This is a genomic window from Pseudomonas sp. LBUM1668 (assembly GCF_059695715.1).
In genome coordinates, this window is record NZ_CP166787.1 from 1,266,576 (window position 1) to 1,321,573 (window position 54,998).

The 54,998-nt window shown below is 58.9% G+C and carries 61 protein-coding genes, 2 tRNA genes and 2 pseudogenes (2 of these 65 cut by a window edge); 50 read left to right on the forward strand and 15 right to left on the reverse strand.

The window, feature by feature from the left end:
* From ACA061_RS05510 to recX, 43 genes and pseudogenes are all read left to right on the forward strand, one after another.
* Positions 1-519 carry the 3' portion of a LexA family transcriptional regulator gene (locus ACA061_RS05510; protein ID WP_150604695.1) on the forward strand. It extends 225 nt beyond the left edge of the window, so 519 of the gene's 744 nt are visible here — the last part of the coding sequence; its start codon lies beyond the left edge, outside the window; the stop codon is at positions 517-519.
* Positions 520-1,090: 571 nt separating this feature from the next.
* The gene (locus ACA061_RS05515; protein ID WP_497300774.1) at positions 1,091-1,666 is read left to right on the forward strand and encodes a DUF642 domain-containing protein; all 576 of its coding nucleotides are present in this window, start codon (positions 1,091-1,093) and stop codon (positions 1,664-1,666) included.
* Positions 1,667-1,777: 111 nt separating this feature from the next.
* The gene (locus tag ACA061_RS05520; protein WP_047299923.1) at positions 1,778-2,116 is read left to right on the forward strand and encodes a phage holin family protein; all 339 of its coding nucleotides are present in this window, start codon (positions 1,778-1,780) and stop codon (positions 2,114-2,116) included.
* Between the two features lie 71 nt (positions 2,117-2,187).
* Positions 2,188-2,709, forward strand: coding sequence for a hypothetical protein (locus tag ACA061_RS05525; protein ID WP_047299924.1), 522 nt, complete (start codon positions 2,188-2,190; stop codon positions 2,707-2,709).
* 3 nt (positions 2,710-2,712) lie between these two features.
* Positions 2,713-3,321: a phage baseplate assembly protein V gene (locus tag ACA061_RS05530; RefSeq protein ID WP_497300775.1), complete on the forward strand. Its 609-nt coding sequence runs from the start codon at positions 2,713-2,715 to the stop codon at positions 3,319-3,321.
* Positions 3,322-3,335: 14 nt separating this feature from the next.
* Complete coding sequence (locus ACA061_RS05535; RefSeq protein WP_497300776.1) at positions 3,336-3,668, forward strand: phage baseplate protein; 333 nt, start codon at positions 3,336-3,338, stop codon at positions 3,666-3,668.
* Positions 3,665-4,660 carry a baseplate J/gp47 family protein gene (locus ACA061_RS05540; RefSeq protein WP_497300777.1) on the forward strand — a complete coding sequence of 332 codons (996 nt, stop codon included), beginning with the start codon at positions 3,665-3,667 and terminating at the stop codon, positions 4,658-4,660. Before ACA061_RS05535 ends, ACA061_RS05540 begins: the two co-directional genes overlap by 4 nt.
* Entirely contained in the window at positions 4,657-5,292 is a 636-nt protein-coding gene (locus ACA061_RS05545) for a phage tail protein I (RefSeq protein ID WP_210553877.1), read from the forward strand. The genes ACA061_RS05540 and ACA061_RS05545 overlap by 4 nt, the downstream gene beginning before the upstream one ends.
* The gene (locus ACA061_RS05550) at positions 5,293-7,197 is read left to right on the forward strand and encodes a phage tail-collar fiber domain-containing protein (RefSeq protein WP_497300778.1); all 1,905 of its coding nucleotides are present in this window, start codon (positions 5,293-5,295) and stop codon (positions 7,195-7,197) included.
* Positions 7,198-7,223: 26 nt separating this feature from the next.
* Positions 7,224-7,772 carry a DUF4376 domain-containing protein gene (locus ACA061_RS05555; protein WP_210553875.1) on the forward strand — a complete coding sequence of 183 codons (549 nt, stop codon included), beginning with the start codon at positions 7,224-7,226 and terminating at the stop codon, positions 7,770-7,772.
* 99 nt (positions 7,773-7,871) lie between these two features.
* Positions 7,872-8,057, forward strand: coding sequence for a hypothetical protein (locus ACA061_RS05560; RefSeq protein WP_210553874.1), 186 nt, complete (start codon positions 7,872-7,874; stop codon positions 8,055-8,057).
* 2 nt (positions 8,058-8,059) lie between these two features.
* On the forward strand, positions 8,060-9,226 hold the full coding sequence (locus tag ACA061_RS05565) for a phage tail sheath protein (protein WP_150604687.1): 1,167 nt from the start codon (positions 8,060-8,062) through the stop codon (positions 9,224-9,226).
* The gene (locus ACA061_RS05570) at positions 9,226-9,732 is read left to right on the forward strand and encodes a phage major tail tube protein (RefSeq protein ID WP_497300780.1); all 507 of its coding nucleotides are present in this window, start codon (positions 9,226-9,228) and stop codon (positions 9,730-9,732) included. Before ACA061_RS05565 ends, ACA061_RS05570 begins: the two co-directional genes overlap by 1 nt.
* A gap of 155 nt (positions 9,733-9,887) precedes the next feature.
* The gene (locus ACA061_RS05575) at positions 9,888-10,469 is read left to right on the forward strand and encodes a phage tail assembly protein (protein ID WP_210553872.1); all 582 of its coding nucleotides are present in this window, start codon (positions 9,888-9,890) and stop codon (positions 10,467-10,469) included.
* Between the two features lie 128 nt (positions 10,470-10,597).
* A complete protein-coding gene (locus ACA061_RS05580) occupies positions 10,598-13,012 on the forward strand; it encodes a phage tail tape measure protein (RefSeq protein WP_497300781.1) in 2,415 nt (804 codons plus the stop codon).
* Positions 13,012-13,395, forward strand: a complete 384-nt coding sequence (locus tag ACA061_RS05585; protein WP_497300782.1) for a phage tail protein — start codon at positions 13,012-13,014, stop codon at positions 13,393-13,395. The genes ACA061_RS05580 and ACA061_RS05585 overlap by 1 nt, the downstream gene beginning before the upstream one ends.
* Positions 13,388-13,600 carry a tail protein X gene (locus ACA061_RS05590; protein WP_150604683.1) on the forward strand — a complete coding sequence of 71 codons (213 nt, stop codon included), beginning with the start codon at positions 13,388-13,390 and terminating at the stop codon, positions 13,598-13,600. Before ACA061_RS05585 ends, ACA061_RS05590 begins: the two co-directional genes overlap by 8 nt.
* Positions 13,601-13,609: 9 nt before the next feature.
* Positions 13,610-14,638: a phage late control D family protein gene (locus ACA061_RS05595; protein WP_497300783.1), complete on the forward strand. Its 1,029-nt coding sequence runs from the start codon at positions 13,610-13,612 to the stop codon at positions 14,636-14,638.
* Positions 14,639-14,811: 173 nt separating this feature from the next.
* Complete coding sequence (locus ACA061_RS05600; protein ID WP_210701055.1) at positions 14,812-15,396, forward strand: phage tail terminator protein; 585 nt, start codon at positions 14,812-14,814, stop codon at positions 15,394-15,396.
* Complete coding sequence (locus tag ACA061_RS05605) at positions 15,393-15,575, forward strand: DUF2635 domain-containing protein (protein WP_003222219.1); 183 nt, start codon at positions 15,393-15,395, stop codon at positions 15,573-15,575. The genes ACA061_RS05600 and ACA061_RS05605 overlap by 4 nt, the downstream gene beginning before the upstream one ends.
* Complete coding sequence (locus ACA061_RS05610; RefSeq protein WP_497300784.1) at positions 15,575-17,071, forward strand: phage tail sheath subtilisin-like domain-containing protein; 1,497 nt, start codon at positions 15,575-15,577, stop codon at positions 17,069-17,071. Before ACA061_RS05605 ends, ACA061_RS05610 begins: the two co-directional genes overlap by 1 nt.
* Positions 17,072-17,138: 67 nt before the next feature.
* On the forward strand, positions 17,139-17,486 hold the full coding sequence (locus tag ACA061_RS05615) for a phage tail tube protein (protein ID WP_007908779.1): 348 nt from the start codon (positions 17,139-17,141) through the stop codon (positions 17,484-17,486).
* Positions 17,483-17,779: a phage tail assembly protein gene (locus ACA061_RS05620; RefSeq protein ID WP_007908778.1), complete on the forward strand. Its 297-nt coding sequence runs from the start codon at positions 17,483-17,485 to the stop codon at positions 17,777-17,779. The genes ACA061_RS05615 and ACA061_RS05620 overlap by 4 nt, the downstream gene beginning before the upstream one ends.
* 130 nt (positions 17,780-17,909) lie before the next feature.
* On the forward strand, positions 17,910-19,598 hold the full coding sequence (locus tag ACA061_RS05625) for a phage tail tape measure protein (RefSeq protein WP_497300785.1): 1,689 nt from the start codon (positions 17,910-17,912) through the stop codon (positions 19,596-19,598).
* Positions 19,585-20,820 (forward strand): DNA circularization protein, encoded by a 1,236-nt coding sequence (locus ACA061_RS05630; RefSeq protein ID WP_150618081.1) that lies wholly within the window; start codon positions 19,585-19,587, stop codon positions 20,818-20,820. The genes ACA061_RS05625 and ACA061_RS05630 overlap by 14 nt, the downstream gene beginning before the upstream one ends.
* A 3-nt stretch (positions 20,821-20,823) precedes the next feature.
* Positions 20,824-21,870, forward strand: a complete 1,047-nt coding sequence (locus tag ACA061_RS05635; protein WP_497300786.1) for a phage baseplate assembly protein — start codon at positions 20,824-20,826, stop codon at positions 21,868-21,870.
* 114 nt (positions 21,871-21,984) lie between these two features.
* Entirely contained in the window at positions 21,985-22,494 is a 510-nt protein-coding gene (locus tag ACA061_RS05640; protein ID WP_150605435.1) for a phage baseplate assembly protein V, read from the forward strand.
* On the forward strand, positions 22,494-22,892 hold the full coding sequence (locus ACA061_RS05645) for a phage GP46 family protein (RefSeq protein WP_150618079.1): 399 nt from the start codon (positions 22,494-22,496) through the stop codon (positions 22,890-22,892). The genes ACA061_RS05640 and ACA061_RS05645 overlap by 1 nt, the downstream gene beginning before the upstream one ends.
* The gene (locus tag ACA061_RS05650; protein WP_497300788.1) at positions 22,882-23,928 is read left to right on the forward strand and encodes a baseplate J/gp47 family protein; all 1,047 of its coding nucleotides are present in this window, start codon (positions 22,882-22,884) and stop codon (positions 23,926-23,928) included. The genes ACA061_RS05645 and ACA061_RS05650 overlap by 11 nt, the downstream gene beginning before the upstream one ends.
* Positions 23,916-24,515, forward strand: a complete 600-nt coding sequence (locus tag ACA061_RS05655; protein WP_115146408.1) for a YmfQ family protein — start codon at positions 23,916-23,918, stop codon at positions 24,513-24,515. The genes ACA061_RS05650 and ACA061_RS05655 overlap by 13 nt, the downstream gene beginning before the upstream one ends.
* Before the next feature lie 11 nt (positions 24,516-24,526).
* Positions 24,527-25,684, forward strand: coding sequence for a phage tail protein (locus ACA061_RS05660; protein WP_210553860.1), 1,158 nt, complete (start codon positions 24,527-24,529; stop codon positions 25,682-25,684).
* Positions 25,681-26,196 carry a phage tail protein gene (locus ACA061_RS05665; protein ID WP_497300790.1) on the forward strand — a complete coding sequence of 172 codons (516 nt, stop codon included), beginning with the start codon at positions 25,681-25,683 and terminating at the stop codon, positions 26,194-26,196. Before ACA061_RS05660 ends, ACA061_RS05665 begins: the two co-directional genes overlap by 4 nt.
* Before the next feature lie 129 nt (positions 26,197-26,325).
* Complete coding sequence (locus tag ACA061_RS05670) at positions 26,326-27,423, forward strand: phage tail protein (protein ID WP_497300791.1); 1,098 nt, start codon at positions 26,326-26,328, stop codon at positions 27,421-27,423.
* A 7-nt stretch (positions 27,424-27,430) separates the two neighbouring features.
* Complete coding sequence (locus ACA061_RS05675; RefSeq protein ID WP_210553857.1) at positions 27,431-27,997, forward strand: tail fiber assembly protein; 567 nt, start codon at positions 27,431-27,433, stop codon at positions 27,995-27,997.
* A 22-nt stretch (positions 27,998-28,019) separates the two neighbouring features.
* Entirely contained in the window at positions 28,020-28,760 is a 741-nt protein-coding gene (locus tag ACA061_RS05680) for a gp53-like domain-containing protein (protein WP_210553856.1), read from the forward strand.
* Positions 28,761-28,762: 2 nt separating this feature from the next.
* Positions 28,763-29,194, forward strand: coding sequence for a phage tail assembly chaperone (locus ACA061_RS05685; protein ID WP_150618072.1), 432 nt, complete (start codon positions 28,763-28,765; stop codon positions 29,192-29,194).
* Between the two features lie 54 nt (positions 29,195-29,248).
* Positions 29,249-30,451 (forward strand): annotated as a pseudogene (locus tag ACA061_RS05690) (carbohydrate binding domain-containing protein).
* Between the two features lie 10 nt (positions 30,452-30,461).
* Positions 30,462-30,680, forward strand: a complete 219-nt coding sequence (locus tag ACA061_RS05695) for a hypothetical protein (protein ID WP_210622066.1) — start codon at positions 30,462-30,464, stop codon at positions 30,678-30,680.
* Positions 30,681-30,713: 33 nt separating this feature from the next.
* Complete coding sequence (locus ACA061_RS05700) at positions 30,714-31,280, forward strand: glycoside hydrolase family 19 protein (protein ID WP_497300793.1); 567 nt, start codon at positions 30,714-30,716, stop codon at positions 31,278-31,280.
* Positions 31,259-31,777, forward strand: a complete 519-nt coding sequence (locus tag ACA061_RS05705; protein WP_497300794.1) for a lysis system i-spanin subunit Rz — start codon at positions 31,259-31,261, stop codon at positions 31,775-31,777. The genes ACA061_RS05700 and ACA061_RS05705 overlap by 22 nt, the downstream gene beginning before the upstream one ends.
* 68 nt (positions 31,778-31,845) lie before the next feature.
* Positions 31,846-32,346, forward strand: a complete 501-nt coding sequence (locus tag ACA061_RS05710; protein ID WP_150605444.1) for a CinA family protein — start codon at positions 31,846-31,848, stop codon at positions 32,344-32,346.
* A gap of 83 nt (positions 32,347-32,429) precedes the next feature.
* Positions 32,430-33,488: a recombinase RecA gene (recA, locus tag ACA061_RS05715; protein ID WP_042557927.1), complete on the forward strand. Its 1,059-nt coding sequence runs from the start codon at positions 32,430-32,432 to the stop codon at positions 33,486-33,488.
* A gap of 9 nt (positions 33,489-33,497) precedes the next feature.
* On the forward strand, positions 33,498-33,965 hold the full coding sequence (recX, locus tag ACA061_RS05720; protein WP_210701042.1) for a recombination regulator RecX: 468 nt from the start codon (positions 33,498-33,500) through the stop codon (positions 33,963-33,965).
* Between the two features lie 55 nt (positions 33,966-34,020).
* Here recX and ACA061_RS05725 read toward each other — a convergent pair whose 3' ends face one another.
* Positions 34,021-35,139 carry an LOG family protein gene (locus ACA061_RS05725; protein ID WP_150605445.1) on the reverse strand — a complete coding sequence of 373 codons (1,119 nt, stop codon included), beginning with the start codon at positions 35,137-35,139 and terminating at the stop codon, positions 34,021-34,023.
* Positions 35,140-35,491: 352 nt separating this feature from the next.
* Here ACA061_RS05725 and ACA061_RS05730 point away from each other — a divergent pair, with 352 nt between their 5' ends.
* Complete coding sequence (locus ACA061_RS05730) at positions 35,492-35,686, forward strand: hypothetical protein (protein WP_150605446.1); 195 nt, start codon at positions 35,492-35,494, stop codon at positions 35,684-35,686.
* On the opposite strand, the gene ACA061_RS05735 is transcribed toward ACA061_RS05730, so the two are convergent.
* On the reverse strand, positions 35,687-36,112 hold the full coding sequence (locus ACA061_RS05735) for a PA3611 family quorum-sensing-regulated virulence factor (RefSeq protein ID WP_042557929.1): 426 nt from the start codon (positions 36,110-36,112) through the stop codon (positions 35,687-35,689).
* A 189-nt stretch (positions 36,113-36,301) separates the two neighbouring features.
* On the opposite strand from ACA061_RS05735, the gene ACA061_RS05740 reads away from it, so the two are divergent.
* The 3 genes from ACA061_RS05740 to ACA061_RS05750 all read left to right on the forward strand — a co-directional run bounded on the left by ACA061_RS05740 (position 36,302) and on the right by ACA061_RS05750 (position 38,359).
* Positions 36,302-37,048: a tRNA-uridine aminocarboxypropyltransferase gene (locus tag ACA061_RS05740; RefSeq protein WP_191627723.1), complete on the forward strand. Its 747-nt coding sequence runs from the start codon at positions 36,302-36,304 to the stop codon at positions 37,046-37,048.
* Positions 37,049-37,271: 223 nt separating this feature from the next.
* Complete coding sequence (erdR, locus tag ACA061_RS05745; RefSeq protein WP_150618065.1) at positions 37,272-37,922, forward strand: response regulator transcription factor ErdR; 651 nt, start codon at positions 37,272-37,274, stop codon at positions 37,920-37,922.
* Between the two features lie 74 nt (positions 37,923-37,996).
* Positions 37,997-38,359 (forward strand): diacylglycerol kinase, encoded by a 363-nt coding sequence (locus ACA061_RS05750; protein WP_042557932.1) that lies wholly within the window; start codon positions 37,997-37,999, stop codon positions 38,357-38,359.
* Here the strand turns inward: ACA061_RS05750 and ACA061_RS05755 are convergent.
* Positions 38,356-39,282 (reverse strand): LysR family transcriptional regulator, encoded by a 927-nt coding sequence (locus ACA061_RS05755; protein ID WP_042557933.1) that lies wholly within the window; start codon positions 39,280-39,282, stop codon positions 38,356-38,358. The genes ACA061_RS05750 and ACA061_RS05755 overlap by 4 nt on opposite strands.
* A 146-nt stretch (positions 39,283-39,428) precedes the next feature.
* Between ACA061_RS05755 and fpr the strand changes: the two genes are divergently transcribed.
* Positions 39,429-40,208, forward strand: a complete 780-nt coding sequence (gene fpr, locus ACA061_RS05760) for a ferredoxin-NADP reductase (protein ID WP_003443014.1) — start codon at positions 39,429-39,431, stop codon at positions 40,206-40,208.
* Positions 40,209-40,418: 210 nt separating this feature from the next.
* Here fpr and tsaA read toward each other — a convergent pair whose 3' ends face one another.
* The 6 genes from tsaA to rimO all read right to left on the reverse strand — a co-directional run bounded on the left by tsaA (position 40,419) and on the right by rimO (position 45,632).
* Positions 40,419-41,117, reverse strand: a complete 699-nt coding sequence (gene tsaA, locus ACA061_RS05765) for a tRNA (N6-threonylcarbamoyladenosine(37)-N6)-methyltransferase TrmO (RefSeq protein ID WP_210701041.1) — start codon at positions 41,115-41,117, stop codon at positions 40,419-40,421.
* A gap of 144 nt (positions 41,118-41,261) precedes the next feature.
* Complete coding sequence (locus ACA061_RS05770; protein ID WP_210553849.1) at positions 41,262-42,032, reverse strand: SDR family oxidoreductase; 771 nt, start codon at positions 42,030-42,032, stop codon at positions 41,262-41,264.
* A gap of 136 nt (positions 42,033-42,168) precedes the next feature.
* Entirely contained in the window at positions 42,169-42,639 is a 471-nt protein-coding gene (locus tag ACA061_RS05775; protein ID WP_150594482.1) for a YehS family protein, read from the reverse strand.
* A gap of 75 nt (positions 42,640-42,714) precedes the next feature.
* Positions 42,715-43,425 carry an rRNA pseudouridine synthase gene (locus ACA061_RS05780; RefSeq protein ID WP_210553848.1) on the reverse strand — a complete coding sequence of 237 codons (711 nt, stop codon included), beginning with the start codon at positions 43,423-43,425 and terminating at the stop codon, positions 42,715-42,717.
* Positions 43,426-43,613: 188 nt separating this feature from the next.
* Positions 43,614-44,087 carry a GNAT family N-acetyltransferase gene (locus ACA061_RS05785; RefSeq protein WP_210553847.1) on the reverse strand — a complete coding sequence of 158 codons (474 nt, stop codon included), beginning with the start codon at positions 44,085-44,087 and terminating at the stop codon, positions 43,614-43,616.
* Positions 44,088-44,294: 207 nt separating this feature from the next.
* Positions 44,295-45,632: a 30S ribosomal protein S12 methylthiotransferase RimO gene (gene rimO / locus ACA061_RS05790; RefSeq protein WP_042557939.1), complete on the reverse strand. Its 1,338-nt coding sequence runs from the start codon at positions 45,630-45,632 to the stop codon at positions 44,295-44,297.
* Between the two features lie 349 nt (positions 45,633-45,981).
* Between rimO and ACA061_RS05795 the strand changes: the two genes are divergently transcribed.
* The gene (locus tag ACA061_RS05795; RefSeq protein WP_414704747.1) at positions 45,982-47,823 is read left to right on the forward strand and encodes a potassium transporter Kup; all 1,842 of its coding nucleotides are present in this window, start codon (positions 45,982-45,984) and stop codon (positions 47,821-47,823) included.
* A 169-nt stretch (positions 47,824-47,992) separates the two neighbouring features.
* Here the strand turns inward: ACA061_RS05795 and ACA061_RS05800 are convergent.
* The 5 genes and pseudogenes from ACA061_RS05800 to ACA061_RS05820 form a co-directional block, all read right to left on the reverse strand.
* Positions 47,993-48,079, reverse strand: a pseudogene (locus ACA061_RS05800) (DUF3077 domain-containing protein); the annotation flags it as partial.
* Between the two features lie 440 nt (positions 48,080-48,519).
* On the reverse strand, positions 48,520-49,815 hold the full coding sequence (locus ACA061_RS05805) for a virulence factor family protein (protein WP_497300797.1): 1,296 nt from the start codon (positions 49,813-49,815) through the stop codon (positions 48,520-48,522).
* Positions 49,815-52,454 carry a bifunctional lysylphosphatidylglycerol flippase/synthetase MprF gene (gene mprF, locus ACA061_RS05810; protein WP_150605455.1) on the reverse strand — a complete coding sequence of 880 codons (2,640 nt, stop codon included), beginning with the start codon at positions 52,452-52,454 and terminating at the stop codon, positions 49,815-49,817. Before mprF ends, ACA061_RS05805 begins: the two co-directional genes overlap by 1 nt.
* Positions 52,455-52,732: 278 nt before the next feature.
* Positions 52,733-52,809 (reverse strand) — tRNA-Met (locus tag ACA061_RS05815).
* A gap of 221 nt (positions 52,810-53,030) precedes the next feature.
* Positions 53,031-53,107, reverse strand: a tRNA-Met gene (locus ACA061_RS05820).
* Between the two features lie 280 nt (positions 53,108-53,387).
* Here ACA061_RS05820 and dinB point away from each other — a divergent pair.
* Positions 53,388-54,449, forward strand: coding sequence for a DNA polymerase IV (gene dinB / locus ACA061_RS05825; RefSeq protein WP_150594478.1), 1,062 nt, complete (start codon positions 53,388-53,390; stop codon positions 54,447-54,449).
* 95 nt (positions 54,450-54,544) lie between these two features.
* Here dinB and ACA061_RS05830 read toward each other — a convergent pair whose 3' ends face one another.
* On the reverse strand, positions 54,545-54,998 hold the 3' portion of the coding sequence (locus ACA061_RS05830; RefSeq protein WP_042557944.1) for a hypothetical protein. It continues 500 nt past the right edge of the window; 454 of the gene's 954 nt are visible here — the last part of the coding sequence; the start codon falls outside the window, past its right edge — the gene reads right to left on this strand; the stop codon is at positions 54,545-54,547.

The following is a 54,998-nucleotide window of genomic DNA, read 5'->3' on the forward strand; positions in this document are numbered from 1 at the left end:
CCGTCGGCGGGTGCCGGTCGCGGTGAAGTACACGCAGAACTCAAGGACATAATGCTGTGGGACGACGACACACCTGTCGATGACGACGAGGTGTCGGTGCCGTTTCTTCGCGAGGTTGAATTGGCAGCAGGATCAGGAAGATTCGTCATCGAAGAGAGCGAGCGCTCTAGCCTGCGCTTCGGCAAGCGCAGCCTGCGCCATAACGGTGTGCAGTTCGACCAGGCCAAATGCGTGACCGTGCGTGGCAACAGCATGTTGCCGGTGTTGCGTGACGGCGCCACCGTGGGTGTCAACGCGGGCAAGTGTGGCATCGGCGACATCATTGATGGTGATCTGTACGCGATCAACCACAACGGCCAGTTGCGGGTGAAGCAGCTCTATCGCTTGCCTACCGGCATTCGCCTGCGCAGCTTCAATCGTGACGAGCATCCGGACGAGGACTACAGCTTCCAGGAAATCCAGGAGGAGCAAATCGTCATCCTTGGTCACGTCTTCTGGTGGGGCATGTACGCCCGGTAATCACACCGCTTTCAGATGAAACCCGCCATCGGCGGGTTTTTTTTCGCCTGTCAAAAGACCTCGGAACCTTGATCTATGCGGCTTTCATGCGTGAGCGCATTTCTTGCGCATAAATAAATGCATTTGTGCATTGACTGTATATGCATCCATGCATATTATTGCCACCAAGCCGCTCGACAAAGCGGCTGGAAACGAAAGCTCTTTAGTTCCACAAGAACAGGCAGCGATGAACCGGCCTTAACGGTTCAGAGGGTTGGCAACTGACCCGGGTGTGCAGCGTAAAGCACCAGAAGCAGTTATCCGGCGGGCAGGGACCGCGGTCGGAAAAACAATCTGAATGGACTCGTACCGCGCCAGTAGCGCCGAAAAGTCAGCTTCCTTTTTTGAACACAGGATTTAAAGGAAGGCGAAGGAGCGCATTACTGAAAAGCCCGGCCAATGGTCGGGCTTTTTGGAATGCCTGCCTCGTTTGGCGCATTACGCCGTATCACCGGCGTGAAGGCGCCTTCGTTATTGGATGTGATCCCACGGCATTTCCCCTGATACAAAACTCATAATCGAGAGAAAACATATGTTGAAGAAATACCTCGTTCCGCTCCTGTCCTGCGCTGTGCTGCTCGGCACGGGTACAAACATTCTTGCAGCCAACCTGTTGGTCAATGGCAGTTTTGAACAATCGACATGCGGTGGCGGCTGCATTCTGGACACTCCGGCGAAAGCGAATGCCATCACCGGCTGGACAACTTTTTTGTCCGGTGCTGAGTACTTCAATATGCCGAATGCGTTTGGCGGCTCTGTGGCTGCGGATGGCGTGATGATCGTTGATCTTGCCAATTATGTTTACGGCAATGGTGGTGGGATTCAGCAGAACTTCGCCACCGCGGTAGGTGCCAAGTATCGACTGACCTTCAGTGCGGGTAACTCCCGGTTTGCCAGCCGCTCCGGCGACGGTGTCGTACAGGTGAAGGTGGCTGGACAAGCAGTCACATTTAACACACCGACGGCTAAGGGCGTTGCAGTTGAGTGGGCCCCCATCACCTACGATTTCACCGCAACTACGTCGCAGACTACAGTGGCGTTTTCCAACGAGCAGAGCACTAACACCAACTTTGCCTTTATCGACAACGTCATTGTTGAACGTCTGTAACGGCTATAGCCAGAAAGCTGCTGTGTTTACTTCAAGCGTGAAAAGCGCCACCGATCGGGTGTTGCCTGCTCACGCCCCTTTCTTTCATCAATCACCCTCAGGAGGCGTGACATGACAAGCGAGCAACAAGCGTTGGCGGAAATGCCGATCTGGCTGGTCATCCTCCTTGCCGTAGTGGGCGGGGTGTCCGGCGAAATGTGGCGCGCCGATAAAGAGGGCGCCCGTGGTTGGTCACTGCTGCGGCGCCTGGCCCTGCGCTCCGGCGCCTGCATGATCTGCGGCGTGTCGGCGATCATGCTGCTGTATGCCGCAGGGTTGTCGATCTGGGCCGCCGGCGCGTTCGGTTGCCTGACCGCCATGGCCGGCGCCGACGTGGCCATCGGTCTATACGAGCGCTGGGCCGCCAAGCGCATCGGCGTCTGCGAAGTTCCGCCGCGCGACCAGCCTTAACCCTGACTGCTTCTCCGTGCCGCCATTTTGGCGGCAGGGCTGCGCGTGGACGATTGAAAAGGAGGTCATGCATGCCCACACCGATCCAGCAGCCGTCGCAACTGTTTACAGCCATCGCGACGACGCTGCGCAACACCGCCGCGCTCAATATCAATGTCGGCAATCACGACGATTTCACTGCACCCGGCGAACAAGCCTGGGTACTGATCGACATCGAACGTAATGCACCGGGAGAGCGCGCCGCCAACGGGCGTATTGCCCATGTGTTGACGTTGTCACTGCAAGTCATCCCGGCGCTTTCCGCGAGTGCTTTTGCAGCCTGCGATCTGATTGCCGTGTTGAAAAACCTGATCACCGACAACCGCTGGAACCTGCCCGGCGATCAATGCGATCTGCCGATGAACATCGATGGCTTGCCGTCATTGCTCATCCGCACAGAGCAGCCATACAAAGCCTGGACGTTGTCATTCAACCAGACCCTTTACCTCGGTCCGACCTTGCTCGACGACCCGCTCGGCATCCCGAAATTCGCCCGCACCTGGGAAGTCAGCAACATCGACGACCCCGACCAATACACCACGCTGGAGGCCTGACCGATGTTTGACGCATTACTGCGCATGCAACTGGGCCCGATCATCGAACGGCTAGCCGAGATGGAAGCGGAGATCGAAGACCTGCACCGACGTGCCGAAAGTTTCTGCCGCATCGGCGTCTGTCAGGAAGTCGACGCCGCGAGCAACACCTGCAAGGTCAGCCACGGCGGATTGCTTACGCCATCGATCAAGTTCTTCAACCCCAGCGCTGGCGCTCAAAGCGAATCGCGGATACCGACGGTGGGTGAGCAGTGCCTGCTGTTCAATTACGGCAGCGGTGAAAGCGGCGCACAGAGCGTGGCTTTGTTCGGCTTGAACAGTGATCGTTTTCCGCCCACCTCGACCATACCGACGCTGACGCGCCGCGTGCATCAGGACGGCAGCGAAAGCGCTTACGACGACGCCACGCACACGCTGAATTGGCTTAACGGCCCGGCGGCTTTCAACGGGTCTCGTAAATCGCTTGAACTGAGCATCGGCCCGGCGCGACTGACGCTGACCCCGCAGGTGATCAACCTGCAACTGGGCGCCGTCGGCCTGACCATCGACGCTTCGGGCGTTCACTTCAGCGGCCCATTGGTGGATCACCAGGGCCGTGTCATAAGCCCCTGATCTAAGAGCCTCCCATGATCGGAATCGACAGAGACAGCGGGGCCACGGTCGACGACTGGCTGCAGTTTGTGCAGCGCGCGACCCGGGCCCTGACCACGCCGCTGGGCACTCGGCAAAAAAGGCCCCTCTATGGCTCGATGATCCCCACGCTGCTGGGGCAGAACCTCGGTGACGACGTGCTGCTTCTGGCCCAGAGCCACGCGGCGCAAGCGTTCTACAACAAGCAAAACGGCATCGATGATTTTCAGCCGCAAGTGATTGTCGCCAGCCGTCAGGGCGCCGGCCTGTTGCTGCGTTTCGCCGGCACCTGGAAAAACCGTCAACAGACATTCGAGGTAGTGACATGAGCATGTTGATCCCCGGCCAGAACCAATTGGCCGAACCTTCGCTGATCACCGTCGAAGCCTTCGAAGATTTGCTCGCCGAGTTCAAGACCTTCGTCGTCGAATACGTTGGCGCCCGAGCACCGGACAGCGCAGCGAAACTCAAGAGCAGCCTGGAAAACGAAAGCGAACTGCTGACGCTTGCGCTTGAAGCGTTTTGCGTCCGGCTGCAAACCCACGAACGCAAATACAACGCCCGCATCAAGCAGATGCTGGCGTGGTGGGCGACCGGCAGCAATCTCGATGCACGGCTGGCCGACATGGGCCTGGAGCGGCAATTGCTCGATCCGGGCGATCCGGCAGCCTTCCCGGCGGTGCCGGCGATTTATGAAAGCGACGACGATGCGCGGCTGCGTTATTACCTCGCGCCGCATGCCCCGGCGGCGGGTTCGCGGATGCAGTATCGCCGCGAAGTGTTCACCCTCGGCGAGCGGCCGACGGTGAAAGTCGAGTCGTCCGATGCGGGTGTGGTGAACGTCACTTACACCTTCAACCCCGACGGCCTCGCCGCGCAGGTCAAGGATGGTAACGGCCGCCGCACAGCGCCCGGCGAAGTGCAGGTCACTGTGCTTTCCCGCGACGGTGACGGCACGCCTTCCGAAGCATTGCTCAACGGCGTTCGCCAACACTTTGCCCGGCCCGATGTTCGCCCGGAAACAGATCGGGTCACGGTCAAGGCTGCCGACATTCAGCGCTACAAAATCCGTGTCGTCGCCAAGATCAACTCTGGCCCCGATTCGGGCCTGACCCAAGTCGCTGCGCAACAACAATTGCAGGCCTACGCCGACAGTTGTCATCGCCTTGAAGGGCGGGTCGATCCGAGCTGGATCGACTACACGTTGCACAGTGCCGGCGCCGTGCAACTGCAAATTCTTGAGCCGGTGGATTCGATCATCACCAGCGCGTTTGAAGCGCCGTACTGCACGGCGGTCGAAGTCGAGGTGCTGACCATATGAGCGATCAAACTCAGCGCCCGACGTTGCTGCCGGCGAACAGTTCGGCACTGGAGCGAGGGCTGGATCTGGGCTTCGGCGCATTGCTTGATCGCATCGCGCCGCCGTTTCCCGAACTGATGAATCCGAGCGAAACGCCTGTCGCGTTTCTACCGTATCTGGCAGCCGATCGTGGCGTCGCCGAATGGAGCACGACTGCACCGGAAGCGGAAAAGCGCCTGACCGTCGAACTCGCCTGGCCCACCGCGCGCCAGGCCGGCACACGCAAAGCGCTGGAGAACGCCGCCAAGGGTTTGCAACTGCGCCCGGAAATTCGCGCCTGGTACGAACAGACACCGCCCGGCGCGCCGTACAGTTTTTCCGTGCGCGCCTTCAGCGACCAACCCTACAGCGCAGCAATCGACGCTCGTCTCGACCGCCGTCTGGCGGATGCCAAGAGCGAACGGGACATTCTGTCGGTGTCGGTCGGGTTGAGCGCATTCGGCAGCCATTACATCGGCGCCGCGACCTTCTGCGGCGAACTGACCACGGTTTATCCGGTGTTCATCGAAGGGCTCGAAACCTCGGGAGAGGCGTTCATGGCTGCCGGCATGTACACCGTCGAAACATCCACTATTTATCCTCAGGGGGCCTGAATGGCTGACTATTACACCCTGCTCACCAACGCAGGGATTGCCTACGAAACGGCGTGCAAGGCCGCGGGCACGCCGATCAAGTTGACGCAGATTTCCGTCGGTGACGGCGGCGAGGGCGGGGTCTACAACCCGGCCGCAACCGCCACCGCGCTCAAACGCGAAGTCTGGCGCGGGCCGCTCAATGCGCTGTTCCAGGACGAGAAAAATCCGAGTTGGCTGCTTGCTGAAGTGACCATTCCGCCGGATGTTGGCGGTTGGTATGTGCGGGAAGCGGGGCTGTGGACGGACACTGGCGTTCTCTACGCCATCGTCAAATATCCGGAGTCGTTCAAACCGGTTCTGGCCAACTCGGGGTCGGGTAAAGAGTTCTACATCCGCTCGATTTTCGAGACCAGTAACGCGTCGCTGGTGACGTTGTTGATTGATGACACGGTGGTGAAGGCTACTCGTGCATGGGTCATGAGTTATCTGGCTGAAGAACTCGGCAAACTTGATGGCAAGCAGTCGGTGCGCATCGCTGCAACTGGCAACGTGGTGATGAAAGGCGCACAGCAGATTGACGGTGTGGCGGTAATTGCCGGTGATCGCGTGTTGCTGGCGAACCAGACTTTGGCCAAGGACAACGGCCTATGGATTGTTGCCAACGGTGACTGGGTTCGAGCGAACGATGCCAGCACCAGTGCCAAAGTCACGCCGGGCCTGACGGTCATGGTGGAGGAGGGCACGGCGAACGGTGATTCGCTCTGGCACCTGACTACCAATGCGCCGATCACCCTCGGGACTACGGCGCTGACGTTCAAGATGCTGGCAGGGCGCACCGGGATTGCTGCCGGTACTTACAAGAGTCTGACCGTTGACGAATACGGCCGGGCGACGGCTGGTGCGAATCCCGAAACGCTGGCCGGGTTCGGTATTAAGGATTCGTACACCAAGGCTGAAGTTGAAGCGTTGATTGCCAAGGCGTCGGCGTTGCCGGTGGGTTCGATAGTTGCGTTCCCGGTTGATGCACCACCGCCGGGTTTTCTGGAGCTGGATAACAGCGTCAAGAGCAGTGCGACTTACCCAGACTTGAGCGCTTATTTGGGCGGCAAGTTTAATAAGGGGGATGAGGGTGTTGGGAATTTCCGCTTGCCTGAGACGCGTGGGGAGTTCTTGCGTGGTTGGGATCATGGGCGGGGTGTCGACAGTAACCGCGCGGTCGGCAGTTACCAAATTGACACTTTGCAAAATATAACCGGTGTCTTTGACGGCTATCTTGACATCACGTCGGCAAGTGGTGCGTTTGAAAAAAGTAATCTGAACACTGCGCCGAATCCCGTTAGCCAAAAAAACGCTTATCACGCCGTTACGTTTGATGCCTCCAAGGTAGCGCGTACCTCTTCTGAAACACGTCCACGCAACATTGCTGTCGTTTGGTGCATCAAAGCCTGGAACGCGTCTGTCAATCAGGGAAACATCGACCTGGCTGCGTTGGCTGTAATGGCGCAGCAAGCGACTGAACTGAATCAGGGCACAGCAAAAATCGCCACCCAAGCCCAGGCAGACGCGGGCACTGATGACAAAGCCGTAGTCACTCCCAAAAAAATGCGTTGGGGATTTTCAATTGGCATTTCTGAGAACTTGGGCAGTAGCTACGTTGTATTTCCGACGTGGCTCGGAGGTTTGATCATTCAGTGGGGTATGACGAACGCAATCGCATCCGGCGCAAATTACCTCCAGGCCTTTCCGGTAGCGTTCCCGTTGTTTGTGCCAGCAGTGTTTACGACTTATCCCAATGCTGCAGTGGATGCGCCGACGAGCTCGACCTATATCGGTCAGGTTCGAGCTCAGAGTAAGGCAAACGTGACCATTCGCAACATTGGCCCCACCCCGGCACAATTTTATTTTCTGGCTATCGGCCGTTGAGGCAGAGAACCAGTCGAGGGTTAGCTATGAAGTTCGCAACATTTAGTGAAACCGGTGAGTTGACCGGACGTTATGACTCGGCCCTTCACTCAGTCATTCCTGAACAAGCGGTCGAACTGAGCGATGAAGTTTTTCTCGCCACCAGAACCGATCAAACGGGTGAGTGGAGGCTGTTAGATGGACAGGTCGTAAAAGTACCCTTCGCAATAGCGGAGCCGAATTACCCCGAACTGTTCGCGCAAACGCGGTTCTTGCATGAAACACACGGTATCGCTGTAGAGGGATTGAATATAGAAACAACTCGCGACAGTCAGGCACTTATTGCCAGTACCGGACTGTCAGCGATTCTCGACCCGGAGTACCGATGCAACTTTAAAACGCTGGATGGGTTTGTCCAGCTCGACGCAGCGCAAATTCTGAACATTGCCAGATCTGTCCGGGCTCACGTCCAAGCCTGTTTTGACAGAGAGCTGGACCTGTTGAGTGCATTTGAGTCCGGTACTTACACAGACCAAATGCTCGTGGACGGCTGGCCCGATTCTTCCACGGACACGCCGGTCTCCGCGCATCCATAAACGCCCCGAACCCCGGGGCGTTTTCTTATCCGCCAAAAAAAACCAACACCCGCCAAAGCCCCTCCCCGAGGGGCTTTCCCGTTCATGGAGAAACGAAAAATGGCAACCCGCCAAACCTACACCGTGCTCGTCCCATTCCCCACCGGGGGTGGTCACTGGTCGAGCATCGGTCAAGACCTTGATCTGCTCGACGTCGAGGCGAGTGCGTTGCACATCGCTGGTCGACTTGAACTGAAAACACCCTCCACTCAGGCCATAAAGGCCGCTGCCAAGAAGGCTGACTAAACATGGCTGAGGTTCTGAACTTCGAGCACAACGGCATTACCGTCAATGCCACTGAATCCCCCGAGGCCATGGGTGGCCTGGGTGACAACGTTATCGGTCTGGTCGGCACCGCGCCAAAGGCTGATCCGCTGATTCCGCGCAACGCACCGTTCCGCATCAACAGCTTCACCACCCATGCACTGCTCGATCCGACCGGTTCGGAAGAGGGCACCCTGTATCACGCCGTCTACCAGATCCTCAAAGTGGTCAAGGTGCCGGTGTATGTCGTGATCGTCGAAGCGGGTGCGACCCCGGCCGATACCGTTAACGCAGTGATCGGCGGCGTCGAGCCGGCGACCGGCCGCAAGCTCGGTCTGGCGGCGCTGGGCAGTGTCCCGGAAGACCTGACCATCATCGGCGCGCCGGGCTTCACCGGCACCAAAGCGGTGGCCAGCGAGTTCGCCTCGTTCGGCAAGCGCATCAAGGCCCGTGTGGTACTGGATGGCAAGGACGCTTCGGTCGCTGACCAGGTTCTGTACAGCCAGGAACTCGGCGGCGCCGACCTCGGTTTCGACCGTTGCCTGGTGGTGCACAACATGCCCGCCGTTTACTCCAAAGCGGCGAAGAAAAACGTCTTCCTGTCGCCTTCCAGCCTGGCGATCGCCGCGCTGGCCAAGGTCAAGCAGTGGGAGAGCCCGGGCAACCAGGTGACCTACGCCGAAGACGTCTCGCGAGTCGTCGAATACAACATCCTCGACACCTCCACCGAAGGCGATCTGCTCAACCGCTACGGCGTCAGCTACTACGCCCGCACCGTGCTCGGCGGCTTCTCGCTGCTGGGTAACCGTTCGATCACCGGCAAGTTCATCAGCTACGTCGGCCTTGAAGATGCGATCAGTCGCAAGTTGGTGAAGGCTGGCCAGAAAGCCATGGCCAAGAACCTGACCAAGTCCTTCATGGATCAAGAGGTCAAGCGCATCAACGACTGGCTGCAAACCCTGGTTGCCGACGAAACCATTCCCGGCGGCAGCGTGTATCTGCACCCGGAACTCAACAGCGTCGAGAAGTACAAGAACGGCACCTGGTACGTGGTCATCGACTACGGCCGCTACGCGCCGAACGAACACATGGTTTATCAACTCAACGCCCGCGATGAAATCATCGAGCAGTTCCTGGAGGACGTTCTCTAATGTTTACCAACCGCGTAAGACAGGCCATCGCGGCCACCCTGCAAGGCTTGCCGCTGTCGGCGACCGTAGAAGAATTTACTCCGCCGAAGATTGAGTTCGAGATGGAGAACATGACTGGTGGCCGCTTCATCATTGAAGAAATGGCCAAGAGTGCCAAAGCGTTGGGCGCCACGCTCAAACTGCAAGGCATGGGCGCTGAAGTCATGCTTGCGTTGGGCGTGAAGCTGGGCGACGACATCCTGCTGAACGTGCGTGAAGCCGGTCAGGATCAGGACGGCAACACCTGGTTCACCTACCACACAGTCGGCGGCAAACTGAAATCTCTGGCTGAAGATGCCGTGAAGATGGGCGGCAAAGCCCTGACCACGCTGGAACTGTCCTGCCGCACCTACAACCGTCTGGAAAACGGCGTACCGGTGATCGACATCGACGTGCGCACGCAGAAGTTTGTGCTCAACGGCGTCGACATCCTCGGCGATGCGCGGCGTGCGGTGTTGATGCCGTAACCCCTCCCGACACCGCAAAAACCTGTAGGAGTGAGCCTGCTCGCGATGAGGCCAGCACATGCAATATCGATGTGACTGAAACACCGCTATCGCGAGCAGGCTCACTCCTACAAGGAAATGGCTACACCCCCCAAGAATCACCAAGGAATTCATTCATGTCGTGGATGCCACCCAAGCATGACCTGTTGTCGCCGATTACCGGTGACGACGGCTCGCAGATCGAAACGATCCAGCTCAAGCCGCTGTTCTACGCCGCGCAGAAAGACGCGCTGGAACGTGCCGGCGATGACGAAGACGATCAGTTCTTCGAACTGGCGCTGCTGGCCACCGGGCTCTCGGTCAAGGAACTCGACCAGCTCAAGCGCCCGGACTTTGTGAGCATCGCTCAGTACGTGCACGAAATGTCGACCCGTCCGGCGTCGCACTTTCTCGACCAGGTCGAAGACGCGGAAAAATCCGCCGATCCCGACCAGGTGCAGTTGCTGCAACCGCTCGCCATCACCGGTCGCACAGTCACCTCGCTGAGCCTGGAAATGCCAGTACTGCGCGCCACCAAAGTGATGAAGAAACTGAAAACGGCCAAGGAACGCGCCGAATTCATCACCGCCCATTGCACCGGCCTGATGATCCCCGATCTGGCCCAGTTGACCGTCCCTGACTGGACTCAGTTGCAGGTGCGCATAGACGATTTTTTAAACCAGCCGGCGGCCTACTTTCGGAACGCGACATCGAAGTAATCCTCGATATCGTCCCGCTCATTTACCCGGTAAGTGAGGCGGAAATTCTGGAATGGGACGCCGAAAAGGCGTTGCGCCGCTACGACATAGCGATCACTCGCCTTGGCGTGAAACAGGAGTAGAGCGGCATGGCAGAGAGCAAATATGCGCTCGTGCTGACCACCATGAATGGCGGCGCAGGGTATAACGCCACGGGCCCGGCAAGTGGGCAGTTGGTAATCGATGCGCTGGCCAGACCTCTGGCGGAACTGAAGTTGGCGGTCTTGACGGCGAGCCAGGATATTCGGCTGCTGATCAAGGAACAGGTCAGACTGCGGGATGTTATGGCCGCGCTGCAATCGCTTGCGAAGTTCAATTTAGCGGCTCCAGCAGCCGTTGCGGCGAGTGAGCCGAAGTCAAAACTCACGGCTGCAATCGAGCAGCGTCCACCCCCCGCATCTATGCAGCCAGCCATGGCACTTCAGACGGCCATGGCCAGACTCAAGCAAGTGCCAGGGATGAGCAGCGACCTCAAGAGCATGGAGATTGCCAACCGTGAACTGGCCAGCGAAAAGTCGATGGCCGGCAGTGGCGCTACCGCTGTAAGCCTGGCCGAGGTTGAGTATGCAGCCGGCAAGTCTGGTGTTGGCGCCAATCTCACAGGCGACGCGAAGGAAAAGGAACTGCTTGATTTCGGTCGCGATGCCGCGACGAATGCGACAGCGTTTGGCATTGAACTCAAGGCTGCAGGGGAAATGCTGGCCGCATGGCGAACCTCGCTCAAACTGGATCGTGCACAAAGTCAGAATCTGGCCGATGCCACCAGTCATCTCGGGAAATACTCGCCGAAAGCAACGGCAGCCGAAATTGGCTCAGTGGTGCAGAGTTCTGGCGAGGCAGGCGTTGCAGCGGGTATTGCGCCCGAGCAATTGGCCGCACTGGCAGCCTCTCTGCTCAATGCCGATGTGGACAAGGCAACTGCCAGCGCCTCGGTGAAAAGCATTAGCGCGGCGCTGGCGAAGGGCGCCAAAGGCACCGCTGATGAGCGCGCGGCCTGGGCAACACTTGGACTTCAGCCAGACAAACTGACCGATGATGTGCCGCAAACCCTTTTCAGGACTTTGGAGGCGCTGAAGAAACAGCCGGCCAGCCAACAGGCCGCACTGCTCAAAACGCTGTTCAACGGCGATGAAGGCGTAAGCAAACTGCTGGAAAAACCGCAGGACGTCGGCCAGACGTTTGCACTGCTGACGGCTAAAAAACCGCTCGATCCACAGACCGAGTTGCTGAAGAAGTTATCCGGCGGTAGTGAGGGCTTACATCAGTTGATGGCACAACCATCGGCTGACGGAAAGGCGTTCTCACCGCTTCCCCTCCAAGGACCGACGCAAAGCCTTGAGCCGCAATACAAGGGTGCGGTGCAAAGGTCAGCTGATGCGGCAGGGGGCAGCGTACAACAAAGCCCGGACGCATACGAAGCCAGCAAAATTCGGCTGACGAAAGCCGTGGCCCCGAATGTGCAAATGCCGGATTGGCTCACCGCCAGCATGAACTTGATGGCGGACAAAGCCGAAGCGAATCCGAAAGTAGCGACGGCCCTGGCACTTGCGGCGGCGGGCATTACGTCGATGGTGGGGGCATTGCTGGCCAAGGCGTTTGACAACTTTACGGGAAAGCTTGTGAAGTCCGCGGCGGCCAGATTACCCGCGGGGCTTGGCAAGTGGATCGCCGATGTCGATGTTGCCGATATCAAGCCTGACACCTCCCCTGACACATCCAAAGCCCCCAAGGACAAACGTTCAACGGATAAGCCGGGCTCCACAGGGACCTCCGGCAGACGGGGTGGGCTGAGACCTCGCCGGGTCCGCATCAAATCCAGGATTCAAGGCAAGGACGCCAATCGGCCCTTGCTGAGCCCCGGCGATTTTGTTGCTCCCAGACCTGTGATCAGCGCACCCGGACCCTGGCCCGGCAGCATGACGGCATTCGCCGGTTCATCGAACGCCAGTTCAATGCGCGCAGCACCGTTGTCAGGGTCCTACGCCAAGGCAGGCAGGTTAGTCGCCAAAAAAGCACCACCACTGCGCCTGCTCAGCGCCGGTTATGAAATGGTCACTGGCGTGATGAAAGGGGACACCCGCTCGGTCGTGTCGTCCGGCGCCTCGTTGGCCGGGGCTTCTGCCGGCGCAGCCATCGGAGCGGCGATCGGCACTTTGATTCTGCCGGGTGTGGGCACCATGGTCGGCGGTTGGCTCGGAAGCATGGCCGGCGCTGAGATCGGTGCTTCGCTGGGCGACAAGCTAGGGGCTCAAGTCGATCGGCTTGATTCACCTGCGCAGGTCAGTAAAGAACTGACCGCAGTCGCGGCGACGCCTGCGGCCACCGTCGCGAATCAGCCTGTCACGCTCAACTCGACCATTCACATCAATGGGCAGGATCAGGCCAGCGCTCAGACACTGGCCAATCTGGTGGTGCAAACGACGATGAGCCAGTTGGGCCAGATCATGCCGACCAACCCCCTCGCCACCCGCCGTGACGCAGCCCTGACCGATGGAGTCGCCTGATGAAACAACAAATGGCACTGGGCAGTTTCATCTTCGGCCTGTCGCGAAACTTCGCCTACAGCACGCTGGCGCGAAAATCCGATGGCGGCTGGACGGAACTGCCAATCCTCACCAGTAAACCCAAGTCCAGCCAGACCGGGCAAAAGCCGGAAACCCTGACCATCAGCGGCACCTCGATGTACGCCGTCGCCATGGAGCGCCTTGATGAACTGCGTGCGCTTCAGGCCCTGCGGGTGCCGCTGCCGTTGATTGACGGTATCGGTCGTAACTGGGGCCTGTGGCGGATCAACAGCATCGATGAAAACCAGAGCGAGGTCATCGATGACGGCACCGCGATGTTGATCAAGTGGACCCTCGGATTATCGGAGTTCAACAATGCGTAAGGTTCGAAGCGTGGCCGGTGATTCGGTGAATCTGCTGCTCTACCGCGAAACCGGTCGCAGCGATGACGCCGCCGAAGAGGCGCTGTGGAAACTCAACCCGACCCTGGCCGAATACGGTCCGATCCTGCCCGCGGGCGTGTGGGTCGTACTGCCGGAACTGGAGACGAAAGCGGCCGCGGTCAAAGCGCTCACGGCCTGGGATTAAGGAGGCTGCATGGCACTCGGTTTTACCCCGGCAGTAAAAATCTACGGGGCCAATGCGGTCCTGCTTAATCAACGGCTGATCAGTTGGAAACACATCGATGCGGCCGGTTTCGAGTCCGATCAACTCACGTTGACGATCGATCTTGAAGGCCTCGAAGGGTTACCGAACCTGGGCGGGAAAATCGGCCTGGAGGTCGGTTATCTGGAATCGGGAATGGTTGACAAGGGGCAGTTCAAAGTGACGCGCCTGACACCGACCCTGTTCCCGTTTCGCCTGACCCTGGTGGCCACTGCGGCGCCGTTCAGCAAGGATGATGAAACCGGCTTCAAGCAGCGCCGAACCGCCAGTCACGGGCCAACGACGCTGGGTGGATTGTTTCGCGAACTGGTGTTGCGACACGGCTTTTCACCGCGTGTTGCACCTGAAGTTTCGTTGATCAAAATCGCCCACGTCGACCAGTCCAACGAAACCGACATGGGATTCCTGACGCGCCTGGCCAAAAAGTACAACGTGATCGCCAAACCCTACGACGATGTGTACGTGCTGGCGCGGCCCGGTCAGACCAAGTCACTGTCGGGCAAAATTTTGCCCAACGTCATCTTGTCAGTCACCAGCAACAACCGGCCCGGCGATCATGCCTTCATCAGCGCCACGCTGGAGGAATCCGCCCGCGAGCAGGCCAAAGGCTGCAAGACCTGTTTTGTGGATGCGGCTACAGGCGTATTGCGCTGGATCGAAACGGGGCTTGCACCGTTCAAGACTATCCGCCAGAAGCAACCCAATGAAGCGGATGCCATCGCCGTCGGCGAAGGCGAAGTGCGCAAGATGTTGCGGCACAAGTACAAGGTGAAAATCACCTGCCCGGGTGATCCAAGGCTGGCTGCCGAAGGCCTTGTGCTGCTCGACGACACATGGCCGGACTTCATGCGTGGGCGCTGGTCGATCGACAAGGTCACTGCCAGCGGCAATCGCGAGAACAGCTATCGCTGTTTGATCGATGCGACTTGCCTCGATCCCAAAGCTGAAGACAAGGACTGATTAACACCTTTCTCGCAGAGATGGAGATTTCTGTGGGAGCGGGCTTGCCCGCGAAGAGGCCGGCACATTCGAAAGAGATGCTGGCTGACACACCGCCATCGCGGGCAAGCCCGCTCCCACAGGTTCTTGCAGTGTTCTGCAGACCGCATTTCACTCGACTCTGGAACACCCTCATGAAGATCACCCCGATCCTCACGCAGTTGCGTGCGCAATGCCCCAGCCTGGCCAGTCACATTGCGGTAGGCGTCGATCTGGTATTGCTGCAAGGCAATCCCGACCTGCCGACACCTTCGGCCCACGTGCTGCCACTGGCCGATGTGGCCAGTAGCAGCACCGCACAAAACCTCATCACTCAACCGATCCGCGACCGCTTCGAAATCGTCCTCGTGCTTGATGCCACCGACGCTACAAAAGCGCTGAATCTGTTGCACGACCTGCGCGGCGAACTGTGGCGCGCGCTGGTGGGGTTCAAGCCTGACAACGACTACAACGCCATCGTTTATGACGGCGGCGAAATGGTCTCGATCAACAGCAGCCGCGTGTTTTACCGGTTGCGCTTTTTTGCCGAGTTCCAGCTCGGTCGCAACCTGCCCGGTCAACCTGCGCAGAGCTGGCACGAACGTGAACTGGACGGTTTGTCGTCCTTTACCGGGGCCACCGTGCGAGTCGATGCGATCGACCCCGCCGACCCCAACCTGAAACGCCCGGGCCCCGATGGGCGCGTGGAAATGACTTTCTCTTCTGAGGTAACCCCATGAGCAATCGCATCACCGTGCTGCCGGCCGCTGGCCGCGCCGTACCTGACCCGGAGGCGGGCGATCTGCTGCCCCTCGAAGGCCGTGAAGTGCTGGACAGCGCCTGGTGGCGCCGACGTCTGGCCGACGGCGATATCACACTCAAAACCGCAAAAGCGGCTAAACCACAGGGAGCCAAATAATGGCGATCGGATTCAGCAACATCCCCGCGGACATTCGTGTACCGCTGTTCTATGCCGAAATGGACAACTCGGCCGCCAATAGCGCGAGCTCGACCATGCGCCGTTTGATCGTCGCTCAGGTCAACGATAACGTCGCCCCGAGCGAGGTCGGCAAACTGGTGCTGGTCTCCAGCATTGCACTGGCGAAAAGCATTGGTGGTCAGGGCTCGATGCTCGCCTCGATGTACGAGACCTTCCGCAAGGCTGACCCGATCGGCGAGATCTGGTGCCTGCCGCTGCACAACGCTGAAGGCGCCGTCGCCAAAGGCGTGCTGACCCTGACCGGCACCGCGACTCAGGCGGGTCTGCTCAACCTGTATGTTGGCGGCGTGCGTGTGCAAGCCACCGTGGTAAACGGTGCAACCGCTGCTCAGGCAGCCACTGCGCTGGCGCAGAAAATCAATGCCAGTGCCGATCTCCCTGTGAGTGCGGCAGCGGCCGACGGTGTGGTCACCCTGTCTGCCAAATGGACTGGCGACAGCGGCAATGACATCAGCCTGCAATTCAATCGCCTGGGCAAGAGCAACGGCGAAGAAACCCCGGCCGGCCTGACCAGCGCAATCACCGCCATGACCGGTGGCGCCGGCGTGCCCGATCAGATCGCTGCTGTCGCGGCACTGGGCGACGAGCCGTTCGAGTTCATCGCACTGCCGTGGTCGGATCTGGCCACCCTCAACACCTGGCAAGCGGTCATGGATGACAGCACCGGTCGCTGGTCGTGGGCCAAGCAACTGTTCGGTCACGTCTACAGCGCCAAACGCGGCACCGTCGGCACTCTGGTCGCTGCAGGCCAGGCGCGCAACGATCAGCACATGACCATTCAGGCGCTGGAACCGGGCGTTCCGCAACCGGTCTGGGTACAAGCCGCCGCACTGGCTGCACGCACCTCGGTGTTCATCTCCGCCGACGCCAGCCGTCCGACGCAAAGCGGCAGCCTGCCGGGTGTCGATCCGGCGCCGGCGAGCGAGCGCTTCACCCTGACCGAGCGTCAGTCGCTGCTCAACTACGGCATCGCCACCGCGTACTACGAAGGCGGCTACGTGCGCATCCAGCGCTCGATCACCACCTACCAGAAAAACGCTTACGGCCAGGCTGACAACTCCTACCTGGACAGCGAAACCATGCACCAGTCGGCGTTCATCGTGCGTCGTCTGCAAAGCGTGATCACCAGCAAATACGGCCGGCACAAACTGGCTTCCGACGGCACCCGTTTCGGTGCCGGCCAGCCCATCGTCACCCCGAGCACCATCCGCGGTGAGTTGATCGCCCAGTACGCCAAGCTCGAACTGGAAGGCCACGTCGAGAACGCCGAGCTGTTCGCCGAGCACCTGATCGTCGAGCGCGACGTGCAGGACCCGAGCCGCGTGAACGTGCTGTTCCCGCCGGATTACATCAACGGTCTGCGCGTGTTCGCACTGCTCAACCAATTCCGCCTGCAATACGACGACGCGGCTTGATCGCAGCGTTCGACGTCAAGCATTCAGCCCACCTCGCGTGGGCTTTTTTATTGAAGGGAGTAACACCATGGGTCAACTGATTGCAGGCACTTGCTACGTCAAGGTCGACGGCGCACAACTGACTATCAATGGCGGCTGTGAAGCCCCGTTGATGGCGGTCAAACGCGAAACCGTCGTACCCGGTTTCTACAAGGAAACCGACATCGCACCGTCGTTCAAAGTGACCGCGCTGCACACCGCCGACTTCCCGCTGAAGAAGCTGATCGAAGGCACCGATATCACCGTCACCTGCGAATTCAGCAACGGCAAAGTCTACGTGCTGGCCGGCGCTTATCTGGTCGAAGAGCCGGTCTCCAAAGGCGATGACGCCACCATCGAACTGAAATTCGAAGGCATCAAGGGGACCTGGCAATGAGCGGCGCCGTGAAGCTTCAAGTTGCGATCGAAGCTCACGGCGAGCCTCTGACCGAACTCGTCCTGCGCCGTCCGACGGTGCAGGAAGTGCGAGCGATCAAGGCGTTGCCGTACAAGATCGACAAGAGCGAAGAGGTCAGCCTCGACATGGACGTCGCGGCCAAATACATCGCCGTGTGCGCCGGCATTCCGCCGTCGTCGGTCAACCAGTTGGATCTGGCTGACCTCAATGCGCTGAGCTGGGCTGTTGCGAGTTTTTTCATGAGTGCGGCGTCGGCGCCATCACCGACCTGATCGCAGTCGCCTATGACCTGGCCTGGTTCTGGAAGGTTGACCCCGAACAGATGATGGCCAGGCCACTGGATGTGCTCCGCGAATCGCTGGAGCACGCGCAACGGATCAATGCGATGCAGCAGGTGCAGTGATGGCAGACGAAGAAAAGAAAGTGAAAACTCCGGTGCTGATCACGGGCATCGATGAACTGTCGCCCAAACTTGGCGCCCTTCGGGCCAATGTCGAGAGCTTCAAGAAAAACCTCGAGCAGACCGGCCTCGGCAAACTGGACATCAGTGGTCTGTTCAAGGGCGGCAGCGTGATTACGCCGTTCGTGGACGGGATCAAGTCGGCGGCGGCGTTTCAGGGCCAACTGACCGAGGTCAGCGCAACGGCAAAAACTGTCGACCTGCCCGCCGCACCGAAAGTCGCTGCGCAGAACATGAACGTGTTCAGTGCGTCGATGGAAAAGGTTTCCACAGCGGTGAATGCTGCGCTGGTGCCGGCAGTCGGTGCGGTGGTGATAGGAATGGAGCCGCTGCTCAAGGGGGTCGGCAGCTTGCTCGCCGATAACCCTGAGCTGGTGCAAGGTTTGGCGGCTGGGGCTATCGCCTTCTCGGCGATGCAAACCGCCGTGGCGGGTGCGACCCAGGTGTTCGACGTGATGAGCATGGTCATGAAGGCTAACCCCATCATGCTGATTGCCACGGGCATTGCATTGGCGGCGGGTTTGATCGTGGCTTACTGGAAGCCGATCTCGACCTTCTTCATGGGGCTCTGGCAAAAAATTGCTCCGGTAGTCATGCCGATGGCCGAGTTTTTCAAGACGATGTTCAGCTATACGCCACTGGGCCAGGTGATCAGCAATTGGGGGCCGGTCACTGAGTTTTTCTCGTCGTTCTGGGAGGGCGTCAAGGCTGTTGCGGTGCCCGTCATCGAGTTCTACAAATCCCTTTTTGCCTGGACCCCCGCAGGTCTGATCGTGAATAACTGGGGAATCATCACCCCGATATTCGCGGCGATTTTCGGGCGTATCCAGGAGAACGTGGCCTCGACCTTCGCGGCTATCAAGGAGGTTTTTGGCTGGACGCCGCAAGGCCTCATTGTGAATAACTGGGGACCGGTCGCCGGGTTGTTCGCGGCCATCTGGGATTTGCTATCGGCGCTGGTTGTGCCGCTCAAAGAAGCGTTGCGCAGCATATTCAACGACTACGTTCCGATGGACAGAATCAATGAGCTCTGGGGGATGGTGCCTGCGTTCTTCGCCGAGAAAACAGAATCCATTCGCGCCGTGATGATGGCGCTGGGAGCCATTTTCGGCTTGCCGTTCATGGGTTCACCGCTGGAGATGTTTGACTTGAAGTGGTCACCGTTGACCGACCGTATCCGTGAGTTTGCGGACAAGATCGAGGCGTACATGGCGCCGATCAGGGAAATGCTAGGTGGCAGTTTCGGCGGGTTTATCACCAAGATTACCGGCAAGATCGAAGGGCTGTCTGAAGCCCAGAAAAAAACCAATAAGGAAGGCAAGGGGGAACTGGCACCGGCGTTCTTTGGCAGCAATAGCGAGCCTCAGGAAAACGTATTGTCGGGCCCCGCCAACTCGCTGGAAAAACCTGCATTGCAGGCCGGCTCACTGTCACAAACCTCCAACACGCTGATCCAGCAAAGCGCCGCCAACAACCGCACGCAACTCGAGGGCGGCCTCACCGTGCGCTTCGAAAACGCGCCGGCCGGGCTGCGCACCGATCAACCGCAAACCAATCAACCGGGCCTGGCGCTGTCGTCGCGCATCGGCTATCGCTCACTGTCGGCAGGAGGTTCCAATGAACTGGCGTGACCGCTTGTTGCCGGCATCCTTTCGCGGTGTCGGGTTCTGGATCGATCAGGCGAAAACCCCGGTCGGTCGCAAAGGTCAGTTGCACGAGTATCCGCAGCGTGACCTGCCGTTTTTCGAGGACCTCGGCCAGCAGGCCAAGACCCACGATCTGACGGCATTTATCGTCGGTGCCGATTGCCTGGAGCAGCGCGACAAGCTGCTCAAGGCGCTGGAGGCGGGCAGCGGTGAGCTGGTGCATCCATGGCTCGGACGCGTGCAAGTCAAGGTTGGCGAGTGCGACATGACCCACACCCGCCAGGACGGTGGGTTGGTTACGTTCGCGCTGAAGTTCTATCCCGATCAGCCGTTGCCGTTTCCGACGGCAACCGTCAGTACGCAGAAAGTCTTGCTGGCCAAGGCCGACACTTTGCTCGGTTCTGCGGTGGCACGCTTCGAACAGGCGATGACCTTGATCAAGGCTGCGCGGATCGGTATCGCCAATCTGCGCAACAGCCTGACCGGGGTTTATGAGGTGATCAAGGAACAGCTCAAACCGCTGATCGAGCAATACAAACAGATCACCGAACTGGTCAAAGCCGTCAAGGAATTGCCCAAGGAAGTGGCGGCGGAGTTCAAGGGTTTGCTCGGCGATATCAAGGAGCTGAAGGCGTTCGCGAAGGAGGGCTACCGTGGCGTGATTGCCGACGTGTCGCAACAACTCGAAGCCATCCGCAAGGCCGATGCACCGAAGCTCACCACCGGCAAGGACACCACCGCGGCGGCGCAAGCCATGGCGGATCTGGTGCAGGACACAATGCTGGTCAAAGTTGCGCAATGGGTGGCATCGATGCCGGTAGCGACCACCCCGGTCAAGCTGCAATCGACGCCATCGGTAGGCCAACAGGCGACGAGCCCGGTGGCCCGGCAGGAAGTCCCGGTCAGTGACGACATGCAGGCTCTGCGTGACGCCGTGGCCGTGGCGATCAATCCAATGCTGGACAAGGCCGACCCCGCGCACTTCCAGGCCATCAGCGATGTGAAAGAGGCGCTGATTGCGCATCTCAAGGCTGTGGCGTCGTCCGGTGTGCGGCAAGTCAACAAATCCTTTCAGGAGAGCTTTCCGGCGGTGGTCGTGGCCTACAAGCAATTTGGCGATGCAACTCGGGTGACCGAAGTGACTCAGCGTAACGGGATATCTCATCCGGGCTTCTCGCCCAACGACGTGAAAGTCTCCGGGGAGTGAACCATGAGCGAGATGGACAACCGCGTTACGTTGATAGTCAACGACATGGAGTACGGCGGCTGGAAAAGCGTGCAAATCACGGCTGATCTGGAGCGCCAGTTTCGCACCTTCAAACTCGACATCACCTGGCAATGGCCGGGGCAGACGGTTGATCAGCGGATCAAGCCCGGCGACCCGTGCGAAGTGAAGATCGGCAAGGATCTGGTCCTCACCGGTTACGTGTTCAAGGCGCCCATTACCTACGACGGTCGGCAGATCAGCCTGAGTGTCGAGGGCAGTTCCAAGACTCAGGACCTGGTCGATTGCGCCGCCACCAATCGGCCCAATCAATGGCAGGAGCAACCGTTGCTGAGCATCGTCCAGGCGTTGGCGATGGAGTATTCGCTGACGGTGGTCAACGAAATTCCCGAGACCTCGCGGCTGGCCAAGCACACGATTGTGCCGGGTGAAACGGTGTTCCAGTCGATCGACCGTTTGCTCTCGTTGTTCCGGGTGTTTTCCACCGATGACGAGCAAGGCCGGCTGGTACTGGCCAAGCCCGGCAGTGGCGGGCGCGCCAGCGATGCACTGGAGCTGGGCAAAAACATCCTGTCGGCCAACGCGGCGATGGATTACAGCCAGGTGTTTTCCGAATACCGGGTGATCGGTCAGCAAAAAGGCTCTGACAAGAAGAGCGGGGCGGCCGTCAGCGAAGTTGAATCGACGGCGGCCGACCTGAGCTTCAAACGTCGACGCACTACGATCATCAACGAAGGCACCGCGCTGACGTTTGAGCTGGCGCAACAACGTGCCCAATGGGAAAGCGCCACCCGCATGGGGCGGGCGCAAACCACCACCTATCAGGTGCAGGGCTGGCGCCAGGCCAACGGCGATCTGTGGCGTCACAACACGCTGGTGAAGGTCAAGGATCCGGTGCTCGGGTTCGATGGCGACATGCTGATCTCCAAAGTGACGTATGCGTTGTCGGCACAGGGCTCGGTGACAACCCTGCAGGTTGCGCCGCCGCATACCTTCGATCCTGATCCTTCGCCCCCCCAAAAGACCTCATAGCCCCTCAAAAGATCGCAGCCTTCGGCAGCTCCTACAGGGGCCCGATTTACAGCTGTAGGAGCTGCCGAAGGCTGCGATCTTTTGGCGTCGGCCCCGTTCTCACAGGAACCCAAAATGAGCCTACTGACACGCCTCCTGGCGCGCGGCACTGTCGTGCTCGCCAATTCGGCATCCAAGCTGCAATCGCTGCAAATGCGCCTCACCGCCGGCGAAGTCAACGATGACCTCGAGCACTTCGAACCTTACGGCTTCACCAGCAACCCGCTGGCGGGCGCCGAAGGTGTCGTCACATTTCTGGGCGGTGACCGTTCCCACGCTATCGCCCTGGTGGTCGCCGATCGCCGCTATCGCTTGCAATCGCTGGCCAGCGGCGAGGTGGCGATCTACACCGACGAGGGCGACAAAATCCATTTCAAGCGTGGGCGGATCATCGACATCGAAACCGCCACGCTGAACATCCGCGCCAGTACCGCTGTGAACTTCGATACGCCGGTGATCAACCAGACCGGCAAGATCGTGTCCACCGGCGATCAACTCGCCGGCGGCATCAGCCAGATCAAACACGTGCACGTTGGCGTGCAGGCCGGCAACGGCCAGACCGGCGCACCGGCAGGAGGCCAGTGATGTTTATCAGCCAGAACCTCCACGCCGCGCTGACCCGCGCCGTGCTTATCAGCCTGTTTAGCTGGCGCCGCGCCGCCGATGACGACGCCCTCGACGACGAAGAGCGCTACGGCTGGTGGGGCGACACTTTTCCTACCGTTGCCGACGATCGCATCGGCTCACGCCTGTGGCAGTTGCGCCGGGTCAAATTGACCCGACAGACCCAGATGGACGCCGAGTTTTATGCCCGCGAAGCCTTGCAATGGCTGATCGACGACGGCCATTGCAGCGCCATCGACATCATCAGCGAACGCCTCGACGCCCAGCGCCTGAACCTGCGCACGGTCCTGACCCTGGCCGACGGTGAACGTCTGGACATCAACCCCGATAACAGTTGGCAGGTGATCTATGCCGTTTGAAACCCCTTCGCTGCCGGTGCTGATCAAGCGCACCCAAAGCGACCTGGCCGGCGATTCGCTGCGCCAGTCCGATGCGCAAGTGCTGGCCCGCACCTTGGGCGGTGCCGCTTATGGCCTGTATGGTTATCTCGACTGGATCGCCGAGCAGATCCTGCCGGACAAGGCCGACGAGTCGACCCTGGAACGCATCGCCGCCCTGCGTCTGAACCAGCCGCGCAAACCCGCGCAAGTGGCCAGCGGCAGCGTCAGTTTTACAGCAACGGCCGGTGCGGTGCTGGACGTGGACACGCTGCTGCAAACGAACGACGGTCGCACGTACAAAGTGACCACGGCGCGCACCACCGCCAACGGCATCAACACCACGACCATTGCCGCGCTGGATGCCGGCAGTTTGGGTAACGCCGATGCCGGTCTGGCATTGACCCCGGTGCAGCCGATTGCCGGCATCGTTGGCAACAGTTTTGTGGTCCTGGCGCCGGGACTCAGCGGTGGTGTGGCGCGCGAAAGTCTGGAATCGCTGCGCTCGCGGGTGATCCGTTCCTATCGCGTCATCCCGCACGGCGGGTCGGCCAATGACTACGAGACCTGGGCGCTGGAAGTGCCCGGCGTAACCCGCGCCTGGTGCCGTGGCGGTTTGCTCGGCCCGGGCACGGTAACGGTGTTCATCATGCGTGACGACGATCCGCAACCAGTGCCCAACGACGAGCAACTGACCGAGGTTCAGGACTACATCGAACCGCTGCGCCCGGTCACCGCCGAAGTGCATGTGCAGAAGCCGATTCAAGTGCCGGTGGTGTATCGCTTCAAGAGCGTCAACCCGGACACCACCGCCGTACGTGCCGCCGTCGAAGCGCAGTTGCGCGACTTGCACAACCGTGAAGCCGATCTCGGCGTGCCGTTGCTGATCAGCCACATTCGCGAAGCCATCAGCAGCGCTGGCGGCGAATTCGATCACACGCTCACCGCACCGGCCGCCGATGTGCCTGCCGGCCAGAGCGAACTGCTGACCTTCGGAGGTTGCGTATGGGGGGCATAAGAACTGCCGCGCAATACCAGGCGCAACTTCGTGCACTGCTGCCTTCGGGGCCCGCGTGGGACCCGGAACGGGTTCCGGAGCTTGAAGAAGTACTCCAAGGCGTCGCCGTCGAACTGGCGCGCCTCGACGCCCGCGCCGCCGATCTGCTCAACGAAATGGACCCGGCCGGCGTCAGTGAATTGGTGCCGGACTGGGAGCGGGTGATGAACTTGCCCGACCCTTGCCTTGGCGCGGAGCCGCTGTTCGACGACCGCCGTCTCGCCGTTCGCCGGCGCTTGCTCGCGGTCGGCAGTCAGGCCGTCGGTTACTACCTCGAAATCGCCAAAAGCCAGGGCTACCCCAACGCCAGCATCACCGAACACGAGGCCCCACGCATGGGCCGTGCGCGTTTCGGTTCGGCACATTTCGGCACCTGGGAAGCGCAGTTCATGTGGACGCTCAACACCGGCGGTCGGCTGCTGCTGGGTCGACGTTTCGGGGCGAGTTACTGGGGCGAACGCTTCGGCGTAAACCCGGGCTCGGCGCTGGAATGCCTGATCCACCGCAGTGCGCCAGCGCACACCAAAGTGCACATCAACTATGACTAGGGAGTGATGGGATGGATTATCCGAACAGTGTGCCCAGCGCCGGGTTGGTGAACGGGAAGTTTGTCGATGAGAACCCGCTGATGGGAACGCCGGGCTCGTTGATTCCGGCGGAGTGGGGCAACAGTGTCACGCAGGAAATCATTAACGTGATCAGGGCCGGGGATCTGGCGCCGGATGAAAACAAATACGATCAGTTGTTGCAGGCGATTCAGTCCGTAACATCCAAGGGCTGGAATCAGGATCTGGCTTTGCCTTTAGTGGCATTGCCGCTGCCGACGGTCGCCACCTCCGATGGTCGTTTGCCAGTCAGTCCGGCTGCGGCATCCACCAGCGGTGGCAGAGTTTCGATTTCTGCCGGTACGTTTATCAGCCTTGGCCAGGAAGTGGTGAGCGGCCAATTGGGGCGTTCACGCACTTTCGTGACTTCGTCCTGGAGCAGTGCGGATCTTCTGCCCAGCAGCCATTACTTTCTGCGTGCGCAGGTCATCGGTGGTGTGCTGACGTTCTACATGCAAAGGGGTGGCATCCACGACGTGGTGCCGGAGTCACTGAAAGGGGCACTCAACGGTGCTACCGGTGGCGGATTCCAATCCACGGCGCTGGACATGTGCCTGGCGTGGGTGGTGACCGGTGCGCCGGGTTCCGTGCCTACGGTGCGCACCATTTACAACAGGGCACGCTTGACCTGGACACAGACCGTCAACGGCACTGGGGCAATATTCCTTCCGCTTGATCCTCATGCACGTTCTGCTCGTCTGGTTGCTGGTAACCCGACTCCGTCGTCGACGGCAGTGACAACGGTTGCCTTTCCGTCAACTGGTTGGGCCGGAGGCAACTATTGCTTTCTGTCGCCCATTATCGCCGGCAGCTCCAATAACCCGGGTGGCTGGAACCCGGCCACGGTTGCACCGTGCGTGTTGTTCAGTAACAACATCGTCAATGACGTTACGGTTTCCAGTCTGACTGCGAGTTTCGATCACGCCAATTTGCGCTCGCTCTGGCAGTGCTATCAGGCTGAGCACAACCTTGGACAATCGGTTGCCGACAGTGACGAATTATTGCTGAGCATGGGCATCAAGAGCCATCCAGTCACCGACTACAGCGTTGGTATCGCGATCAACTTTTCTGACGCCGTGAACGTCCAGCTTTCGTGGGAGCTTATTCGATGATCGTTATTCAAGAACTTCACCAGTTCGATGGCGAGTTACGTGTTCCCCAGCCTTCAACTGCCCACGACTGGGATGGCGAACAGTGGGTACTGAGCGCTGATAAAAAACGTGTTTTGGACGAGCAGGAAACTGAACACCTGTGCACCAAAGTCGATGCAGCCGCCGACAACGCTCGCACGGCACTGGCCGGCGACCCGCTCAAAGCCATGGAATACGCCCAGGCTGCCGCCGACGCCCAGGCTTATCAGGACGCTGGTTACCCGAAAAAAGAAGTACCGCTGTCGATCGCTGCGTGGGTAGTCAAAGGTCGCACGGCGAAACAGGCGGCCGAGCAGATCCTCGGTAAAGCCGAGCAACTTACCGATCACCTGCTGGCTCTGCGCACCTTGCGCCTGAAGGCCAAAACGCAGATCCGCGCGCAAGCGACCAAGGGCAACATCGATCTGGCGCGCAGCGCCGCCGATGAAGCGATTGCGTCGATCCGCGAACTGGTCAGCGCACAGGCCACCTGAGACACCAATCTGCCTCACGCAAGCCCACTTCACCGTGGGCTTTTTGTTTTCAGTAAAAGACCGCGGACGAGGTTGCAGTGGCAGCGCTCGGGACGCGGCTCATTTGTTATTTCAGAGGAACGAACAGTTATGGATTACCCAAAAAGCATCCCCAGCGTCGGCCTTGTCGATGGCCGCTTCGTCGATGAAAACCCGGTGGCGGGCACGCCGGGTTCGTTGATTCCGGCGGTGTGGGGCAACAGCGTGACTCAGGAGATCCTGAGTGTGATCAGCGGCAGTGGGTTGGTGGCTTCGGAAGCGGATAACAGCCAGTTGTTCAAGGCGATTCAGTTGATAGTCGGTAATGCCAGCCCGATGCGTTCGGTCATCACTCGACTTGCTGCTTCCAAAACGCTGACCGAGCAAGAACTCGGTCTCGTGCTGATCGACGCGAGCCCGACTCCGCTGACCGTGCTGTTGCCGCCGGCTGACGTCTCACTCGGTGTGCGCGATGTGATTGTTCGTCGTGTGGACAACAGCGGTAATCGCTTGGTGATCCAGGCATCCGGCACTGACCGCGTCCGTTTTCACACACATCTTTCACCGAGTGGCTATCCATTTTTCGCACTGATGGGCGGTGGTGACTGGTGGCATTTACGCAGTGATGGTGCGGGAGGCTGGTGGCCGGTCGGTCGCTTTGACAGCACTGCCTTGGGGAGGCCGTTTTTTGAAACCACCACGGTGCTTAACCCCGGAGGTTATGGCGTTCCCAATGGCGATCTGTTCAAACGTGCTGAGTGGCCTTGGCTGTGGGATTTTGCCCAGTCATCCGGTGCGTTGACCACTGAGGCCGGGAGAACGGGAAGGGAAGGAGGTTGGACCAGTGGAGATGGTTCCTCGAACTTTCGAATTCCCGAAATTCGCGGCGAGTTTTTGCGGGTACTGAGTGAAACCAGAAACGTTGATGCCGGGCGGTTGGCCGGCAGTCTGCAAACACATGCCTTGCAAAGTCATAACCACTATCTACCGACTGGCACAGGCGCTTCTTTCAAGCCTGCCCCGGCGATTCCGGATCCGGTGTGGGACGTTGGCACCAACGTCAACTTTTCACCGACTACCACGACAGTCGCAACTACCTATCCTAACCCTGCATTCGACTCGGACACCTACATTGGCAATATCGGCAATTTCGCGGGTGAAACCCGCCCGCGAAATATTGCCTACCCCGCTCGTATCAAACTGATTTGAGGTAAATATGTTCAATTATTTGATAGACGACAGCGGCGCACTGACCGGGCCTGTCGAGTTCCCCCTTGTGCCGGGTATCGGTGTGCAATTGCCGAGTAACGCTGTGACATTGAGTATCGAACTGTCGCCGGCCCCGAGCGGATATGCGTGGGCATATGACAACGGGTCTCTGCAACAAAAGCTCGATTTACGCGGTGACGTTTATCGCACCAATACGGGCATTCGAGAAGTCTGGACAGCGTTGGGCGATATACCCGAAGGCTTCACCAAGCTGCCATGGCCGGGCGGATTTCATGCGTGGGTCGATAATGCGTGGCAGATCGATCAAGCCGCGCAATTGGCCGATCTCAAACGTGTCGTTCTCGTCAAGCGCGACACGCTGCTACGCGAAGCAGTCCTGCGCATCGCGCCTCTGCAATACGCCGAAGACATTGGCGACGCCAGTCATGACGAACAGCTGCTCCTGCTCGAGTGGAAGCTCTACAGCGTCGAGCTCAATCGCATCGAAAAGCAGCCCGGTTTTCCGCAAGAAGTGAGTTGGCCGGTGATCCCCGGCGCCTCCGTCGTCAACTGATTAGTACATAAGGAAATGTACAGTGGACTATCCAAAAAGTATCCCCGGCGTTGGCCTGGTCAACGGCGGTTTTGTCGATGAAAACCCCGTGACTGGAACACCGGGGTCATTAATTCCGGCAACTTGGGGCAACAGCGTCACGCAGGAAATTCTTGAAGTCATCAAAAGCTCGGGGGCGGTCGCGGACGAAGCTGATAACACTCAGCTAAGAGCAGCAATCAATACGCTAATCTCGAAAAAATACAGTGACAGCCTGGCTGGACAGGAGGACGCGGAGTCTGGTGCCAGTGCTACCAAATTGATGACCCCGTTGCGCGTATTCCAATCCATTGCGAAAAAGATCCAGCAGGCAACAGAGTCCATCGTTGGCACAGCAAAAGTCGCCTCTCAGGCAGAGGTTAATGCTGGCGTAAGTGACACGACTATTGTGACGCCGAAAAAACTCAGACTTGGCTTCATGGTGAGGCTGGGGATTTCAGGCTACATCGTTTTTCCTTCCTGGATGGGTGGATTGATCATCCAGTGGATTAACGGCAGTGCCAGTCAGTCGGGCAACAACAATTGTGGCGATCTGAATATGTGGCCGCTGGCATTTCCCAATGCGTTGTTTCTTGCAGTTGCCACACATGAAGGTACATCAACAGCAACGTTTTTGACGTGGAACGGTGTTTCAACGGTGAATCCGCGCGTGGGCATCAACGTACGCTGTCCTGATTATCCGGGTGTCTCCATTTCCGCGCGCACCATCGGGATAGGGTATTGACTATGTATTATTTTTCTCCCGCAACTTCTGGCTTCTACCACTCGGATTTACATGGGCCGAATATCCCGGCCGATGCGTTTCAGCTAAGTGAAGGTGAGTACTGCGCGCTGGTGTCGAACGCCCCTAAAGGCACGGTTCTTTCTCTGAACATTGACGGCCGCCCGGAAAGGGTTTTACTCGCCGTACAAACCGACGATGGTTTAGAACGCGCCTGGCGAAACAAGGCGCTGGAGTCGACTCAATGGCTGGTACTTCGCGACGTTGAAGAAATGGAAGCCGGCGAGGGTACGACACTGCGCACGGAGGAGTTCAAAGAACTTCTCGCTTACCGGCAGGCACTGCGCGATTGGCCAAACGATCCTGAATTTCCGGATACACGCTCTCGGCCGGTCGAACCCGACTGGCTGGAAGTGTTGCTGCGTACAAATGGCTGAGCAGTCTGCCCTTTGGCAGCGCAGACGCAGCCCGAACTAAAAAGGAAAATTAACGTGGATTATCCAAGAAGTGTGCCCAGCTCCGGCTTGGTCGACGGCAAATTTGTTGATGAAGATGCGATAGCCGGAACACCGGGATCGCTGATTCCGGCGATCTGGGGCAACAGTGTTACTCAGGAAATACTCAGCGCGATTACCGCGGCGGGTTTGAAGCCAGACGAGCAGCAGACTGATCAGTTGGCTCAGGCGATTCGGCAATTGTCCAAGCCCGACCCGCTGCAACAGTTTCCGGTTCAGGTGTATCGCAGAAATCTGTTGATCAATGGCGGGTTCGATATCTGGCAGCGCGGTGCAATCAACCAAGGGCCAAACATTGGCGGCTATGTGGCCGATCGTTTTCGTTGCGATTGGAATGGCAATGCCGCCGTGACCATCTCTCGCTAGGACTTCGCGCCGGGCCAGCCAGAAGTGTCCGGTGAGCCGAGTTATTTTTTACGCTGGCAACAAACCACCGCTGGCGTCGGTGCAACCGAGCACAAGGTTTCCCAGAGCATTGAATCGGTCCGGACACTGGCCGGGAAAACGGCCACCCTAACCTTCTGGGCGCGATCTGATGCTGCTCGACCGTTAAAAGTGGCGATAGGTCAGTACTTTGGGACCGGTGGTTCGGAGGCGGTCGTAAAAGTCGTCGATATTTTTCAATTAAGCACTGCCTGGGCCAAGTACAGCGCAACATTCCAGGTCCCGGCTATTGCGGGAAAGATGCTCGGTGCCAATGATTACCTGCGGCTGGCTTTCGATCTTCCGCTCAATGTTTTACAGACGGTCGACTTCGCAAGAGTCCAGTTGGAGGAGGGACCGATCTCCACGCCATTCGAATATCGTCCAGCCGCTGAAGAGATGATGCTTTGTCAGCGTTACTTCGAGAAGTCTTTTGCCAACCGTTTAGCGATTCGTGCAAACAATGGCGTTGGTACATGCATTGTCACGTTTACTCAGGCAGCGGCTGCAAATAACGGTCAATACGGAATGGTCGTAGACATGCAGGTGCAGAAGAGAGTGCAGCCTACTGTTGTCCTGTATTGCCCCGGAAATGAAAGTAATCAGGTTTGGAATTACTCGGCGGGAGTGGCCTGCACGGGAACAACTGTACAAAGTGTGACACAGCGCAGTTTTGCGATCGGCACTGTGACGCCTGTAAACAGCCAGCCAGGTAACGGATTGCAGATTGAATGGACAGCAGACGCTGAAATCTAGGAGTGAACCCATGACCTATCAAATGACAACTTACGGAGTGCTGCGCATTGAGGATTCAGCATTTATCCCGCAGGACCTGACCAACCGGGACTGGCTTGAGTATCAAGAGTGGTTGCTGTCTGGTGGCCTGGTTTTGCCATTGAATGAAACACTCGAAAAGACTGCCTCGGATAGCTCCGTGAAAACTCTGGCAAAAAAATGGCTGGCAGGTATCAGTCGTCAACCATGATTCAATCCCGGCATCCAGGGAGGATTACGCATTATGCAAATCACTGAAAAAAACCTTTTAAACATCATGCCAAACGCCCGCAGCCAAGCGGGCGTTTTTGTTTCTGCGCTCAATAGCGCCATGGCTAACCGTCGCATCGAAACGCCCAAGCGTATTGCTGCATTCCTCGCGCAAATCGGTCATGAATCGGGGCAGTTGCAATACGTGCGGGAACTGGGCAACAACCAGTATCTGAGCAAATACGACACCGGCACGCTGGCGTTACGTCTGGGCAACACGCCCGAGGCCGATGGCGACGGGCAGAAGTACCGCGGTCGCGGGCTGATCCAGATCACCGGCCGTAGCAACTATCGTCAATGCAGCGACGGGCTGTTCGGCGATGAGCGTCTGCTGTCCTTGCCGGAACTGTTGGAGCAGCCGCAATGGGCCGCTGAATCCGCCGCGTGGTTCTGGGAAAAGAATGGCTTGAACGAGCTCGCCGATCGCGATCAGTTCAACACCATCACCCGGCGTATCAACGGCGGGTTGAACGGCTTGCAGGATCGACTCGAAATCTGGGCGCGGGCGAGGGCGGTGTTATGCCAATTCCCTGGCGAGTGATCGGCATCTTGTTGCTGGCCGCTGGTGCGTTTTCCGCGGCTTGGCAGTTTCAGGAGTGGCGCTACGAACGGCAACTGGCCGAACAGGCTCGGTTAAACGCAGAAGTCCTCAATCAACTGACCCTGACCGCAGCCACCGCGCAACAAGCCGAGCAGGATAAACGCCTGGCACTGGAGCAGCGGCTCGCGGCCAGTGAACGAACCCACTATCGAGCGCTAAGCGATGCCCAACGTGATCAGGATCGCCTGCGCGATCGTCTTGCCACTGCTGATGTGCGCCTGTCAGTCCTCCTCGACGCAGGCGACGTTGCCGCAGGATGTGCAGTGCCAGCCGCCTCCGGCACCGGCGGCGTGGATCATGCAACCGTACGCGCCCGACTTGACCCGGCGCATGCTCAACGAATTGTCGCCATCACCGACGAAGGCGATCGCGGACTGATTGCCTTGCAGGCTTGTCAGGCCTATGTCAGAGCGTTGGCGCCCGAACATTTTGAATAAGCTTGTGTATTGAAAGCACAACCGGCTCGTGTACGGTGGTACGCATTCCACACGATCCGGAGAGCACCGTGAAAGAGATCACTCAACTGGCAGCCGAGCTTGGCCGACGTCTGCAAGTGCTCAATGCCCACGTCACCACCGCCGAGTCCTGCACCGGCGGCGGGATTGCCGAAGCCATCACGCGGATTCCGGGCAGCTCGGCGTGGTTCGAGGCCGGTTACGTGACGTACTCCAACCGGCAGAAAACCCAGCAACTGAATGTGCCGGCCGAGTTGTTCGACTCGGTGGGCGCAGTCAGTCGCGAGGTGGTCGAGGCGATGGTGCGGGGTGCGCAGGCACAGAGCCTGGCGCGGTTCGCCGTAGCGGTCAGCGGTGTGGCCGGGCCCGACGGTGGCACGCCAAACAAACCGGTGGGCACCGTGTGGCTGGCTTGGGGCGTTGGCGATGCGGTTTCCAGTGAAGTGCAGCACTTCGCGGGCAATCGCGATGAAGTCCGCCGACAAACGGTGAAGGCCGCGCTAGAAGGGCTCATGCGACTAGCGGCACGAGAAATCGAAAATCAGGGGTAGGCGATCCGCGAACGCTGTGGAATAATACTGGCTACTTATACAGGTGTTGGCCGTCAGGCCTTATTGATTACGTGAGGACTTTAATGGACGACAACAAGAAGAAAGCCTTGGCTGCGGCCCTGGGTCAGATCGAACGTCAATTCGGCAAGGGTGCCGTGATGCGTATGGGCGATCAGGACCGTCAGGCGATCCCGGCTATCTCCACTGGCTCTCTGGGTCTGGACATTGCACTCGGCATTGGCGGCCTGCCAAAAGGCCGTATCGTTGAAATCTACGGTCCAGAATCTTCCGGTAAAACCACACTGACACTGTCCGTGATCGCCCAGGCTCAAAAAGCTGGCGCGACCTGCGCATTCGTCGACGCCGAACACGCCCTCGACCCTGAGTACGCCGGCAAACTGGGCGTCAACGTCGATGACCTGCTGGTTTCCCAGCCGGACACCGGTGAACAGGCTCTGGAAATCACCGACATGCTGGTGCGCTCCAACGCCGTTGACGTGATCATCGTCGACTCCGTGGCTGCACTGGTGCCGAAGGCTGAAATCGAAGGCGAAATGGGTGACATGCACGTGGGCCTGCAAGCCCGTCTGATGTCCCAGGCGCTGCGTAAAATCACCGGTAACATCAAGAACGCCAACTGCCTGGTTATCTTCATCAACCAGATTCGTATGAAGATCGGCGTGATGTTCGGGAGCCCGGAAACCACCACCGGTGGTAACGCGCTGAAGTTCTATGCCTCGGTTCGTCTCGACATCCGCCGTACTGGCGCGGTGAAAGAAGGCGACGAAGTGGTCGGCAGCGAAACTCGTGTCAAGGTTGTGAAGAACAAGGTCGCTTCGCCGTTCCGTCAGGCCGAGTTCCAGATTCTTTACGGCAAAGGCATCTACCTCAACGGTGAGATGATTGATCTGGGCGTGCTGCACGGTTTCGTCGAGAAGTCCGGCGCCTGGTATGCCTATGAAGGCACCAAGATCGGTCAGGGCAAGGCCAACTCGGCCAAGTTCCTGGCAGACAATCCGGAAATCGCCAAGAAGCTCGAGAAGCAACTGCGTGACAAGCTGCTGGCCCCGGCAGCAGACGTCAAGGCTTCGTTGGCCAAGGACAAAGTCGACGATATGGCTGAGGCCGATGTCGACGTTTGAAGTCTTTGAATGACACTTGTACTCGATACCCTCGTCGCGGTGCGGCGAACCGCCATGGACCTGCTCGCACGTCGCGAGCACGGTCGAGTCGAGCTGACGCGTAAACTGCGTCAGCGCGGCGCTGAGGCGGAAATGATCGAAACAGCCCTCGACCGTTTGACGGAAGAAGGGCTGCTTTCCGAAACCCGTTATCTTGAAAGCTTTGTTTCCTACCGAGCCCGTTCCGGTTATGGCCCTCTGCGAATTCGCGAGGAGCTGAGCCAGCGTGGTTTGCAACGTGCCGATATCGAACTCGCCCTGCGCGAAAGCGGTATCAGTTGGCAGGAGCAACTTCAGGAAACCTGGCAACGGAAATTCTCCGGGCATTTGCCGATTGATGCCAGGGAACGGGCCAAACAAGGCCGGTTCCTGGCGTATCGGGGCTTCTCGATGGAGATGATCAACCGCTTGTTCAGCGGTAGAGGGATGGACGATTAGAACGGTTGCAACGAAACGGCCCGCTATGAAAATAGCGGGCCGTTTTTTTTTGCCTTCAAATTACCTTCGAGGGTTCTCTGCTGCGTTGCGCGGCTTGCGGTTGGGAGTGGGCCCAGTTTTCCGGCAAGTTGATGTAGTCGACCAGTTCCCTCAAGCGCCCTTGATTGCGGGCGGTGAAGGCAAAAGCCAATCGCGCCAGATGGCTGAACTGGGCGTCGTCGTGTTCTTCGCCGCTGTAAACATGCTGATGGAAATGGCCGCTCAAACACAGATCGGCAAAGGCTTCCTGCATATGCTCCAACGCCTGATCGCTGAGCTTGTGATTCATGCGAATCACGAATTGCCCCTTGAGCCACCGACTGGAGTGGAAGTTGCTGTAAAACTGGGTGATCTGTTCCACCGCTTCCTCGACGGTGTAGACCAATCGCATCAGCTTCATGTCGGTTGGCAGGATGTAGCGGTTTTCCTCCAGTTGCTGGCGGATGAAATCCATCGCGCCTTGCCAGAACGTACCGCCCGGTGAGTCGAGCAATACCACCGGAACCAGTGGGCTTTTGCCGGTCTGGATCAGGGTCAGCACTTCCAGTGCTTCATCCAGCGTGCCGAAGCCGCCCGGGCACAGCACCAATGCGTCGGCCTCCTTGACGAAGAACAGCTTGCGGGTGAAGAAGAAGTGGAACGGGAGCAGGTTGCCGGTACCGTCCACGGTCGGATTGGCATGCTGTTCGAAGGGCAGGGTGATGTTGAACCCGAGGCTATGGTCACGCCCTGCGCCTTCGTGGGCGGCGGCCATGATGCCGCCACCGGCACCGGTGATGACCATCATGTCCGAACTCGCCAGTTTCGCGCCGAGTTCCCGGGCCAGTGCATACAGCGGGTGCTCAACCGGCGTGCGCGCCGAGCCGAACACGGTGACCTTGCGCCGGCCCTTGAATTTTTCCAGAACCCGAAACGCCTGCTCCAGCTCGCGCAGGGCTTGCAACGTGATCTTGGCGTTCCAGCGGTTGTGGTCTTCCTGGGCCATGCGCAGCACCGTCAGGATCATGTCTCGGTAGATGGGAATATTTGGGCTGTTGGGAGAAACACGGCTGAGTTGTTCTTCGACCTGGCTGATGAGGTCGGGGCCGCTTTCCTGAAAATGACGGTTTAGGAGGTCATTCGGTTGGTAAGGCATTCAACGTCTCCTTCTGCACGGAGCGGGCCGCCCTGACGCGCGGCGTCAGGGCTGCGCTGCGAAAACACACAATCGACAGTTCCTTTTCCTGCCGCTGAAAATTGATTGTGAATACTCTGAATCTAGACCCTTGCGGGTGATTTCGCTGATTTGATCATTGCGCTGCAGCGTTGCGGATGGCAATCGCTTGTTGATTGTTCGGTCGATGGCTTCACCGCTCGTCCGAACGTGCGCCGAACGGCGAACCCTCTGATTAACTAACCTACAGGCACCTTGCTACAACTTGGCATTACTGACCGTACGCAAGGAGCACGCTATTCAAGGATTTGTGGGTAGCAAGGAGGCGGGATACATGGCCAGAGTGGTTCTGGAAATCGATACGCAGCTGTATCGGATGTTGAAAGCAGCAGCCGAGACGAACCAAGTGAGTCTCGAAGAGGAGTGCTGCCGAAGGCTGGCAGGCGGGGAGCGTCGTTCGCGTTATTTACAGGCCCTGGTGGCCGAATTGCGCGCCGAGGATGAACAGCGGCGCGCCAATTCGCGATGATTACTTCTTTTTCGCCGGAGCGGCTTTCGGGCAATCTGAATCCTGGTAGCTGGCAGCGCCAACAGCCTTGTTGGTTTTCACTTCGGTAAATTCGTAACGCATGATCGCGCCTTTGGCCATCAGCTTGCGGAACGATGGGTTGTTGCAAACCGAAGCACCCAACTGGAAATACACGGCTTTGGGGTCTGCGCGCATTTTGTCGGCGTGGCTCTTTTGTACGCTCAGGTGATTGATCAACTGAGTGCCTTCAACGGTGTAGCCCTGATCAAGAATGTCTTCGTTGATTGCCCGTGGCGTGCCGACGCTGCTTTGGGCGGCGACGTTGCGCAGCTCTCTGTTCAGATTCTGCTCACTCAAGGATGCAGCTTGAGCGGTGAAGGACGACGCCAGCAGAATGGCAGCGGTGGGAACGATAAGGCGCAGCATGAAACTCTCCTGGTTCAGTGACTGGTGTTTCGACCAGCCACGTGACTGTGCGTTCAGTGGCGGCGAATTATAGGGGAGCCAGTCTGGACGGTACAGGTTTGTCCCTGTCGCTCTGGTAAACTTGCGGTCTTTATTGCCCTGCCGAGTGTTGTTCGTGTCGAGTTTCCCTGCTGTGTGGCGCCGCCCGTGATCAATCATGCCCCCAACGCCGTAGCCCGCCTGCGCGATCAGCGCGAGGACGAGGGCATCAAGCCGATTCAGGCCCGAGGCTTTCGCTCCGAGCGCTGCCGCGACTGTCGGGTGATCATCAGCCATTGCCTGTGCGCCTGGCGGCCAAGCGTCGACTCCCGCTCGGGTGTGTGCCTGATCATGACCGGCAAGGAAGTATTCAAACCGAGCAACACCGGTTGGCTGATTGCTGATGTGGTACGGGATAACCACGCATTCATCTGGTCACGTACCGAGCCTGACCCGCAGATGCTGGCGCTGCTCAATGACCCACAGTGGCAGCCGTACCTGGTGTTTCCCGGGGAATATGTCGAGCCGTCGCGGGTGACCAACACCGTCGAACTCGATAGCAGCAAGCGCCCGCTGTTTATTCTGCTGGACGCGACCTGGACCGAGGCGCGCAAGATTTTCCGCAAGAGCCCGTACTTCGAGCGCTTGCCGATTCTCAGCCTGCTGCCCGACAAACTGTCGCGCTACCGTTTGCGCCGCTCGACCCGCAGCGAGCACCTGTGCACCGCCGAAGTCGCAGCACTGTGTCTGGAACTGGCAGGTGACAGCGACGCCGCATCGGCACTGGACGCTTATTTCGATGTGTTCAGCCAGCATTATCTGGGTGCCAAACAGCAATTGGATATGAATGAAGCAACGCCGGCCCACGCCGAGTTGCAAGCCTTTATACGAAAGCCGCAGGCGGACTTGGCCCAATAGTGGCCCATACTGCACATTGCTGCGGCCGTGTTGCTTGACCACCCTGTCTTCGCTGGGCATGCTTGGCGCCGATTAGGGTGCGGCCAAGGTTTGAAACGCCGTGTTTGCTGGTTATTGGCGTTGAACGTGCCCCTATGGATGCCGCTGCAAGCGGCATCTTGAGTTGCTTTGGCCAGAGCCGAATAGACCGGGTCTGCCATCAAAAAACAGGATCATTTGAAAAATGGCCACATACGACATCCTGATTGCCGATGATCACCCCCTGTTTCGTAGCGCCCTGCATCAAGCGGTGACGCTGGGCCTTGGCCCGGATGTACGGCTGGTGGAAGTGGCGAGCATCGCCGAGCTGGAAACGCGACTGACAGAAAAGGCTGACTGGGATCTGGTCCTGCTGGATCTGAACATGCCCGGCGCTTTCGGGTTTTCCGGGTTGGTGATGTTGCGCGGCCAATACCCGCAAATTCCGGTGGTGATGGTCTCGGCGCAGGAAGAAGCCTCGGTGATGGTCAAATCCCGCGAGTTCGGCGCCAGTGGCTTTATTCCCAAGTCCAGCGACCTCAGCGTGATTCAGGAAGCCGTGCGCAAAGTGCTCGATGGCGATGTGTTCTGGCCACCGCAAGCTTTTGAAGCGGTCAGCGTTTCTGCCGAAGCCAAAGCCGCCAGCGATGGCCTGGCCAGCCTGACACCCCAGCAGTTCCGAGTATTGACCATGGTCTGCGAAGGCCTTTTGAACAAGCAGATTGCCTATGAGTTGAGCGTGTCGGAAGCGACCATCAAGGCTCATGTCACGGCGATCTTTCGCAAGCTGAATGTGCGTACACGAACGCAGGCGGCATTGCTTCTGCAACAACTTGAGTCAATTGCGAGCCAGTAATGGCTGGCGCGTTCACGCTTTTTTGACTTTGGTTGATCTAGCTTTCCCACTCCTTTTTGGTTGGTTTCTACTTTATGTCACCTTTCAAGGGCCAGACCGGCCTGAAACGCATCCTCAACGCCTCCGGTTACTCGCTGGACGGACTGCGCGCAGCCTTTACCGGCGAAGCGGCATTCCGCCAACTGGTGCTGCTTAATGTGGTGCTGGTACCACTGACGTTCTTTCTGAATGTCAGCCGTGTTGAACAGGCGCTGTTGATCGCCGTGTGTCTGCTGGCGCTGATCGTCGAACTGCTGAACTCGGCAGTGGAAGCGGCCATCGACCGCATCTCGCTGGAGCTGCACCCACTGTCCAAGAACGCCAAGGACATGGGCAGCGCCGCGCAATTTGTCGCGCTGAGCATGATTGCGCTGGTGTGGGCCGTGATTCTGCTTTAAGCGATAGTCGGCAAGACGATCTCGTCGCTGCGCTGAACCCCGGCGGTGAAAGCGCGGCACAGTTCGAGAAACTCGCGCATGGCCGAGGTCTGGTACTTCTGTTTGTGCCAGATGAAGTAGAACTGCCGCGCCAGATCCATATCTGGCGTTTCCACCGCCACCAGGCTCCCGCGCCGGAATGCATCACGCAGCGCCAGCCGCGAAATGCAGCCAATCCCCAGCCCCGATTCCACTGCGCGTTTGATCGCTTCGGTGTGCTCCAGCTCAAGCCGGATATTGAGTGCGCTGCGATGGTGACGCATGGCCTGATCAAACGTCAGGCGCGTGCCGGAGCCTTGTTCGCGCAGAATCCACGCCTCGTGCGTCAACTCTTCCATGCTCGCGCTGCCGCGTTTGGCCAGTGGATGCTGCGGCGCGCAGAACACCACCAGTTCATCCTCGACCCAGCTCTGCACTTCGATGTCCGGATGGCTGCAATCGCCTTCGATTAGACCCAGATCAATTTCATAGTGAGCGACCTGTTGCACGATGTTAGCGGTGTTCTGAACGTGCAGCTTCACCTGGCTTTCCGGATGGCGCTGCATGAAGCTGCCGATCAGCAGGGTCGCCAGGTAATTGCCGATGGTCAGCGTCGCGCCGACGGCCAGCGAGCCGAAACCGGACTTGCCGTTGAGCAGGTCTTCGATCTCTTTGGCCTGATCGAGCAGGGCCACCGCTTGCGGCAACAGCTGTTTGCCGAGGGCGTTGAGGCTCAGCCGTTTGCCGGCGCGGTCGAACAGCTGGCAGCTGGACTGGCGCTCCAATTCGGTGATCGAGGTGCTCGCGGCCGATTGTGAAAGGTTGAGCAGACCCGCAGCACGGGACACGCTTTCCTGCTGGGCGACGGCGACGAAGACTTGCAGTTGACGGAGAGTAAATCGCATATCGATATAACCGATAACCCTTATCTTAATAATCCAGTTAACAGATATTGTCGTCGCTATTAGAATGCGATGCAATTGCGCACCGTCGGCCTGCCATCATTGGCTTCAAGAGACGCGCAGACCCAATATCCAGGAGTCAAACGTACATGAGCAACATGAACCACGAGCGTGTCCTCAGTGTTCATCACTGGAACGATACCCTGTTCAGCTTCAAGTGCACCCGCGACCCGGGCCTGCGCTTCGAGAACGGGCAGTTCGTGATGATCGGCCTGCAACAACCAAATGGCCGCCCGCTTATGCGCGCTTACTCGATCGCCAGCCCGAACTGGGAAGAGCATCTGGAGTTCTTCAGCATCAAGGTGCCTGATGGCCCGCTGACTTCGCAGTTGCAGCACCTGAAGGAAGGCGACGAGATCATCATCAGCAAAAAGCCTACGGGCACGCTGGTACTGGATGACCTGAAACCTGGCAAACACCTTTACCTGCTCAGCACTGGCACCGGTCTGGCGCCGTTCATGAGCGTGATCCAGGACCCTGAAACCTACGAGCGTTTCGAAAAAGTGATCCTGTGCCACGGCGTTCGCTATGTGAATGAAGTCGCCTACCGCGAATTCATCACCGAGCACCTGCCGCAGAACGAGTTCTTCGGCGAAGCGCTGCGCGACAAGCTGATCTACTACCCAACCGTGACCCGCGAACCGTTCGAGAACGAAGGCCGCCTGACCGACCTGATGCGCAGCGGCAAGCTGTTCAGCGACATCGGCCTGCCGCCGATCAACCCGCAGGACGACCGCGCCATGCTGTGCGGTAGCCCGAGCATGCTCGACGAGACCAGTGAAGTGTTGAACAGCTTCGGCCTTAAAGTCTCGCCGCGCATGCGCGAGCCGGGTGATTACCTGATCGAGCGTGCGTTCGTCGAGAAGTAAGCACCACTGAAAAGCCCCCATTGCCTGCACAGGTAATGGGGGCTTTTTCATGCCTGAAACATTTCCTTGTAGGAGCTGCCGAAGGCTGCGATCTGTTGATCTTGATCCATTAAAAACAAGATCAAAAGATCGCAGCCTTCGGCAGCTCCTACACAAAGCAAAAGCCCGCGTTGCCCGAAAAGGCAGCGCGGGCTTTTTGGTTTTCGGGGCTTACGCGTTGGCGGGGATGACTTCGAGGACGCGAATCTGCTCCGGCACCGGGTAATGCCAGCGCACGTCCAGATCCCAGAATTGTGCGCCGTATTCACGTTCCGGCGCTGGCGTCTGATACGCCGGGCGCGGATCCTGCGCCAGACACTGCTCGATCAACTCAACCAACGGCTCGGCCAGGCGCTGTGCGTGTGTGTGCGCTTGTTGCAGCGCGGTGTCCGTCCACTGCACGTCAATCAGTTGCGGCGCAGCGCTGGCGATGCTGTTGGAGGCGTCGGGGATGATGTCGGCGTAAGGCACGTAAGGTTTGATGTCGAGAACCGGCGTGCCGTCGAGCAGATCGATACCGGAGATGAACAGGCGATTGGCTTCGACCTTGTCCAGTTTCACCACGGATTGGCCAATGCCATTCGGACGATGGGTGGCGCGAGTGGCGAACACGCCCATGGATTTGTTGCCGCCGAGCCGGGGAGGGCGCACTTTCAAGCGCGGTTTTTCTTCCAGAGCCTGATGGAACAGGAACAGCAGCCAGACGTGACTGACCTGTTCCAGACCCTGCACGGCGTCACCCTGATCGAACGGCGGCACCAGTTCCAGCACGCCACGGGCGGCGGGCGCCAATTGCGGTTGGCGCGGGATGGCGAACTTCTCCTTGAAGCAGGAGCGGACAAAGCCGATGGGGGAGACGCTGTAAGTCATGGTTTGAGGTCGAGACGGGGTAGGGTGGGAATGATGCCCTAAAGATCAAAAGATCGCAGCCTTCGGCAGCTCCTACAGGATGTTCGCCGATCCTGTGTAGGAGCTGCCGAAGGCTGCGATCTTTTCCAATCGGCTACGCCGATTTCAGAGGCTGAACCCACCATCCAGCGGAATGATATTCCCGGTCATGTACGCCCCGGCCGTGCTCGCCAGACTGATCGCCAGCGCTGCCATTTCTTCTTCGCGCCCCCAACGTTTCATCGGAATCAGCGCCGTGTCTTCGGCCAATGCTTGCTGATCATTGCCAATATGCTGGGTCATCTTGCTCGGGAATCGGCCCGGTGCGATCACGTTGACGTTGATGTGCTGGCTCACCAGTTCGCGGGCCAGAATCCGTGACAACTGATGCAAGGCAGCCTTGCTTGGCCCATAGGCATAGGCCTGCTCGCCGAAGGAAGAAATCCCCGCCACCGATCCGATATTGATGATCCGCGCCGGATTCGCCGCTGAGCCGGCCTGGCGCAATAGCGGCAGAAACTGCTGGATGCAACTGAACACCGACGTCACGTTGAGCTGCATGACTTTCTCCCAGCCCTTGACCGGGTAGCTCTCCAGCGGCGCGCCCCAGGTGGTGCCGGCGTTGTTCACCAGAATATCCAGGTGAGTGATCTGCTCGGCCAATCGAGCGGCCAACTCCTGAACGCCTTCTTCAGTCGCCAGATTCGCTGCCACGCCGTGGCATATGCCCAACGCGCCGAGTTCTTCGGCCGTTTGATGACAGGCCTCGGCATCCCGGGCGCAGACGAAAACCCGGGCGCCGGCCTCGACAAAGGCCTTGGCGATCATTTTGCCGATACCACGAGTGCCGCCGGTCACCAGAGCGGTGCGGCCTTGCAGGGAAAAGTATGGGTGCATGGCGAATCCTGAATGCTAGGGATCAATACACCCTAGTCGTCAGCCACGAAAAGCGGAGCCACTATTTTTGCGAGGAATGGGGATTCATACAGCCGAGCCTCAAGCCGCCGCCCGGGCGGCTCAAGGCTGGCGGGGCTTACTGCGGGCGAACGCGCAGAGTCAGGCCCTTGAGGAAGTTGCGCAGCAGTTGATCGCCACATGGGCGATAGTTGGTGTGGCCAACCTTGCGGAACAGTGCGCTCAGCTCAGGCTTGGACACCGGGAACTCGGCAGCCTTGAGGATTGCGTGCATGTCGTCTTCTTTCAGTTCGAAGGCCACGCGCAGCTTTTTCAGAATGATGTTGTTGGTCACCGGCACTTCGATCGGCTGTGGCGGACGGCTTTCGTCCTTGCCACGTTTGAAGATCACCAGACCGTCGAGGAAGTGCGCGATGACTTCGTCCGGGCAGCGCACGAAGCCTTCTTCGTCTTCTTCTTTCTTGTCGAGGTATTTCACCAGGTCTTCTAGGGCGATTTCCATGCCGCCGGTCTTGGTGATTTCAATGACTTTCTTGTCGCTGATGTCGAGCATGTAGCGCACGCTGCGCAATACGTCGTTATGAATCATGTGGGCAATCCTGATCTTTCGCTGTGGGCATCGCGCGGGGCGCTGCCGAAAATGTGGGGCGGCAAAACAGAGTCGTCAGAACTTCTCTTTGCCGGACATGTAGCGCCATTGGCCGACTGGCACCTTGCCGATGGACACACCGCCAATGCGGATGCGGCGCACGCTGATAACCTTCAAGCCAACGGCCTGGCAGAGCTGGGCGATGATCCCCGGCTGCGGGTTTTTCATGGCGAAGCGCAGGCGGTTTTCGTTCTGCCAGCTGGCTTTGACCGCCGGCAACTCCTTGCCCTTGTGGGTGAGGCCGTGGGTCAGGCGGTTGAGGCCGTGAGCGACCATCTCGCCCTCTACTTCAACCACGTATTCCTGCTCGATCTTGGCGGAGTCGGCGGTGAGCTTGCGCAGGATTTTCCAATCCTGGGTGAATACCAGCAGACCGCTGGCATTGGCCTGCAGGTCGGCGCTGGTGCTCAGGCGCAGGAAGTGTCCGCGCAACGGGCGTTTGCCGTAGCGGTGTTCTTCGCTCAGGGTTTCGGCGCTGATCAGCTGCATTGCGCTGTCGGTATCCATGCCGGCAGGGACGTTGAGCAGAATAGTGACTGGCTCAGGCGCGGTGGCCTTGGCGTCTTTGTCGAGCTCGACCTTTTGGCCTTCGACCTTGAATTGCGGCTCGTCGATGACTTCGCCGTCCACGGTGACCCAGCCGCCCTCAATGAACAGCTCGGCCTCCCGGCGGGAGCAACCGACCAGTTCGATGAGGCGTTTGGAGAGGCGAATCGGGTCAGTCATGACAGGGCCGTAACAAAAAAGGGGTGGGCATTGTACCTGTGTGGCGCCGGTTAAGCCCGGTTCCATTTCGGTGCGTTCGCATTACTTGTGGGAGTTGGCTTGCCAGCGATGGCATCACCTCGATGTATTTGCCAGACCGCGGCGTCTGCATCGCTGGCAAGCCAGCTCCCACAAGGATCTATATTGTGTCAGCCGTTACCTGAGCGTTGCTCGGTCTGGCGCAAGCGCATATGCAGCAACGGATACGGCTGGCCCATGCCATCGACCTCCGAACGTCCGATCACTTCGAAACCCTGCTTGAAGTAAAACCCCAGCGCCTGCGGGTTCTGTTCGTTGACGTCCAGTTCATCGGCGTTCAGGTGCTCCATGGCGTAACGCAATAATCGCTTGCCCAGGCCTTGACCGCGATGCGCGGGGTCAATAAACAGCATTTCTATCTTGCCCGCTGCAACGCCGGCGAACCCGGTGATGTGCTGGTGGCTGTCCTTGGTGCAGATAAGCATTACCGCGTCGAGGTAGCGGGTGAGCACCAGATTGCGCAGCAGCTCTATATAGCTGTCCGGCAGAAAATCATGGGTCGCGCGGACCGAGGCCTCCCAGACCCGGGTCAGTTCCTGATAATCGCTGAGTTTCGGCGTGTGGATGACCGAATGGTGACGCATGCGCGTTTGCCTCTTGTCCGTTTCAAGGGAGTCCGTCCCCCGGTAAACGATAGCCGTAAAAAAGCCCCGCATCTTCAAGAAAAGAGCGGGGCTTTCTGACGCGGCGAAAAAATCCTGTAGGAGCTGCCGAAGGCTGCGATCTTTTGATTTTAAGAAACAAGATCAATAGATCGCAGCCTGCGGCAGCTCCTACAGTGGTGTGCGGGGTTAGATCTGCTCAGCCCACAAGTCGTATTCGTCAGCGTCAGTCACTTTGCACCAGACCTTGTCGCCCGGCTTGAGGTTGCTGCCGTTATCGATAAACACGTTGCCATCGATTTCCGGGGCATCGAAGAAGCAGCGGCCAACCGCGCCTTGCTCGTCGACTTCGTCCACCAGCACTTCGATTTCGCGGCCAATGCGCAGTTGCAGGCGCGCCGAGCTGATGGCTTGTTGGTGCGCCATGAAGCGATCCCAGCGATCCTGCTTGACGTCGTCCGGCACGATGTCCAGATCGAGGTCGTTGGCCGGTGCGCCTTCAACCGGCGAGTACTGGAAGCAGCCGACGCGATCGAGCTGGGCTTCGGTCAGCCAGTTCAGCAGGTACTGGAAGTCTTCTTCGGTTTCGCCCGGGAAGCCAACAATGAAGGTCGAACGGATGATCAGGTCCGGGCAGATTTCGCGCCAGTTCTTGATCCGCGCCAGGGTCTTGTCTTCGAACGCCGGGCGTTTCATCGACTTCAACACTTTCGGGCTGGCGTGCTGGAACGGGATGTCCAGGTACGGCAGGATCTTGCCGGCGGCCATCAATGGGATCAGCTCGTCGACGTGCGGGTATGGGTAAACGTAGTGCAGACGCACCCAGACGCCCAGCGTGCTCAGCGCTTCGCAGAGTTCGGTCATGCGGGTTTTCACCGGCGCGCCGTTCCAGAAGCCGGTGCGGTATTTCACGTCGACACCATAAGCGCTGGTGTCCTGCGAGATCACTAGCAGCTCTTTGACGCCGGATTTGACCAGACGCTGGGCTTCGTCGAGCACGTCACCTACTGGACGGCTGACCAGTTTGCCGCGCATCGACGGGATGATGCAGAAACTGCAGCTGTGGTTGCAGCCTTCGGAAATCTTCAGGTAGGCGTAGTGGCGCGGGGTCAGTTTGATGCCTTGCGGTGGCACCAGATCGATCAGCGGGTTGTGGTCTTTGCGCGGCGGCACGACGTCGTGCACAGCGTTGACTACCTGCTCGTACTGCTGCGGACCGGTCACGGCCAGCACGCTCGGGTGCACGTTGCGGATGTTGCCTTCTTCCACGCCCATGCAGCCGGTGACGATGACCTTGCCGTTCTCCTTGATCGCTTCGCCGATCACTTCCAGAGATTCAGCCTTGGCCGAGTCGATAAAGCCGCAAGTGTTGACCACCACGACGTCGGCGTCCTGGTAAGTGGACACCACGTCATAGCCTTCCATGCGCAGCTGGGTCAGGATCCGTTCGGAGTCGACCAGAGCTTTCGGGCAACCCAGGGATACGAAGCCAACCTTGGGATTGGCTGGCGCAGGAGTGGTGGACATGTCTAACCTCGGTATTTTGTGACATCGATTGCCTGACGCGGGAATCGACGGATGGGCGCTTAGGGCGCGCCTCTGATCAAAAAGTGCGCAATTCTATCGACGAGCAGCTCTCTTGACCAGCTTTATGCAGGGAAATACGACGAGTGCTGCGCTATGCTTCGCGCCGTTGAGCTTTACCAATTTTTTACAGTCAACAAATCGTCTGTAACAACAGGTAAAACAGCGCATGCTGCACCACAAAGCATAGTGCTTCATTCGAAGAAGCCGGTCTGGAATCAGGAGTTGTTGGATGGGTCAGGCAAGTAGTCACGCGGCAGGCGCCGAGGGTTCGGCCTCTAAACCGCTGAGCATGCTGGTCGCGGCGGTCGGGGTGGTTTATGGCGACATCGGCACGAGCCCGTTGTACACCCTCAAAGAAGTGTTTTCCGGCGGTTACGGTGTGCCCGTCAATCACGACGGGGTGCTGGGCATTCTGTCGTTGATCTTCTGGTCGCTGATCTGGGTCGTGTCGATCAAATACATGATGTTCGTGTTGCGCGCCGACAACCAGGGCGAGGGCGGGATCATGGCGCTCACCGCGTTGGCACGGCGAGCGGCGGGGGAGCGCAAGAAGCTGCGTTCGCTGCTGGTGGTCTGCGGGCTTATCGGTGCGGCGCTGTTCTACGGCGACAGCATGATCACCCCGGCGATTTCCGTCCTGTCGGCGATTGAGGGTTTGGGCCTGGCGTTCGATGGCATCGATCACTGGGTGGTGCCGCTGTCACTGGTCGTCCTGGTCGCTTTGTTTTTGATTCAGAAGCACGGTACGGCTCGCATCGGCATTCTCTTCGGGCCGATCATGGTCACCTGGTTTGTGGTGCTTGCCGCCCTGGGTGTCTATGGCATCAGCCATTCGCCTGAAGTGCTACATGCGTTGAACCCGATGTGGGCAGTGAACTTCTTCGTCGTTCATCCGGGCATGGGTGTGGCGATTCTCGGCGCCGTGGTGCTGGCGCTGACCGGTGCTGAAGCGCTGTATGCCGATATGGGGCACTTTGGTCGCAAGCCGATTGCCCGCGCCTGGTTCATTCTGGTGTTGCCGGCGCTGGTGCTCAATTATTTCGGGCAGGGTGCGTTGCTGCTGGAAAACCCGGAAGCGGCGCGTAACCCGTTCTACCTGCTGGCGCCGAGCTGGGCGTTGATTCCGCTGGTCGGGCTGTCGACGCTAGCCACAGTGATTGCTTCGCAAGCGGTGATTTCCGGCGCGTTCTCCCTGACCCGTCAGGCGATTCAGCTCGGTTACATCCCGCGCATGTACATTCAGCACACCTCCAGTGACGAGCAGGGCCAGATCTACATCGGCGCGGTGAACTGGGCGTTGATGGTTGGCGTGGTGCTGCTGGTGCTGGGCTTCGAGTCCTCTGGCGCGCTGGCCTCGGCTTATGGCGTGGCAGTGACCGGTACCATGCTGATGACCACCATTCTGGTGTCTGCAGTCATGCTGCTGCTGTGGAAATGGCCTCCGATCCTCGCGGTGCCGGTGTTGCTCGGCTTCCTGCTGGTGGACGGTCTGTACTTCGCCGCCAACGTGCCGAAGATCGTTCAGGGCGGTGCGTTCCCGGTGATCGCCGGTATCGCGCTGTTCGTGCTGATGACCACCTGGAAGCGTGGCAAGCAACTGCTGGTCGAGCGTCTGGACGAAGGCGCGCTGCCGCTGCCGATCTTCATCAGCAGCATTCGCGTGCAACCGCCGCACCGCGTGCAGGGCACCGCGGTGTTCCTCACTGCGCGTTCCGACGCCGTGCCACATGCGTTGTTGCACAACTTGCTGCACAACCAAGTGCTGCACGAGCAGGTTGTGCTGCTGACCGTGGTCTACGAAGACATCCCGCGCGTGCCACCATCCCGGCGGTTCGAGGTGGATGCCTTCGGTGATGGCTTCTTCCGGGTCATCCTGCACTTTGGCTTCACCGACGAACCGGACGTGCCGCAGGCGTTGAAGCTGTGCCATCTGGATGATCTGGACTTCAGCCCGATGCGCACCACTTACTTCCTCAGCCGCGAAACGGTGATTGCCTCGAAACTCGAAGGCATGGCGCGTTGGCGCGAGGCGCTGTTTGCGTTCATGTTGAAGAACGCCAATGGCAATCTGCGCTTCTTCAATCTGCCGCTGAACCGGGTGATTGAGTTGGGGACGCAGGTGGAGATGTAATCCCGTCCCATTGAAAAGCCCCCGTTGGCCTAGTGGCTGGCGGGGGCTTTTTTGTTTCTGGCTTAATCCACAAATCCAGATCAAAAGATCGCAGCCTTCGGCAGCTCCTACAGGTTTCGCATTCCATGTAGGAGTTGCCGAAGGCTGCGATCTTTTGATCTTCAAACCTCTACAAGCTTTCAGGCATCTCTGCTTCAGACTCGGTCTTCGTGCGCGAAGGTCGTGGCAGCAGCGCCTGTATCACGTCGTCAATCAGAGTTGTAGAGGAAGGGGGGTGAAGCCGATGGTTTTAAGATCAGATTGATTACTCATGTTCAATTCCCTTGATTTCGAGAGCTGCCGCATTCGATCCCTACAAGGTCTGTCGGCGTCATCCGATATTGCGAGACTGGAAGTAAACGAAACTACACGCCATTGGTGATTTACGGGGTTGACGATTCAATGTGACTTGCCGTTTTTGGCTTCATCGAGAGTCAAGATATTTACGAGTGCATGTATAAGGTTTCTGAATCCAGCGCAATTCCATTGTAGGAGTGAGCCTGCTCGCGATAGCGGTGTATCAGTTGGCAAATAGGTGGCTGACACTCCGCTATCGCGAGCAGGCTCACTCCTACAGGGGAATGGGGTCATCGTCCGAGATGTAAAAAGCCCCCGAAACTGCGAAGTTGCGGGGGCTTTTTGTGGGTGTGGCTCTGATCACTCTTCAGCGACCGAGTCCTTGCTCTGACGCTTCTGGATCAAGTCCACCAGACGCTTGGCCAGCGCCGGGTAGTTCTCATCGAAGTGATGACCACCCGGCAGTTTCACCGCCTCGCCGACAGCAGTCTTGTCCGTGCAGCCACTCTCATCCGTCTCTTCTTCACCATAGATGCACACAACCTTGGTCGGTGGCAGTTTGGCCATTTCCGGGCCGGTGGCGGCTTCTTTGCCGGCGTTGCCGAGCCAGCCTTCGACTTCGATTTCGAAGCTGCCGGTGCGGGCGAAGGCCAGCAGGATGATGGCGTCGACGCGTTGCTGTTCGGTGTCCGGCAGACGGTTGTAGATCGCTGGCAGAACGTCAGCACCGAACGAGTATCCGGTGAGGATGAAGCGCTTGGTGCCCCATTTCTGCCGGTAGTGCTGCATCAGTTCGGTCAGGTCCAGTGCGCTTTGTTCAGGGCTTTTGTGCTGCCAGTAGTAGCGCAGGGTGTCGATGCCGACGACTGGGTAGCCGATCTTGGCCATCTCGCCCGCCACGTCGCGGTCGAGGTCACGCCAGCCGCCGTCGCCGGAGAGGAACAGGGTCACGGTGTCCTTGGCCTGACCGGCCGGCACTTCAACCACCGGGATCGCCAGACCACCGTTGGCCTTGTCACCACCGACGAGGATCTTGCGCAGTTCGTTGTTCAGCACTTGCGGCAGGTTGATGTCGTAGTCGCTGATGCTGGTTTCAGCGTTCGGTTGATCGCGCACGAAACCCGCGCTGGCGTCGTCCGGGTTGTCGTTCCATGCCACCAGCCAGTGGCCGTGGGCGGCGGCTTTCGGCAGCAGGTGAGTACAACCGGGTTTTTCCAGCGCGAGGTCGACAGAGATGGCCTGAGCCTTGTCGTCCTTTTGCTCGGACAACCAGCGCCAGGCCAGCACGGCGCCTGGGCCGATGCCGCTAACGAGTGTCGCTGGGCCGTTCAGTTCGCGCAGACCGGTTTGCAGGGCGCGGCTTTGCAGCAGGCAGTCCTTGGGCAGAATCACCTGAACAATCTGCGCCGAGGCGCTGCGGCTCAGGGTGCTCAGCTGTTTGTCGCTGAGTTTCTGCTCTTCGGTGACGGCCACCAGCACCTGCGCCTTGGGTTGGGTGCCAGGGATGACGCGGGTGATGGCAGTGCCATCGGCCGGTTTCAGCTGTTCGAGGGTCGGTTCCGGTGCCGGGCGTTTGAGGTACCAGAAACCGCCGCCGGCAATCACGGCCAGCACGATCAGTACAGCCAGGATGTACTTCAGGGAGCGTTGAATCATCAGCGTTTCACCAATCCAGTCAAGCCGCCCGCGATCAGGGCAGCAGTGTCGGCCAGCGCCACTAGCGGATCGAGTCCGGCGGGCACGGCCATATAACGGGGTTCCCAGTCAGGCTGGAACTTGTCTTTGAAGCGGCGCAAGCCTTGGAAGTTGTACAGCTGCTCACCACGGCGGAAAACCATCGAGCCCAGACGCTGGGTCAGCGGTGCACCACGCCGGGGTTGCAACCCCGACAGCGGCACCATGCCCAGGCTGAAGCGCGCGTATCCGTGACTCTTATAGTGTTGAATCAGGCCGACCATCATGAATTCCATGGTCAGTTTTGGCGCGTCCGGGTGCGCGCGCATCAGGTCGAGACTGGCCAGGTCATGGCTGTAGGTCTCGAGCAGGTTGGCGAACGCTACCGGGCGGCCTTCGAAGCGAATTACCGCGATGCGGAAATGCTTCAGGTAATCGTCGCTGAAACGGCCGAGGGAGAAGCCTTTCTCGCGCACGTTCTTGCCGGTCAGCCAGGCATCGGAAATCACCTTGAGCTCATCCATCGGCGCCTGACCCGGTTCATGGATCTCCAGCGACAGGCCGTCACGGGTGCCACGGTTCCAGGTGTAACGCAGATCCTTCATCTCCTTGCCCTTGGCTTCGAGGTCAAAGCGGATGAGGTCGACCCGCGCTTCTTCGCCAAGCTTGATCGCAGTCAGGCCGATGTCCATGTAGTACGGCAGGTTTTCTGCGCGCACTTGATAGAACACAGGGCGGGCGTGATGGATGTCGCAGAGGTCGCGGAATTGCCAGATCATCTCGGCCCGTTGCTGGCCGGGACCGATCGGGTCGTACAGGGCTACCAGGCTGCGGCCACGGCGGGCGTACATCAGGAACGCTTCGTCGTTAGGGTGGAACAGCAGCGCCTTGTCACCGGTCAGCGCGAGGCCGCCATCGGGTTGCGCCGAGGCCATCAGAATTTTCGAGGCGCGTTCCAGTTCGTCGGGGGTCGGCAAATGGATCACCGGGCGCGCAGTGCGCAGCAGCCAGGTCAGGGCGATCACGATCAGCAACACCGCAGCGCCGAGCAGAGAACGCAGACCACGCGGGGCATCAGCGTCGAGGGTGAACTGCCACCACAATTGATGGCTGTACGGCACGTCTTGATAGGCGAACAGCAGCAACCACGCTGAAGCACCCAGCACACACAGGCTGGCTACCAGATACAGCGGCGAGAACGGCAGTTCGGTCAAGCGGCTCGGGCGATAGAACGAGCGGCGGAACACCGCCAGCAGACTTGCCGTCAGCGTCATCAACAAGGCTTCTTCCCAGTCGAAACCCTTGAGCAGCGAGAGCAGGGCGCCGACCAGCAACAGAATGGTGGTGAGCATCCACGCCGCCGACAACCGGCGTCGCAAGCCTTGGGCCAGCAACAGACAGAGCACGCCGATCAGGCTGGCGCCGAAGTGCGAAGCGTCGACCAGTCGATGCGGGATCAGAAAACCGATGTGTTCCAGGCGCGTATCGATCTCTGGAGTGGCGCCGGAGAACAGCAGCACCACGCCGGACAGAAATACCAGCACCGCCAGAATCGGAGCAGCCAGACCGGATGCGGCGCGCATGGTCTGGGTCTGAAACAGCCGTTGGCCTTCGTTGATCAGCAGCAATACGCAAGCCACCAGCAGCGGCGCCACCACGTAGATCAGGCGGTACAGCAGCAATGCAGCAGCAAGTGGCGCGGCACCGAGTTGGTTGGCGAAGGCGGCCAGCAGAATCGCCTCGAACACCCCGACGCCGCCCGGCACATGGCTGAGTACACCAGCGGCCAGGGCCAACAGATACACCAGCAGAAACGCGCCAAACGGCGGGGCTTCCGGCAGCAACAGATAAAGCACGGTGGCGGCAGCGGCAACGTCGAGGGCGGTGATCACCAGTTGCAGGAACGTCAGGCGTCGACCCGGCAGGCGCAAAGTGCGACGGCCGGCCTTGACCAGCAGGTTGTGCGCGAATGGCTGTTCCGGCAGGCGCCGACGATAGATGCCGATCGCCAGAATCGCGCCCAGCAGGAGTACGGCGCCAGCAACAGTACCGAGCAATCCTTCAGATAACCCCAAGGCCTGGGATGCGCCGGGCAGATCGCTGAGGGTCGCGAGTGCGGCCAGCGGTGGCAAAGCGCAGCCCAGCGACAGGCTGGCGAACAAGGTCATGTGCGCAACTTCCGATGCGCTCACGCCTAGCCGTGCATATAAACGGTAGCGCACCGAACCGCCGGACAGCAGCGACAGGCCGATCGCATTACCGATCGCAAACGCGGTAAAGCCGCCGAGGGCCAGCGTGCGCGGTGGCAATGTCACGCCAGCGTAGCGGGCGGCCGACCATTCATAGCCCAGCAGAATAATGAAGCCGACCACGGTCGCACCGAAAGCGCCGAGCAGGGCAGGTTTCGGCACGTCGAGAATCGAGTCGTGCAAGGCATCGAGATCGAGTTCGGCGAGCAGGTGGCGACAGGCAATCAGCGCAATGGCAAACAACAGCAGAGTGACCGCCAGACCGATGGGCTGACGGTATTTGCTTAACCGATCCAGCAAGCGCAAACGCTCGGGTTTGATCGGGTGTTCCGCTGTGACATTGCCTTGTGGATCAGACGAGTTGGCGCGCATCAATCACCTCTTGGATTGTGCGCGACAGGATGGAGGTATCCAGCCAAGTTACCAATCCCTGTAGAAAAAAATAATCACAAAATATTACGCCTCTCACCGAGGATCGGCGAGGGCAGTCATGGATTGCAGGCGTCTGCGCCGCGACTCAAGCATAGTCGCAACTCGACGTGTCTGATGATCCTGGACGGTTCACTGCACGATGACAGCTCATTGTTGCGAAAGGACTTTTTCAACAGATACAAAAAAGGCCACTCTTTCGAGTAGCCTTTTTTGATGTTTGGTTGCGGGAGCCGGATTTGAACCGACGACCTTCGGGTTATGAGCCCGACGAGCTACCAGACTGCTCCATCCCGCGTCTGTGTGGCGGCATTCTACAGGCGAACGGCGGAGTGTCAACCGCTAATCCTGAAAAGGGTCAAATAAGCGTGATATCGCGTCAAACGGTCGCAGGTGATGGGTAACCATTGGAAATGCAACGAATTCCCGTCTGGGGGAGGGCGCTGCTTACAGTCTTGTTTTGTGCAAAACAAGCGCGCACAAAAAAGGCCACTCTTTCGAGTAGCCTTTTTTGATGTTTGGTTGCGGGAGCCGGATTTGAACCGACGACCTTCGGGTTATGAGCCCGACGAGCTACCAGACTGCTCCATCCCGCGTCTGTGTGTCGGCATTCTACAGAGGATCGCTGGGGTGTCAACCTTCAATCTGGATAAAATTCGTTGAGGTTCAATCGGTTAGCGCTTTTATTGAACGCTTGAACAGGCCGCAGGGCAGGTGGAGCAAGGCTTTCAGCTCTATTGGCGGTCGTTCTTTGATTGAGAAAATAAATTCACTGGAGCTTTCCTACAGAAGGAAAAGAACATTCTGACCACTGGTGCTATATACAGTTGTGAGTGAGATACTGCCGATCCGGTTCGCCACGTTTCCTTTTCTGACATGACTCAGCGAAAAATCATCCACGTCGACTGTGACTGTTTCTACGCCGCCATCGAGATGCGCGATGACCCGCGTCTGGCCGGCAAGCCGTTGGCGGTGGGCGGGTCGGCGGATCGGCGTGGGGTGATTGCCACCTGTAATTACGAGGCGCGGGCGTATGGCGTGCGCTCGGCCATGTCCTCCGGCCACGCTCTAAAGCTGTGCCCCGACCTGACCATCGTCAAGCCGCGCATGGATGCTTACCGTGAAGCGTCAAAGGAAATTCACACGATCTTTGCCGATTACACTGACTTGATCGAGCCTTTATCGCTGGATGAAGCCTACCTCGACGTGTCGGACAGCGCGCATTTCGGCGGCAGTGCCACGCGCATTGCCCAGGACATCCGCCGCCGCGTTTCCAATCAGTTGCATATCACTGTCTCCGCAGGCGTGGCGCCGAACAAGTTTCTGGCGAAGATTGCCAGCGACTGGAAGAAGCCCAACGGTTTGTTCGTGATAACCCCGGATCAGGTCGAAGACTTTGTCAGCGGCCTGCCCGTCAGCAAGCTGCACGGTGTGGGCAAAGTCACCGCTGACAAACTGGGCCGACTCGGCATCGTCGACTGTCAACACCTGCGCGAATGGGACAAGCTGGCGCTGGTGCGCGAATTCGGCAGTTTCGGTGAACGAATGTGGAGTCTGGCCCGTGGGATCGATGACAGGCTGGTGCACAACGACAGTCGTCGTCAGTCGATCAGCGTGGAAAATACCTACGACACGGATCTGCCGGATCTGCGCAGTTGCCTGGACAAGTTGCCCGAGCTGCTCGAAACCCTGAAAACCCGCATGGCCCGTATCGATAGCAGTTATCGACCCGGCAAGCCGTTCGTCAAAGTAAAGTTTCACGACTTCACCCAAACGACACTGGAGCAGGCCGGGGCAGGGCGGGATCTGGGCAGTTATCAGTTAATGCTGACGCAGGCGTTCAATCGCGGAGGCAAACCGGTGCGGTTGCTTGGGGTCGGGGTGAGGCTGGAGGACTTGCGGGGCGGGTTTGAGCAGATGGAATTGTTTGAGCGTTGACCTGTAAAAGCAAAAGATCGCAGCCTTCGGCAGCTCCTACGTTGGAATGCATTTTCCTGTAGGAGCTGCCGAAGGCTGCGATCTTTTAATAACGCTTAATTCGGTCCCGGATCCGCGACCAGTCGCCCGGCATCCTTGGTCAGCGACTTGAGAAACTCAGCCTGCAACTCAGGATCGTTACGCGTCAACTCGATCAGGCTCTGTTCCAGTTCGCTGGCTTCTTCTTCCAGCCCCAGTTCCGAGAGACGTTTGACCCGATGGACCCACTCGCTGACCTCGTCATCTTCCAGATCGTCGTAGATCAGCCCGTGCGCCTCCAGCAATTTTCCGCGCAGGTGGCTGCTGATCATCAGGGATGAGTCAGAGTGCACGTCATCCTTGGCATCCTCGACGCTGATCTGCAATTTGCCGACATGATTGAGATCATTCTCGGCAAACGGACTGTCGAGCAGGTTCAGACGCAACACGCCGTTACGGTCGGTGGTCATCTCGAAGGTCTGCTTGCCAGCCTTGACCTGCACGGGACGCTCGCTCCACGGCAGGCTCGAA

Excerpts from the sequence above, each read along its gene's own strand:
- ACA061_RS05725 (WP_150605445.1), bottom strand. The coding sequence starts at position 35,139 with ATGCCTTACCAACCGAATGACCTCCTAAACCGTCATTTTCAGGAAAGC.
- ACA061_RS05585 (WP_497300782.1), top strand. The coding sequence starts at position 13,012 with ATGAAACAACAAATGGCACTGGGCAGTTTCATCTTCGGCCTGTCGCGA.
- ACA061_RS05805 (WP_497300797.1), bottom strand. The coding sequence starts at position 49,815 with ATGATTCAACGCTCCCTGAAGTACATCCTGGCTGTACTGATCGTGCTG.
- ACA061_RS05780 (WP_210553848.1), bottom strand. The coding sequence starts at position 43,425 with ATGACTGACCCGATTCGCCTCTCCAAACGCCTCATCGAACTGGTCGGT.
- ACA061_RS05530 (WP_497300775.1), top strand. The coding sequence starts at position 2,713 with ATGTTTGACGCATTACTGCGCATGCAACTGGGCCCGATCATCGAACGG.
- ACA061_RS05625 (WP_497300785.1), top strand. The coding sequence starts at position 17,910 with ATGGCAGACGAAGAAAAGAAAGTGAAAACTCCGGTGCTGATCACGGGC.
- ACA061_RS05795 (WP_414704747.1), top strand. The coding sequence starts at position 45,982 with ATGCTGGTCGCGGCGGTCGGGGTGGTTTATGGCGACATCGGCACGAGC.
- ACA061_RS05555 (WP_210553875.1), top strand. The coding sequence starts at position 7,224 with ATGAAGTTCGCAACATTTAGTGAAACCGGTGAGTTGACCGGACGTTAT.
- ACA061_RS05660 (WP_210553860.1), top strand. The coding sequence starts at position 24,527 with ATGGATTATCCGAACAGTGTGCCCAGCGCCGGGTTGGTGAACGGGAAG.
- ACA061_RS05755 (WP_042557933.1), bottom strand. The coding sequence starts at position 39,282 with ATGCGATTTACTCTCCGTCAACTGCAAGTCTTCGTCGCCGTCGCCCAG.
- mprF (WP_150605455.1), bottom strand. The coding sequence starts at position 52,454 with ATGCGCGCCAACTCGTCTGATCCACAAGGCAATGTCACAGCGGAACAC.
- ACA061_RS05730 (WP_150605446.1), top strand. The coding sequence starts at position 35,492 with ATGGCCAGAGTGGTTCTGGAAATCGATACGCAGCTGTATCGGATGTTG.
- ACA061_RS05735 (WP_042557929.1), bottom strand. The coding sequence starts at position 36,112 with ATGCTGCGCCTTATCGTTCCCACCGCTGCCATTCTGCTGGCGTCGTCC.
- ACA061_RS05700 (WP_497300793.1), top strand. The coding sequence starts at position 30,714 with ATGCAAATCACTGAAAAAAACCTTTTAAACATCATGCCAAACGCCCGC.
- ACA061_RS05670 (WP_497300791.1), top strand. The coding sequence starts at position 26,326 with ATGGATTACCCAAAAAGCATCCCCAGCGTCGGCCTTGTCGATGGCCGC.
- ACA061_RS05640 (WP_150605435.1), top strand. The coding sequence starts at position 21,985 with ATGAGCCTACTGACACGCCTCCTGGCGCGCGGCACTGTCGTGCTCGCC.
- ACA061_RS05770 (WP_210553849.1), bottom strand. The coding sequence starts at position 42,032 with ATGCACCCATACTTTTCCCTGCAAGGCCGCACCGCTCTGGTGACCGGC.
- recX (WP_210701042.1), top strand. The coding sequence starts at position 33,498 with ATGACACTTGTACTCGATACCCTCGTCGCGGTGCGGCGAACCGCCATG.
- ACA061_RS05630 (WP_150618081.1), top strand. The coding sequence starts at position 19,585 with ATGAACTGGCGTGACCGCTTGTTGCCGGCATCCTTTCGCGGTGTCGGG.
- ACA061_RS05785 (WP_210553847.1), bottom strand. The coding sequence starts at position 44,087 with ATGCGTCACCATTCGGTCATCCACACGCCGAAACTCAGCGATTATCAG.
- ACA061_RS05580 (WP_497300781.1), top strand. The coding sequence starts at position 10,598 with ATGGCAGAGAGCAAATATGCGCTCGTGCTGACCACCATGAATGGCGGC.
- ACA061_RS05615 (WP_007908779.1), top strand. The coding sequence starts at position 17,139 with ATGGGTCAACTGATTGCAGGCACTTGCTACGTCAAGGTCGACGGCGCA.
- ACA061_RS05560 (WP_210553874.1), top strand. The coding sequence starts at position 7,872 with ATGGCAACCCGCCAAACCTACACCGTGCTCGTCCCATTCCCCACCGGG.
- ACA061_RS05520 (WP_047299923.1), top strand. The coding sequence starts at position 1,778 with ATGACAAGCGAGCAACAAGCGTTGGCGGAAATGCCGATCTGGCTGGTC.
- ACA061_RS05590 (WP_150604683.1), top strand. The coding sequence starts at position 13,388 with ATGCGTAAGGTTCGAAGCGTGGCCGGTGATTCGGTGAATCTGCTGCTC.
- ACA061_RS05695 (WP_210622066.1), top strand. The coding sequence starts at position 30,462 with ATGACCTATCAAATGACAACTTACGGAGTGCTGCGCATTGAGGATTCA.
- ACA061_RS05665 (WP_497300790.1), top strand. The coding sequence starts at position 25,681 with ATGATCGTTATTCAAGAACTTCACCAGTTCGATGGCGAGTTACGTGTT.
- ACA061_RS05705 (WP_497300794.1), top strand. The coding sequence starts at position 31,259 with ATGCCAATTCCCTGGCGAGTGATCGGCATCTTGTTGCTGGCCGCTGGT.
- ACA061_RS05610 (WP_497300784.1), top strand. The coding sequence starts at position 15,575 with ATGGCGATCGGATTCAGCAACATCCCCGCGGACATTCGTGTACCGCTG.
- ACA061_RS05635 (WP_497300786.1), top strand. The coding sequence starts at position 20,824 with ATGAGCGAGATGGACAACCGCGTTACGTTGATAGTCAACGACATGGAG.
- ACA061_RS05650 (WP_497300788.1), top strand. The coding sequence starts at position 22,882 with ATGCCGTTTGAAACCCCTTCGCTGCCGGTGCTGATCAAGCGCACCCAA.
- ACA061_RS05605 (WP_003222219.1), top strand. The coding sequence starts at position 15,393 with ATGAGCAATCGCATCACCGTGCTGCCGGCCGCTGGCCGCGCCGTACCT.
- erdR (WP_150618065.1), top strand. The coding sequence starts at position 37,272 with ATGGCCACATACGACATCCTGATTGCCGATGATCACCCCCTGTTTCGT.
- ACA061_RS05775 (WP_150594482.1), bottom strand. The coding sequence starts at position 42,639 with ATGATTCATAACGACGTATTGCGCAGCGTGCGCTACATGCTCGACATC.
- recA (WP_042557927.1), top strand. The coding sequence starts at position 32,430 with ATGGACGACAACAAGAAGAAAGCCTTGGCTGCGGCCCTGGGTCAGATC.
- tsaA (WP_210701041.1), bottom strand. The coding sequence starts at position 41,117 with ATGACTTACAGCGTCTCCCCCATCGGCTTTGTCCGCTCCTGCTTCAAG.
- fpr (WP_003443014.1), top strand. The coding sequence starts at position 39,429 with ATGAGCAACATGAACCACGAGCGTGTCCTCAGTGTTCATCACTGGAAC.
- ACA061_RS05620 (WP_007908778.1), top strand. The coding sequence starts at position 17,483 with ATGAGCGGCGCCGTGAAGCTTCAAGTTGCGATCGAAGCTCACGGCGAG.
- ACA061_RS05675 (WP_210553857.1), top strand. The coding sequence starts at position 27,431 with ATGTTCAATTATTTGATAGACGACAGCGGCGCACTGACCGGGCCTGTC.
- ACA061_RS05550 (WP_497300778.1), top strand. The coding sequence starts at position 5,293 with ATGGCTGACTATTACACCCTGCTCACCAACGCAGGGATTGCCTACGAA.
- ACA061_RS05595 (WP_497300783.1), top strand. The coding sequence starts at position 13,610 with ATGGCACTCGGTTTTACCCCGGCAGTAAAAATCTACGGGGCCAATGCG.
- ACA061_RS05540 (WP_497300777.1), top strand. The coding sequence starts at position 3,665 with ATGAGCATGTTGATCCCCGGCCAGAACCAATTGGCCGAACCTTCGCTG.
- ACA061_RS05750 (WP_042557932.1), top strand. The coding sequence starts at position 37,997 with ATGTCACCTTTCAAGGGCCAGACCGGCCTGAAACGCATCCTCAACGCC.
- ACA061_RS05600 (WP_210701055.1), top strand. The coding sequence starts at position 14,812 with ATGAAGATCACCCCGATCCTCACGCAGTTGCGTGCGCAATGCCCCAGC.
- ACA061_RS05545 (WP_210553877.1), top strand. The coding sequence starts at position 4,657 with ATGAGCGATCAAACTCAGCGCCCGACGTTGCTGCCGGCGAACAGTTCG.
- ACA061_RS05685 (WP_150618072.1), top strand. The coding sequence starts at position 28,763 with ATGTATTATTTTTCTCCCGCAACTTCTGGCTTCTACCACTCGGATTTA.
- ACA061_RS05515 (WP_497300774.1), top strand. The coding sequence starts at position 1,091 with ATGTTGAAGAAATACCTCGTTCCGCTCCTGTCCTGCGCTGTGCTGCTC.
- rimO (WP_042557939.1), bottom strand. The coding sequence starts at position 45,632 with ATGTCCACCACTCCTGCGCCAGCCAATCCCAAGGTTGGCTTCGTATCC.
- ACA061_RS05575 (WP_210553872.1), top strand. The coding sequence starts at position 9,888 with ATGTCGTGGATGCCACCCAAGCATGACCTGTTGTCGCCGATTACCGGT.
- ACA061_RS05645 (WP_150618079.1), top strand. The coding sequence starts at position 22,494 with ATGTTTATCAGCCAGAACCTCCACGCCGCGCTGACCCGCGCCGTGCTT.
- ACA061_RS05655 (WP_115146408.1), top strand. The coding sequence starts at position 23,916 with ATGGGGGGCATAAGAACTGCCGCGCAATACCAGGCGCAACTTCGTGCA.
- ACA061_RS05565 (WP_150604687.1), top strand. The coding sequence starts at position 8,060 with ATGGCTGAGGTTCTGAACTTCGAGCACAACGGCATTACCGTCAATGCC.
- ACA061_RS05525 (WP_047299924.1), top strand. The coding sequence starts at position 2,188 with ATGCCCACACCGATCCAGCAGCCGTCGCAACTGTTTACAGCCATCGCG.
- ACA061_RS05535 (WP_497300776.1), top strand. The coding sequence starts at position 3,336 with ATGATCGGAATCGACAGAGACAGCGGGGCCACGGTCGACGACTGGCTG.
- ACA061_RS05570 (WP_497300780.1), top strand. The coding sequence starts at position 9,226 with ATGTTTACCAACCGCGTAAGACAGGCCATCGCGGCCACCCTGCAAGGC.
- dinB (WP_150594478.1), top strand. The coding sequence starts at position 53,388 with ATGACTCAGCGAAAAATCATCCACGTCGACTGTGACTGTTTCTACGCC.